Raw genomic sequence first — 56,683 nt, 5'->3', positions numbered from 1 at the left:
GGCCATGGGGCTGCTCACCGAGCAGGCCAACACCGGCGACCAGGAGTTCACCCGCGAGCAGCAGGACGAGTTCGCCGCCCGCAGCCACCAGCTCGCCGCACGGGCGTGGAAGGACGGCCTGTTCGACGACGAGGTCGTCACCGTCTCGATCCCGCAGCGCAAGGGTGACCCGCTGGAGTTCAAGACCGACGAGGGCATCCGCGCCGACACCACGACCGAGACGCTCGGCAAGCTGCGCCCGGCGTTCTCCAAGGACGGCACCATCACCGCCGGCACCGCCAGCCAGATCAGCGACGGCGCCGCAGCCGTCGTGGTGATGAGCAAGGCGAAGGCCGAGGAGCTGGGCCTGTCCTGGGTGGCCGAGATCGGTGCCCACGGCGTCGTCGCCGGCCCCGACTCCACCCTGCAGCAGCAGCCCGCCCGGGCGATCGCCAAGGCGTGCGAGCGCGAGGGCATCACGCCGGCCGACCTCGACCTCGTCGAGATCAACGAGGCGTTCGCCGCCGTCGGCCTGGCCTCCGCCAAGGAGCTCGGCATCGACGTCGACAAGGTCAACGTCAACGGTGGCGCCATCGCCCTGGGCCACCCGATCGGCATGTCCGGCGCCCGCATCGCCCTGCACCTCGCCCTCGAGCTCAAGCGTCGTGGTGGCGGCGTGGGTGCGGCTGCGCTGTGTGGCGGCGGCGGTCAGGGTGACGCCCTGATCGTGCGCGTGCCGCGTACCTCCTCCGACAGCGTCTGATACTTGGCTCCCCGCAGCGTCGACGTCCCTGCCCTGGTCGAGTCGGCCAGGGCAGGGTCGCCTCGTGCCGTCGCACGGCTGATCTCGCTCGTCGAGGACGCCCACCCGGCGCTGCGCGAGGTCATGGCGGCACTGGCCCCGCACACGGGCAAGGCACACATCATCGGCATCACCGGCAGTCCCGGCGTGGGCAAGTCCACGTCGACGAACGCCCTCGTCGCGGCATACCGCGCGCAGGGCAAGCGGATCGGCGTCCTGGCGGTCGACCCGTCATCTCCGTTCTCCGGCGGCGCACTGCTCGGTGACCGGGTGCGGATGCAGGACCACGCGCTCGACCCCGAGGTCTACATCAGGTCGATGGCCAGCCGCGGGCACCTCGGTGGCCTGTCGTGGACGACGCCGCAGGCGCTGCGGGTACTCGATGCCGCCGGGTGCGAGGTGATCCTCGTCGAGACGGTCGGTGTGGGTCAGTCCGAGGTCGAGGTCGCCGGTCTGGCGGACACCACGATCGTGCTGCTCGCGCCCGGGATGGGCGACGGCATTCAGGCCGCCAAGGCGGGCATCCTCGAGATCGGCGACATCTTCGTCGTCAACAAGGCCGACCGCGAGGGTGCTGACGCGACCGTCCGCGACATCCGGCACATGATCAGCCTCGGCGACCGCACCGAGCCCGGCCTGTGGCGCCCCCCGGTCGTGAAGACCGTCGCGCAGCAGAGCCAGGGGATCGACGAGGTCATCGAGTCCATCGAGAAGCACACCTCGTGGATGCGGGAGTCCGGTGCGCTGCGTGACCGTCGCATCCGTCGCGCGGGCGACGAGATCGAGTCGATCGCGTTGCAGGCGCTGCGCGCCAAGATGGGCGACCTGCGGCACGGCAACGGTGTCGACGAGCTCGCCGCCGCCGTGGTCGACGGCACGTCCGACCCGTATGCCGCCGCTGACCAGATCGTGGCCGCTCTCGGCTAGTCCCCATGGCCTTCGGGCGGGGCTGCCACGGGGCAATGAGACGTGGTGTCTCATTGCCCCGTGTGGGTGTCAGGCCCTGTCARGCCTTGGCGTCGGTCASGCCCTCCGGGTCAGGGAGTGGCGGTCCTGCCGGTGGCGTCGTCGAYGTTGCCGGACCAGGTGACGTTGTTGTTGGCGATCAGGGCGTAGCCCCACTGGCCGTAGCCGATCCGGTTGTTGGTGTACTTGACGTTGGTGATCGCGCCACCGTCGAAGCGGCCGTCGGAGTAGACGGTGTAGCCGCCGCCSAGGAGGCGGTTGTTGTCCACGACGATGTTGTTGGCCGGGCCGAAGTAGTTGTCGATCATGACGGCCGCGGTCTGGGTCCAGCCGCGCAGGTCGACGGTGTTGTGGCGCACGGTGATGTTGCTGCGGGCGCCGTCGATCTGGATGCCGTCGATGTGCGGGCGGCCGGCGGCGCCGAGGTCGTGGAYCCAGGAGTCCTGGATGACCGAGCCGGTCTCGGGCTGCAGGCCGTTCTCGACGCCCTGGATGTCGGCGCGCAGGACGGTGGCGGGGCCGTAGATGCCGTTGGAGCCYTCGGCGGCCTTGTTGCCGTTGATCTCGACGTCCTCGATSCGCACGCCGGTGGCGCTGTCGGAGACCTTGATGACGTTGTAGGAGCTGGACGAGATCTTGCTGCGCTTGACCACGACGTTGGAGGCGTTGATGGTCAGGGTGCCGGTGATGTTGTAGCCGTCGATGACCGCTCCGGCGGTGGACACGGTCATGCCACCGGAGGGCTTGAGGGTGACCCCGGCGGGGACGCCGGTGTTGCCAGCGGCCGGGTACGCGGTGGAGCTGGCCGTGGTCGTCGTCGACGACGGCGTGCTGCTCGTGGTCGTCGAGCTGGACGGCGGCCTCGTGGTGCTGGTCGACGTGCTCGACGGCGTGGTCGAGGTGCTCGGCGTGCTGCTGGCGGTCGTCTGCTGGGGCTTGGGGGTCCAGGTGCGCTTCGGGTGGGCGATGCGCGGGTCGCCGATCGCGACCACGGGCTGCACGGACGTGAGGGTCTCCTGGCGGGCGGCCTCGGCTCGCTGGTCACCGATCGTCGCTGCTCCGACACCGACGGCGCCAACGGCCAGGGCCGTCGCGCCAGTGAGCAGGCGGCGGCGGTGGGACGTCGAGGTTCGGACGCGGGGGAGGGGGATCTTGATCTGTCGAGTCATCAGGTGGGGGGCTCTCAGGTTTCGTCGGTTTCTCCACCCCGAGTGCAGGGGTGGAGCCAGTTCCCGGTCGGGGGAAGCTGGCGATCAACACAGGCCCTGCACCTACGTCGCTCGGCGCAGAAACGTATCATGCAATTGACGTAGGTCACCGCACGCAAACGCGGTGGATCAGCCGATCAGACGACTCGATCTGGCGCGTTTGGGCAGGTCAGGCGACCGTTCGGCCCGTACGGTTACCAATCTGAGATCCGGGTCGCAATTCGGGCATTTCGGGCTGCGACAGACGGTGGGCCGTGCCGATCAAGCCGCCAACGAGGAAGATGAGCCCGCCCATCAGGGGGAACGAGAACCCGTCGACGAAGGCCAGGCACACCCCGCCTGCAGCCAGCGAGGCGGCCAGCGACGCGCACGCCGACCGTGCGGCCGGGTCCGTGAAGCGTCGGCGCGCGCCGAAGGCGACCAGGAAGGCGCAGGCGAAGAAGCCCAGCAGGGTGGCCAGTCCGAGGAACCCGCAGTCGATGATGAGCCCGAGGTACTGGTTGTCGAGGATGCGGTAGGACGGCAGGAAGGTCTGGAACCCGCGACCCACCACGGGCGAGCGCTGGATGAACTCCCAGGCGAGCGGGTAGCTGTCGGTGCGGGACAGGGCACTCTCGTCGTGACCGGCCCGGGTGAACAGCTTGCTCAACGTGCCGATCATGCCGGGGATCATGACGCTCAGCGCCGCGGTGGCCACGACGGCGGCGAGGACCATGCGACGACGGGTCACCCGGTCCCACGTGGGCAGGAGGACGATCCCGACCACGGCCACCCCGACGATCGCCGACCTCGAGATCGAGGCGGGGATCGCGAACCCGATGGCCAGCACAGGTAGCCAGCGGCGCAGCCAGTGCAGCTGTCGCTGGTGCATCGCGACGTGCAGGCAGATGGGCAGCAGCATCGCCATGGCCACGCCGAACTCGATGGGGTGGATCGCCGTGCCGGCGGGGCGGGTGTACCCGTCTCGGGCATAGGCGCCGATGAGGCCGTTGTTCAGGCTGAGCCCCGGGATGTGGATCATGTCGACGAGCGGGCGACCGGTGAAGAACTGGGCGATCCCGACGGTGCACATGATGCCGCCGGCGAGGGCCAGCCGTCGCAGCACCGTCTCGAAGCGCTCCATGGTCGGGATGTAGCCGTCGGCGAGGACCACGACGCCCACCCAGCAGACCACCAGCAGCAGCCCGATGTTCGCCGTGCTCATCTCCTCACCGTTGATCGGACGGATGGTGGCGGCGATGTAGCTCACGGCGACCGAGCCGGCGAACAGGAGCGCGGCCCGTCGGGGAGGGTGGGTGACGAAGGGCTTGCGCTCGTCCTCGGCGGCGACCGACCAGACCCACCAGGCGATCCCCAGCCCGGCCGCGATGTTGGCGGGAGTTCCCGCGGCCCCGAGGGGGCGGACGATCAGCCGGGAGGGCAGCAGGACCAGCAGCACGATGTAGACGGACAGCAGCGCGGTGGCGTCAGTGCGCGCAGGACTGTTCAGGAAGGCGAGTCGCGGGTTGGTCAGCCAGCGGCCGAGCAGCAGGGGGGCGTTGCGAGCCACGGGTCGCGGGCCTCAGCGCCGAGCGTCCTCGGGGAGGGCCACGCCGGGGATCCGGGTGGGCTCCCCCTCGGAGGCCGGCGGCGTGCCGTTCGCGGAGGTGCCGTTCGCGGAGCTGCCGTTGCCACTGTTCCCGTTGGGGCGGCGGCGCCTCGGCCTGCGTCCGCGCGGGTTCTCGGCGCGAGGGTCCTGCGCCCCGGGGACCAGCTCGCGGTCCGGCCCTGCCCCGGTGCCCGGCGCTGTGCCGGTGCCCGTCCCAGAGGCTGCTCCTGCTCCAGCGCTCGGCTCACCGAGCGCGCCGAGGACGTGCACGCCCTCGTCGGAGGCGTCGCGAATCGCGGCCTCGCGTGCGGCCGCGTCGGCGTCGGCCCGCTCGGCCCTGCGGCGGCGCCGCGCCATGAGGGCGGCGTCGACGGCGGCGATGAGCAGCACCGTCAGGGCCAGACCGCCCGCCGCCGCGACGCCGGCGGCGCGGTACTGGTCCTTGTGGCTCACCCGGACCTGGTCCATCTTCGTCACGGTCGCCTCGGCGACGAGGGCCTCGGGCTTGACGCCTGCCTCGATCTGGACCCGTCGCAGCTCCTCCTTGAGCTGCGACTGGATGTACGTCATGGCCGCCTCCGTGCTCGCCGCCGACGTGGACTCCACGCTGGTGAGGACGATGGGCGCGGCAGCGGAACGGTCCAGGTCGACGGTGTAGTCGACCACACCGGTGGTGGTCTGCACGTAGCGCCGGGTGTCGTCGTCGCCCACGGCGCGGGACACGACGTCGCCGATCGAGCCGAGCCCGCCGAGGTTGAGGTACGGGTTGTCGCCGACGAGGACGGCGGTCTCGGGTGGCAGCAGGAGGATCTGCGACTCGAGGGTGTACGTGGGAGAGACGTAGCGCAGGGCCATCGACGGCAGCCAGGCCGTGAGAGCCACGCCCAGGAGGACGAGGTACCAGCGACGCAGCAGGGTTCGGTAGACGCTTCCCGGAAACACGTGACTTCTCCCGCCTGCAGCCTCGGCGCGGACGCGCTGCGAGTCCTCGTCTACGAGGGTAAACCGAGGGCTTGCCGCGTCAGGTACCTTTTCGGCAAATCTCCGCCGATCCGAGACCACCCATGACATCCTGACCAAGGAGATCCGAGGAGGCCCTGTGGCCCTGTACACCCTGCTCCGCGTGCTCCGACGCACGTGGCCGATCCTCGTGCTGGGGATGCTCGTGACAGGGTTCGCCGGCTACCAGGTGAGGAGCGCGAGCGGGGTCTACTGGGCCCAGGTCGACGTCGTCTTCCTCCCGCCGCTCAGTGCGCAGCGGCAGAACCCGCTCGGCCAGAGCGCGTCGGGGCTGGTCCGCTTCGCGTCCGTCATCGAACGCGACGTCAACGGCGCCGACCGGCCCCCGCACGTCGTGTCGCCCCGGGTCACGATCGTCGACGAGGGCGTGCGGCGCGGCCACCAGGTGCGGCTGCCGAACGACGGCGGCCAGTGGACCTACAGCTTCACCCGACCCGTCCTCGACGTGCAGGTGGCCGACTCCAGCCCCGAGGCCGTGAGCGCACGGATGGACACCCTGCTCGCCCAGATCCAGCAGGCCATCGACACCCGCCAGAAAGGCGTCCGGGCTGCGCAGCTGGTCACGACGGCCCAGAGCCCGGCGCGGGTCGATGTCCACTACTCCCAGGGCCGCGCGTCGCGCGCCCTGCTCATGACGCTGATCGTGGGGGGACTGCTGACCCTCGGCGCGGTCGACTGGTGGGACCGACGAGGCCCGCACCGTGCCACGGCACGCCACGAGCGCCCCGCCCCTGCAGTGGCGGCCCTGCGGTCCTGGGCGGCGGCGCGGTGACGTCACGCCGCGTGCTGGTCGTGTACGGGACACGGCCGGAGGCCATCAAGATGGCCCCGGTGATCAGGGCACTGCAGGGCAGCCCTCACCTCGAGCCCGTGGTGGCGGTCACCGGACAGCACCGCCTCATGCTCGACCAGGTGAACTCCCTGTTCGGGATCGTCCCCGACGTCGACCTCGACATCATCGGCGAGCGCCAGACCCTCGAGGACATCACCACCCGCGCACTGCTGGGGCTGCGCCCGGTGATCGAGTCCACCGCCCCCGACGCGGTCCTCGTGCAGGGCGACACCACGACCTGCTTCGCGGCAGCTCTCGGGGCCTTCTACCACCAGGTCCCGGTGGTCCACCTCGAGGCCGGCCTGCGCACCGACACCTTCCTCAACCCCTTTCCCGAGGAGGTCAACCGGCGGCTCACGAGCCAGCTCACGTCGCTGCACCTGGCCCCGACCGCGACCTCCCGGGCCAACCTGCTCCACGACGGCATCCGCGACGACGCCGTCGTGACCACCGGCAACACCGTGATCGACGCGCTGCTCGACGTCGTGGCGCGCGCGGCCCCGTTGTCCCGTCCCGAGCTGGACCGCCTCCGCGGACGCCGGCTCGTCCTCGTCACGGCGCACCGCCGTGAGTCGTGGGGCGAGCCGATGCGCCGCAGCGGTCAGGCGATCGCCCGTCTGGCCAAGGACTTCCCCGACGTCGAGTTCCTGCTCCCGGCCCACCTCAACCCCGTGGTGCGCGAGGTGCTGCTGCCGGTCCTGCACGGGCTGCCCAACGTCACGGTCACCGAGCCGCTCGACTACGGCGACTTCGCGACGCTGATGAGCTGGGCCCACGTCGTGCTGACGGACAGCGGGGGCGTCCAGGAGGAGGCCCCCAGCCTGGGCAAGCCCGTCCTCGTGATGCGTGACACCACCGAGCGACCCGAGGCGGTCGACGCGGGGACCGTGCGCCTCGTCGGCACGGACGAGGACACGATCGTCCGTGAGGTGACCCGGCTGCTCGTCGACGACACGGCATACGCGGACATGGCGCACGCCGTGAACCCCTATGGCGACGGGCGCGCGGCCGCGCGCTGCGTCCAGGCCATCGAGCACCACTTCGGGTATGCCGAGCGGCCGGCCGACTTCGCCCCGTCACCTTCGCGGGAGGCCACCGGCGAGGTGCCGGTCGCGGCTCAGCGCCAGATCCCCCGGGTGTCGTAGAGCACCTTCCCGGCCAGCCAGCTCTTGTTCATGGCGCGGAACTGGTCGTGGTCGACGAGCAGGGCCACGATGTCCGAGGCCTCGACGGCCTTCTCGGCCGAGACGAGCCGAAGGTTCGGCAGGGCCGCGAGCCGGGCCGGCAGAGCAGCGCTGTAGGGCTCGGACACGAGGATCTCGACGTCGGGCAGCGACCGGGCGATTTCCTCGACGATGTCGACGGCGGGGCTCTCGCGCATGTCGTCGATGTTGGCCTTGAAGGCCAGGCCGAGGCAGGCGATGGTGGGGTCGCGGAACCGCGAGGCCTTGGCGATGACCTGTTGGGCGACGTGGTGCGGCTTGTGGTCGTTGATCTCGCGGGCCGTGCGGATGAGCTTGGACAGACCTGGGGCGGCGCCCACGATGAACCACGGGTCCACGGCGATGCAGTGTCCCCCCACCCCGGGCCCCGGGTTGAGGATGTTCACCCTGGGGTGGCGGTTGGCCATGGTGATGACCTCCCAGGCGTCGAGGTGGAGCGACTCGCAGATCAGCGACAGCTCGTTGGCGAAGGCGATGTTGACGTCGCGGTAGGCGTTCTCGGTGAGCTTGGCCATCTCGGCGCTCGAGGCGTCCGTGAGCAGGATGTCGCCCTGGCTGAAGACGCGGTAGATCGCGGCGGCCTTCTCGGCGCACTTGCGGGTGATGCCCCCGACCACGCGGTCGTTGGTGATCATCTCGATCATGACCCGGCCGGGCAGCACGCGCTCGGGGCAGTGCGCCACGAAGATGTCGGGGGTGCCCTCCGAGGCGTGGGGCAGGGTCAGGTCGGGTCGGAGCGCCGCGAGCTGGCGGCTGATGCCCAGGGTGGTCCCGGGTGGGGACGTGGACTCGAGGATGACGAGCTCGCCGCCGCGCAGTCGCGGGGCGATCTGCTCGACGGCCCGCTCGATGTAGGACACGTCGGCGGTGTGGTCGTCGTTGAACGGCGTCGGCACGGCGATGATGAAGGCGTCGGCCTCGGGCGTCTCGTCGGTCGCAGTCAGCCGGCCCATGCTCACCGCACCGCTGACCCCGACGGCCAGGTCCGGCTCGACGAAGGGCAGCTCGCCCCGCGACACGGCCTCGACGGTGCGCGGGTTGACGTCGACCCCGATGACCTCGACCCCACGGGTGGCCAGTGCGACGGCCGTGGGCAGGCCGATGTAGCCCAGGCCGACGACCGCGACCCGTCCGGTGAACACGTCGGTCATGACACGCTCCTGAGCTGCTGGGCGGCTGGTGGTTCGGCGACGTAGGCCGGCGTGGGGCGAACCCGCTCGCGCGCGGTCAGCGCGAGGAAGGCCGTGTTGGTGGTCAGGTAGCGCCGGGCCAGCCGACGGGGCTCCTGCTTGAGCCGGTAGGCCCACTCCATGCCCGCCCGCTGCCAGGCGACCGGCGCCCGGTCCGTGACCCCGGCGAGGACGTCGAACGAGCCACCCACGCCGTGGACCACGGGGACTTCGAGGGTGGGGCCGTAGGTGCCCGTGAAGATCTCCTTCTTGGGCGACACCATGCCGAGGAACAACATGTCGGCGCCCGAGGCGCGGACCGACTCCGCGACGTCGGCCGCCTCGTCGTCGGTGAAGTAGCCGTCCCGCGCACCGACGACGTCGGCGTGCGGGTATCGCTCCGCCACGACCTCTGCCACCCGCGCGACGACCTCGGGCCTGGCGCCGAGCAGGTACACCCGGCGGCGGTCGCGGTCGGCGAGCGCGAGCAGCTCCTCGAAGAGGTCGATGCCGGCAACCCGCTCGGGCAGGGGCCGACCGAGGACGCGGCTGGCCCACACCACCGACTGGCCGTCGGCCACGATGACCTCGCACTGCAGCAGCGACGTGCGCAGCAGCGGGTCGGACCGCAGCCTGACCACCTTGGCGGCGTTGAGCACCCCGATCTGCACCGGGCGGCGTTCGCGCACGGCGAGGTCACAGCGGTCCACGACCTCGGACATGGTCATCGCGTTGAGCGGCATCCCGAAGAGGTGCTCGGAGCGCGGTGTCGTCGCCGGGACCAGCCGCAGGGCCCCGCGGTCGTCCGCCGGCACCTCCAGCCGGGCCGTGAGGCGCGGGCTGAGCCACGCGTAGAGCAGCCATCCGAGCTCGTAGGGCCGGCACTCGTGGTCGACGAGGGTGGCCGGCATCGCGCGGTCGACGCCTGGCAGGTGCCAGCCGCGGCGCAGGGACGTCGACACCGCAGCGAGCTTGCGCGCGGCCTTGGCCGGCTCTCGCCGCCCGACCTTGCGCCACACCACGCGGTGGACGGGGTCGACGAGGCCCTCGACCGTCTCGGGGTGGGTGCGCAGCCAGTCCAGGCCGCGCAGGACCGCCTCGGTGTGGTCGTCGCCGCCGCTCTCGGCCAGGTCGAGCAGGGCCATCGGGGCCATGGCGTGCTGGTGCACGCTGTAGACGGGGAAGCGCTCCACGACCGAGCCGTCGCGCGCGTCGTAGTGCCACCACCACTGGCCGGCGCTGCCCTGGACGTCGCAGATGGCTGCAGCGCACCGGTTGGCTGCGGCCATGGCCGTGTGGTCGCCGGTGGCTGCGGCGAGCCGGGCGAGGGCCTGGATCGGATAGACCTGGTCCGCGAAACAGCCCACGTGGGCCCGCCAGCGCCCCAGCGACGCCGCCGGGAGGGCATGCGGGAAGACCCCGGTCGGCCCCTGCGCTTCGAGCAGCCGGTCGCGCCCCATCCGGGCGACGTCGGCGCACTCGCCGAGCCCGCGGGCCGTGACCGCGGCGGTCACCATCCAGGCGACGTCGACCGTCGGCAGGGGGGTTCCGTCACGCAGCCAGCGACGCAACCGGGCGAAGAGGTCCCCGGCCCAGGTGTTGCCGACCTCGGCGGCGGCCCAGGCGGCCAGGGCGACGGCTCCCGGGTCGCGGTCACCGAGGGCCTGCCGGGCGACGTGGGACGCCAGCTCGGCCGCCGAGCCCCCGACGAGGACTCGGGCCTGCTCGGTCTCGGGCAGGAGGTGGAGTCCCAGAGCCGCGATCGCGGCATACCGCAGGTTGCGTCCCTCGAGCTGGACCGTCGGCCCGTCCGCGCTCGCGACCGCGCGCAGTGTCTGGACGAAGGCGTGCTCGTCGGCGACGTACATCTGGGCGAGCCCGTCCGCGCTGATCGCCCGCAGCTCCTCCAGGAGTGCGGTGGGCGCCAGACCCACTCGGGTCCCGGGAGCGGGTCCTCCGGCGACGGGGACCTCACTCCCCGGCAAGTTCTTGCGGACCACTGCCCCTCCACGTCTTCGCACAGGCTCGACCGGTCGCGCGGCCGCGACGAACGTCTCGTCACGAGCGTAGGAACGGGCGAATCGGCAGACAGGCCCCACCTGCATGAGCGCGGACTCATGCAGGTGGATGAGGTGGGGAAGCGGCGTTCCCGTACGGGGCGGGCCGGCTCGGCGCTAGCGTGCCTGCATGGCTGGCCCCGGGCGTCCCGCGCAGTCGTGGCGCGACCTGCCCGCGCGGCTGGACCCGCAGGTCGCGGACTGGCTGGTCGACGCCGTCGCCCCGGGGCGTCGCCCCGGCGCGTGGCTCGACGACGACCCTCCCGACGGGCTGCTCGTCGGTGCCCAGCTGCACGGGGTCGAGGGCTGGGTCCGTCGCCGCGCCGCGCAGGCGGGTGTCGTGGTGCCGGGTCTGGATGCCGCGGTGCACGCGACGCTCGGACGTCACCAACGCGCCGTCGCCGACCTCGCCGCCGCCCACGCGGCGCTGCTCGATGGCGGGGTGCCCCACCTGGTCGTCAAGGGCCCCGCGCTGGCCCGCTGGTATGACGAGCCCAGCCTGCGCTCCTCCGTGGACATCGACGTGGTGGTCGCCCCCGCCCGGCTCGAGGCGGCCCTGGAGTCGCTGGAGCGTGGTGGTTTCGAGCTCCTCGACGCGAACTGGCCGCTGCTCCGGCGGGCTGACGTCCACGAGCTGACCCTGCGCTCCGCGTCCGGTGGCGCCGTCGACCTGCACTGGTCCCTGGGGCCCTCTCCGATGGCCATCGACCACTCGCCACCCGTCGAGGTCCTCGTGTCGCGGGCGGTGCCGCTCGAGGTGGGCCACGTCCGGACCGCGGCGCTCGGCGACCTCGACGCGCTCGTGCACCTCGCGGTCCACGCGGCTGCGTCCGGTGGACACCGGCTCCTCTGGCTCGCCGACCTGCGGGCAGGCATCGCCGCAACCGCGCCCGACCGGACGGCATGGCGCGAGGTGGCGGGCGAGTGGGGTGCGCTGCCGGCCGTCGAGCTGATGGTGGGTCGGGTCGCCCGGGTCCTGGGAGAGCCGGAGGTGGGGGAGGCGCTGGCCGGCTCGTCCGCCGGGACGTGGGCGCGCCTCGACCGACTGGCCACGCGCCTGTCCGCCCCTGAGCGCGTCGGCACCGGCGCCGGGTTGTCGCGACTGGTGGCCCGGTCCAGCCGCAGGACCGCACGCGGCAGTGCCTCGGCCCTGGCCGGGAAGTCCCTGCGACGGTTCACGGTGCGGTCCGGCGACACCTCGCCGGACACGCTGGCCGACCGGACGTCACCGGCCTCCGCGCGTCACCCGGTGGGGGGCGAGCAGGGACGGCGGGACTTCCTCAGCTGGGTGCGGACTGCCCAGCGACCCGGGGTCCGCTGACCCTGAGGGTCCCGGCAGCCAGGAGCGTGTCGGCCACGCGGCTGACCGCCTCGACCACCTCGGCAGGCGGGAGGGGGTACAGCCGGGACAGCTCGAGCCCGAGCTCCGCGATGGAGGTGCTTCCGTCGAGCAGGGACAGGACGTCCGCAGCGGTCCGGTTGAGCGCCAGGGTCTGCCCGGTGGCAGCGTCGTAGACGCTCAGCTCGTCGCCCAGCGGCAGCACGCTCACCGTGGGTGACAGGCAGAGAACCGTCTCGGGCAGAACCATGCAATGAGCGTAGGTGGGCTCTTGTCCGGATGTCCTACACCGGATGACGTAGGCCGTCGTCCTTCATCCGCACCTGCCGTCTGCAGGCCATCGCTTTACTGTTTCCTTAAGGAATGACGCAGGGTGGTCGGGGGCGGCGGCGTCAGCAGGCGACAGCACCACCCTCGCAGGGGAAGGACACCAGGAGATGCAGGGACGTCCAGGGGAGAACAGCCATCTCGTGAGTCGCCGCACGGCACTCAGGGGAGCGGCTGGAGTGGCCGGTGCCGCATGGCTCGTGCCCGTCATCACCGTGGTGTCGATGGACTCGGCCTCGGCCGCATCTGCGGCGCCACCGCGGGGTGGCGGCTCGTCCAACGGCACCCTCGCCTTCACGGGCAGCGACACCGCCCAGGCGACCCTCATCGGGGTCGCCACGCTGGCCACCGGCGCCGCCGCGGTCGTCACCGCGCACCAGCTGCGCAAGACGGGGCCGGACACCGGGCCGGACACCGCGGCGCCTCCGGCGGGACGCCACCGCGCCGACCGCGACAGCCCCTAGCCTGCGGGGCCCGTGCCGACCCGGGGAGGGGGCGGCGCCTGGGCCCCGCGCCACCGTCGGACGCACCGGGGAGGTGTGCCGGGCCGCAGGGTCCCAGCACACCTCCCCGACCTTTTCCCCGCGCGTCGGGGCTGGCCCTGGGGCCGGGGCTGCTCCCCGCGAACGCGGGGGTGCCTCCTGCGCGCCGGGGACTGAGCGGCGGTGCTCCGGCAGGGCTGCTGTCTGCGGTGCCGGTTAGGGTGGGACCCACCCCACCAGCGCACGCTGTGGGGCTGTTGTGCTGTCCGACTCGTGCTGTCCCCGGCGCGTTGCCGCCCGCCCCAGGAGACCCGTGATGACCCTCGCCCCGCTGCTCGACGCGCTGACTGCCGACCCCGGCGTGGCCAGGGCGATCGCCGTGGCCAGGGCCGGGCAGGCCAGCGCCGACATCTCGGTGGCCGCGGGTGCCCGCCCGGCCCTGGTCGCCGCGCTCGCGCGCGAGAGCAACCGCCCGCTGCTGGTGGTGACGGCCACCACCCGTGAGGCCGAGGACCTCGTCGGCGCCCTGCGCTGCTTCCTCGACGGGGACCGCGTGGCCGACTTCCCGGCATGGGAGACCCTGCCCCACGAGCGGCTCAGCCCGCGCAGCGACACCGTGGGCAAGCGCCTGGCGGTCCTGCGGCGGCTCGCGCACCCCGACCCGAGCGACCCGACCTATGGGCCCTTGGACGTCGTGGTCGCACCGGTGCGCTCCGTGCTCCAGCCGGTCGCCCAGGGGCTCGGCGAGCTCAGGCCGGTGGCCCTCAAGGCCGGTGACGAGGCGCCCCTCGAGCAGGTCGTCGAGGACCTCGCGGCGGCGGCATACTCCCGCACGGACCTCGTCGAGCGGCGCGGCGAGTTCGCCGTGCGCGGCGGCATCCTCGACGTCTTCCCGCCCACCGAGGACCACCCGGTGCGCGTCGAGTTCTGGGGCGACACCGTCGAGGAGATCCGCTGGTTCAAGGTCGCCGACCAGCGCAGCCTCGAGGTGGCCGAGCACGGGCTGTGGGCGCCACCGTGCCGTGAGGTCCTGCTCACCGAGCCCGTCCGGCAGCGGGCCGCAGCCATGATGGAGCAGCTGCCGGGCGCGCTCGACCTGCTCGGCAAGCTGGCCGAGGGCATCGCCGTCGAGGGCATGGAGTCCCTCGCGCCGGCGCTGGTCGACGGCATGGAGAGCGTCCTCGACACGCTGCGCGACGGCACCGCGGTCGTGCTGTGCGACCCCGAGCGGGTCCGCACGCGCGCCCACGACCTCGTCGCCACGAGCCAGGAGTTCCTCGACGCAGGGTGGGCCAACGCCGCCGCCGGCAACGCCGTGCCCATCGACCTCCAGGGGGTCCTCGGGACCGCCTCGTTCTGGAGCCTCGCCGACCTGCGGGCCCACGCCCGCGAGGCCGGTATGCCGTGGTGGGACCTCAGCCCGTTCGTCGCCGACGAGGAGCTGGCCGAGGAGCTCGCTGACGACGACGCGGCGGTCGTCAACACCGGCCTCGAGGACGCGCCGCGCTACCGCGGCAGCACCGAGGAGGCCGTGGGCGACCTGCGGGACTGGGTGGCCGGCGGCTGGCAGGTCGTCGTGGTGACCGAGGGCCCCGGTCTGGCCCGGCGCGTGTCCGAGGTGCTCGCGGGCGAGTCCGTCCCGGCACGGCTCGACGCCGACCTGAGCGACCTCTCCGATGGCGTCGTCCACCTCACGACGGGCAGCGTCGGCAACGGGTTCCTCTCTCCTGCAAGCAGGTTCGCGCTCATCACCGAGGGCGACCTCACCGGCATGGTGGGCCAGGGCGGCTCCACCAAGGACATGCGGAGGATGCCGTCGCGGCGGCGCAACCAGGTCGACCCGCTCCAGCTCAAGCCCGGCGACTTCGTCGTCCACGAGCAGCACGGGGTCGGCCGGTTCGTCGAGATGGTCCAGCGCACGGTCGGCGGCGCGACCCGCGAGTACCTCGTCCTCGAGTACGCAGCGTCCAAGCGTGGCCAGCCCGGCGACCGGCTCTACGTCCCCACGGACCAGCTCGACCAGGTCACGCGGTACGTCGGTGGCGAGCAGCCCACCCTCAACCGGATGGGTGGCTCCGACTGGAAGCAGACCAAGTCCAAGGCCCGCAGGTACGTCAAGCAGATCGCGGCAGAGCTGATCCAGCTGTACAGCGCCCGGATGGCCACCAGCGGGCATGCGTTCGCCCCGGACACCCCGTGGCAGCGCGAGCTCGAGGACGCCTTCGCCTACGTCGAGACGCCCGACCAGCTGAGCAGCATCGACGAGGTCAAGGCCGACATGGAGCGCAGCGTGCCGATGGACCGGCTGATCTGTGGCGACGTCGGCTACGGCAAGACCGAGATCGCGGTGCGGGCGGCCTTCAAGGCGATCCAGGACGGCAAGCAGGTCGCCGTCCTGGTGCCGACGACGCTGCTCGTGCAGCAGCACCTGCAGACCTTCACCGAGCGATACCAGCAGTTCCCCGTCACCGTCCGCGCCCTGTCGCGGTTCCAGTCCGACAAGGAGGCCCGCGAGACGATCGCCGGGCTGGGCGACGGCCGCGTCGACCTGGTCATCGGCACGCACCGGCTCCTGTCGAGCGAGATCCGCTACAAGGACCTCGGGCTGGTCGTCATCGACGAGGAGCAGCGGTTCGGCGTCGAGCACAAGGAGCAGCTCAAGACGCTGCGCACCGCGGTCGACGTGCTCGCGATGTCGGCCACCCCCATCCCCCGCACGCTCGAGATGGCCGTGACCGGCATCCGCGAGATGTCCACGCTCGCCACGCCCCCCGAGGAGCGGCACCCGGTCCTCACCTACGTCGGGGCCTACGACGAGAAGCAGATCGTCGCCGCGATCCGGCGCGAGCTGCTGCGCGAGGGACAGGTGTTCCTCGTCCACAACAAGGTGTCCAGCATCGAGCGGGCGGCCAGCCGCATCCGCGAGCTGGTGCCCGAGGCCCGGGTCGCCACGGCCCACGGCCAGATGGGGGAGCACAAGCTCGAGCAGGTCGTCGTCGACTTCTGGGACAAGAAGTTCGACGTGCTCGTGTGCACGACGATCGTCGAGACCGGCCTTGACATCTCCAACGCCAACACCCTCATCGTCGAGCGGTCCGACGTCCTCGGCCTGTCCCAGCTGCACCAGCTCCGGGGTCGGGTCGGCCGCGGCCGCGAGCGGGCCTACTGCTACTTCCTGTACCCGCCCGAGAAGCCGATGACCGAGACCGCGCACGACCGGCTGCAGACGATGGCGAGCCACACCGACCTCGGGGCCGGCATCCAGATCGCCATGAAGGACCTCGAGATCCGTGGGGCGGGCAACCTGCTCGGCGGCGAGCAGTCGGGACACATCGCGGGTGTCGGGTTCGACCTCTACGTGCGGCTCGTCGGTGAGGCCGTCGCCGAGTTCCGCGGCGACGGTGAGACGTCCCCGACCGAGATCAAGATCGAGCTGCCCGTCGACGCCCACCTGCCCCACGGCTATGTGCCGGGCGAGCGGCTGCGGCTCGAGGCCTACAAGAAGCTCGCGAGCGTCGTCGATGAGCCCGCGCTCGCCGAGATCGAGGCCGAGCTGGTCGACCGCTACGGGCCGTTGCCGGTCCCGGTCCGCAACCTCATGGAGGTCGCGCGGCTGCGGACGGTCGCGCGGGCGGCGGGGATCGCGGACATCAGCGTCCAGGGCAACTTCGTGCGTTTCGGGCCGGTCGACCTGCCCGAGTCGGGCACGTTGCGGCTGCAGCGGCTCTACCCGCAGTCGCTGGTCAAGGACGCGGTGCATACCATTCTCGTGCCGAAGCCGATGACGGCTCGGGTGGGTGGCAAACCGCTGCGCGACACGGCAGTCTTGCAGTGGGCCAGCGACCTCATCCGAGCGGTGATGCTGGGCAGCGTCGCCGACGCAGCCCGGGTCGGCACCCGTCAGGGTGCGGGATCGGCCCGTTCGTGAGTGTCGAGAAGGGACTGTCAGTGAAGGCTTCAGGAGCCCTGCGTGGGGCGATCGTGGTGGCCGTGGCCGCAGGGGTGCTCGTCATCTCCGGGTGCGCCACCGCTGACACCGCGGCGGTCGTCGACGGCCACCGGATCACCGAGCAGTCGGCCCAGGAGGCTGCGCTGCAGATCCAGAAGGCCCAGCCGAACGCCGAGCAGCAGCTGACGACCCCCAACGCCGTGGCGAGCCTGGTCATGGCCCGGTTCATCAACGCCGCCGCCGACGCGGCGGGCAAGGGCCTGTCCGACTCTGCCGCCCGCGCCGCGATCCCGGCCATCACCGACCCGGCCCCGGCCACGCTCGAGCTGGTGCGCGCCAGTCTGGCCTGGAACCAGATGACGACCGAGGAGCAGAACTCCGCGGTCGCCGCCGCCTCCAAGGCCGACGTCACGATCAACCCGCGCTACGGCACGTTCGACCCGGCCAAGGTCCGGTTCGACGTCAGCACCCCCAACTGGATCAAGGCCGAGCCGGCCCCTGTTCCGCAGGGCTGACCGGCCGTCGTGCCCGGCCGCCTCACCCTCCTCGTCGGCAGCCCGCGGGTCGCGCCCGGTCTGCTCAGCCGCGACGCATGGCAGGCGCTCGAGGCCGCCGGGTCCGTCCTGGCGCGGGACGAGGACGAGCCACTCGCGCAGGCCGTGGCGCAGTCGGGTATGCCGGTGGGTCACCTCGGTGCCGCGCCGGCACCCTCCCTCGCCCGTGACCTCGTGCACCGAGCCGCCGACGGTGAGGTGGCTTGGCTCGGGTCGGCCGACGGTGACCCCGGCCTGACCGATGCCATCGCGAGCGAGGTGTCCCGCCTGCCGGAGCCGCCCGAGGTCGAGGTGCTGGTCGGGTCGTGGGACGTCCCGGGCGCCCGGCTCCTCGACGTCGTCGCCGTGATGGACCGGCTGCGGTCGCCGGGCGGCTGCCCCTGGGACGCCGAGCAGACCCCCGAGTCCCTGCTGAAGTACCTCCTCGAGGAGGCCCACGAGGCAGCCGAGGCGATCGAGTCCGGTGACCGGGCGCACCTGCGGGAGGAGCTCGGCGACGTGCTGCTGCAGGTCGCGTTCCAGGCGCGCGTCGCCCAGGAGCACCCCAGCGAGCCGTTCGACATCGACGACGTGGCCGGCACTCTGGTCGACAAGCTGGTGCGCCGCCACCCGCACGTGTTCGCCGACGGTGACGCGTCGACCCCGCAGGAGGTCGAGCAGGCCTGGGAGCAGATCAAGGCGCAGGAGCGCGCCGCGAAAGCCGGCCACCCCGGTGGTGAGGCCGGGCACCCCGGGCTGCTGCACGGCATACCGCGGTCGCTGCCCAGCCTGCTGGCCGCCGAGAAGGTCCTGGCGCGCTGGGACCGCACGGGTCGCGGCACGCTGCCTGAGGCGGACGACCTCGGGTCACGCCTGCTGGCCCTGGTGGCGCAGGCCCGCGCCGAGGGGCGCGACGCCGACGCTGAGCTGCGTGAGGCCCTGAGCAGGCTGGACGCAGCTCAGGAGTCGCAGACCGGTGAGAACGGCCGGCCGGGCAGGTAGTTGCGCCACTCCTGCTCGGTGAGCGGGCGCCCCGCGAGCTGACAGGCCCTGGCGAGCCACGACTTCGGGTCGATGGTCCACGTGAGCAAGGAGCCGTCGAACCCGGCGAAGAGGATCTGGGTGTTGTCCTTCGTGAAGGCAGGGTCGCCATCGCCATTGACGGTCACGGAGCCGAGGTAGGCCCCGGTGTGGGCATCCCAGTGGCTCAGCTTGCCCTCGGCCACGCTCGCGACGAGGGCGCCGTCGTCGCTGAAGCGGGTGTTGTAGCCAACCAGATGCGCCTGTGCCGCGTTGGGACGGGAGATCCAGGTCAACGAGGCGGCGTCGAGCAGGCCGACACCGGTGTCGCCCAGGTCCACGAGCAGGCGGGTGCCATCCGGTGACGGGATCGCGAGCTGCACGGTCGCGCCGAGGTCTGGCATGGGGCGGATGGTCCCGGTCAGGTAGTCCACGATGAGGTCGTTGGTGTACAGGCTGCGATGGTCCCCACTGGGCAGGAACCCTGACAGTGCCAGCCCCTCCGGCTGGCCCGGCTTGTTCTCGCGCACCTGGATGGGCTCCCGGACGGGCGCCAGCGTGCGGGCTTCCAGGACGTGCAGCCTCCCGGTGGTGCTGCCGACGAGCAGGTACTTCCCGTCGACGCTGAAGAAGGCGATGGCGGCGCCCTCGTCGGAGTTCGGATCCAGCCGGTGTGCGGCGAGCACCCGGCCGGTGGCTGCCTCGAACGTGCGGACCACCGGGTCACCGGTGGTGATGTTCAGGGTCGTGTTGTCGCGCTTCCAGGCGAGGTCGATGTAGCTCCGCTGGCGCATCTCGGGCCTCATCAGGGGGCCCAGCTTCCCCGTGGCGACGTCGCGGATCCGGAGCGCGGGCCCCCCCTCGACATAGCCGACCTTGTCGGCACCGGGGGAGATCCGGACCAGGGGTTGGCCCATGCCCAGGGACTCCCCGACCTTGGAGGCGAGGAACCGCCGGCCTCCCTCGAGGTCCCACGCCTGCACCAGCCCGGCGAACGTGGCCGTGTAGAGCGTCAGTCCGTCGGGACTGAACCGAGGGTTCCCGACGGGGCCGTCCTGGGAGAGGATCTCGCTGGCCTCGTGCCCGGTGAGCTCCCAGACCGTCAGGCGGTCGCCCGACGCCGCCACGCGGGTGCCATCCGGCGAGAAGGCCATCACGCCCGCCGAGCCCTGCAGCGACAGGTAGGTCTGCGGCCGGAGCGTGGCGGTGTCCACCAGGACGGCCTCGACCCCGGCGCCGACGGCGAGCAGCCGCCCGTCCGGGCTCTGCACGAGAGCTTCGTCGAGGCGGCGCACACCGAGGTCCTTGGCTTCGATCACCCGTCGCGTCCGGCCGTTCGGGAGCTCCGTCACGACCAGCCGTCCGCCGCCCGGGTTGGTCGAGTAGAGCGTGCGCCCGTCCGGGCTGACGTTCGGGGAGAACCCGTCTGCCAGCTGCAGGGTTGCTACGGGCTTGCCGGGTGACTCCACGTCCCAGACAACGGTGACGTCCCCCTTCTCGCCGTGCAGGTGGCTGAAGGAGGCGACGAGCCAGCGGCCGTCCGGGCTGAACCCCAGGTTCTGGAACGCGTGGTACCCGGGCGGGAAGCCGCCGAGCTGGGTCGCGGACCGCGCGCCCGTCTTGTCGAACAGGACGACGGGGGGCTCGCCGCCGCTCTCGACCAGGTCCGTGTACATCGACACGGCGTAGCGGCCGTCGTCCGGGCTGGCGACCACGGCAGCCCCGAGGATCTTCTCCGGGATGGACACGGCGTCCAGTGTCCGGCCGTCGCGCAGCTCGAGCCCCACGCCGTCGGCGGCGACGGTCGCGACCTGACCGGTGGAGTTGTTGACGTCCATGCTGAGCATCCGACCTTTGCTCCGCGCGGTGCCCACCAGTGCAGGCGCGCGGTCGAGGGTCGCCAGGAGGGCGTTGCGTGTGTCCGCCGTGTCGTCCAGCGTGACTGCCGCGGCGGCGAGCAGCAGGGAGCGGTCGAGGTCGTCGGCCCTCAGGGCCTCGGCACCTAGGCGTCTGGCGTCAGCCACCAGTGCCTGCTGGTCGGCCCGGTCCGCGGCGGTCTTGGCCAGCGCCCCGGCCAGGATCGCCACCGCCAGGAGGGCGGCGACAGCAGCCAGCCCTGCCCGGAGCCGCTGGTTGGAACGGCGTTCCCGGCGGACCTGCGCCTCGGTGGCCCGTTGCTCGTCCTCAGCGAGGGCTGCGGACTCGTCGAGGAAGTCCCGCTCCGCCGGTGGCAGCGACGGGCGGACCCGCTCACGCCACTCGGCCGCTCGCGCCTCCCGGACCCCGCGGTAGAGCTCGCTCGGCGGGCGACCCAGGTCGTCCCAGCTCGTCGCGGCGACGCTCAGGTGGCGAAGGATGCGCAGCCCGTCGACGTCGTCGTCCAGCCACGACCGCAGGCGCGGCCAGGCCACCGCCAGCGCCTCGTGGGCGATCTCCACGGTCTCGCCGTCGGTGCTGAGCAACCGGGCGCTCACCAGCCGCTCGATGAGCACGCGGTGGTCCTCGTCGGTGGCGACGGAGCGCCGGGGCACGCGCTGCCGGACCGGGTCGCCGGCGTCGTCCGGTGCCACCAGCCGCACCATGAGGTCGCGCAGGACCGCCTGCTGGTCGGTGGTGAGGTCGCGGAAGACGCCCTCGGCAGACTGGGAGATCGCCTCGCGGACCCCGCCCGTGGCGGCATACCCAGCGACGGTCATCGTCTGGCCCTCCCGGTGCTTCCACGTCTGGCGCAGCACGTGGGACAGCAGCGGGAGGGCCGCCGGCTCCCCCTGGACCTCGCGGACCAGCAGGTCGACCAGGCCAGGTTCGAGCCGCAGTCCGGCCTGGGAGGCCGGGCCCCCGATGGCCAGTCGCAGGTCAGGCTCGGTCATCGCGCCGAGCAGATAGAGCCCGCGCTCGACGAGCCGGGCGAACTCGGGGTGCGCGGACAGCTCGCCCAGCCGGTCGGCCCGCAGCGAGATCACGAGGACGCCGCGCCCACGGCCGGCGAAGGCGACGAGCTGGTCGAAGAAGTCCCTGCGCTCGGCCGCGTCCGGGTCGAGGGCGAGGGCCTCCTCGCACTGGTCGACCACGAGGACGTCCGTGAGTCTGGGGTGCGCGACAGCCAGGGCCTCGGAGGGCTGCGCGCCCGGCGACATCACCGTGACGCGGCGCCCGTCCCGCTCGAGGGCGGCTGCGACGCCGGCCCGGGCCAGCGACGACTTCCCGCACCCCGAGGGGCCGAGGACGGCGACGACGCCGCCCTCGTCCAGCCGGCGCAGGCAGGCCGCGATGTCGGCCTCGCGCCCGAAGAAGGCCGAGGCGTCGGCGACGTCGTAGCCGACCAGACCGGGGTAGGGGCAGTGGGCGCTCGCGGCAGGCAAGACGGTCTGCGCGGCCAGCGAGGGGTCCTGTCGCAGGATCGCCTGCTCGAGCTGGGCGAGCTCCGGCCCGGGGTCGAGTCCCAGCTCGTTGACCAGGGTGGTCTTGGCGCGGTGCAGGGTCTGGAGTGCGTCGCCCTGGCGTCCGGCCTGGTACTGCGCGAGCGCCAGCAGACCCCATCGCCGCTCGCGGGTCGGCTGCTCGGCCACCATCCGCAGGGCGTCGCCCAGGACGTCCTGGTAGCGGCCGGCCCGCAGGGACGCCTCGGCGTGGAGGTCCTCTGCATCGCGCCACAGCTCGATGAGGCGTTCGGACTCCACCCGGCCCGGCGCCCAGTCGGCGAGGTCGACCAGGGGCTCCCCACGCCACAGGGCGCGGGCCTGCCCCGTCACGAACAGGGCTCGCTCGGGTTCGTCGTTCGCGAGGAGCTCGCGCGCCCTCGCCAGCAGGTGCTCGAAGTGCAGGTGGTCCACCTCGTCCTGGTGCATGACCAGGCGGTAGCCGTGCGGGGAGGTCTCGATCGCCTCGGGGCCGAGGGCCTTGCGCAGCCGGACGATGCAGCCCTGCACGACCTTCGCCCAGGTCTCGGGCAGGTCGTCGCCCCAGAGGGTCTCTGCCAGTGTCTCCTGGCTCAGCTCGGCGCCCGGGCGGGACGCGAGCGCCTGCAGGATGACGCGGTCGCGCGGCGCGAGGGTCGTCTGACCGTCGTTGACCTGCAGGGACCCGAGCAGCGCGATGCGCATGTCCTGACAGTGACCCCCCTGCGAGGGGGCGTCAACACCCCTGACACCGAGCTGACACCGGCGCCGCACGAGGCTTGGAACCCACCATCACGACTGAGCGCGATCTGTGTCTTTCGGCGCCCGAAGGAGCAGATCGCGCTCACTCGGCCCGCGTCGATCGAGACGGTTCACGGGAGGGTTGCGAGAGGCCAGCGCTGGCCCGTGCCGCTGTCGATGAGAGCCGCACGGTCCGCGCGGCCCTGGAGCGGCAGCACGTCGAAGGCCCGGACGGCAGCGGTCGGCAGCAGCTCCTGGCTGGTCCCCGTCGTGAGGCTGCAGTGGGGGAGCCACCGGTCGGGGCGGTAGTGCCAGTGCAGGTCCGCGCCCGTCGCGCCCACGGCATCGACCACCGCCCGCTGGCGGGACAACAAGGCCGCGGTGGCGGGCATCAGCAGGGTGCCCCGCCCGCGCGGAAACAGGCCCACCGCATCGAAGTGCAGCTCGAGCGCGGAGCCCGCCGGTAGCCCACCCACCGCAGCAGCCACGGCGTCGACGTCGAAGGTGCGCAACACGGCATACGACAGGTGGGGCACGTGGCGCCGGTGGGTGTGGCTGAGCAACGTCCCGACGCCGGCGGCCTCGAGCGCCGCCCACAGGCGGCGGATCGCCCGGTCGGTGTCCGGGTCGAAGAGCAGGCAGACCGCGAGTGCCACAGGGGCATTCTGCGCGGGGCGCGTTCTCGACGACCAGCGACGACCAGGCGTGTCGGGCGGCCCGACACCCGGCCGACACCGGTCCGGCGCCACCCCGGCACCGGTCCGTGCGACAACGGTCGTGGACATCCCGTCCGGCACCACCCACCAGCTCACGAAGGACAAGGACCATGTCGCACACCACCAGCATTCGCCGGGCAGCCTCCGTCGCCGGAGCCACCGGGCTCGTCGTCCTCTCCCTGGCCGGACCGGCCAGCGCCAAGCCCGACCCCGGAACGGGCACCCTGCCCAAGGCGGACTGCTCGACCTCCTCCTGCTACCAGGGCCAGCCCCGCAGCGGTGACTCGCAGACCGTGACGGTGTTCCGGAACATCGACGACAACGCGGTCGAGGTGCTCCAGCTCGGCGCCGGCATCCTCGCGGGGGTCGCCCTGGCCGGCGCCGGTATGGCGCTCGCCAGCCGTCGCACGCACGCGGCGCACCCTGCGTGAGGGCGGGGGACGGCACGAGGGCCCGGTCCGAGGGGGACCGGGCCCTCTCAGTGATGCGGCTGGGGTCACACCGCCACCCCTTGCTCAGAATGCTAAGGATCCTTTAGATTCCTGAGAATGAGGCTGACCCCACGGGAGCACGAGATCGTCGAGCTGCTGCGCGCCGACCCCCTGCTCGACGCAGCCGGGCTGGCTGACGCGACCGGCGCCACCAAGGCCGCCACGGCGGTGCACCTGTCGAACCTGACCCGCAAGGGCGTCATCCTCGGGCGCGGCTACGTCGTGCGCCCCGATGACCGCGCGGTGGTCGTCGTCGGCGGCGCCAACATGGACATCAAGGCGCACTCGCGCCGGGGCATCGAGCTGCGCACGTCGAACCCGGGCGAGGCCGTGACCACCCCGGGTGGAGTCGGGCGCAACATCGCCGAGAACCTCGCGCGGCTCGGCACGTCGACCCACCTCGTGGCTCCCGTCGGTCGCGACGCCTTCGGCGACCAGCTGGTCGACCACGCACGCTCCATCGGCATCTCGGTCGACCACATGGTGCGGGCCGACGGCGCCACGGGCACCTACCTCGCGGTCCTGGACGCAGACGGCGAGCTGTTCGTCGCCGTCGCGAACATGGCCATCACGGACACCCTGACCGTTCCTCAGCTGGGTGCGGCACGCGACCTGATCCCCCACGCCGACCTGCTGGTCGTCGACGGCAACCTGCCGCCCTCGGCCGTGGCCTGGCTGCTCGACTACGCCGCCGCGGTGTCCGTGGCCGTCGTCGTGGACCCGGTGAGCGTCGCCAAGGCGCGCCACTTCCGCGAGACCCTCGACCCGAGCCGCCCGGTCCTCGCGATGACGCCGAACCTCGACGAGCTCTGCGCCCTCGTCGACCGGGCCGTGCCGAACTCCAAGGCGGCCATCGCCAAGGCCGCCCGCGAGCTGCACGCCCTCGGCATCGAGCACGTGTGGGTCCGTCGCGGCACCCGCGGCAGCCTCCTCAGCAGCGCCGCGAGCGCCAAGCGCCCGGTTGTCGAGGAGATCCCCGCCCCCGCCGTCGACGTCGCCGACGTGACGGGAGCCGGCGACGCCATGACCGCCGGATTCGTCCACGCCCTGCTCCGCGGCGACGAACCGCTCGAAGCGGCACGGTTCGGGCAGATGGCGGCCGCGCTGACCGTGGCCACCACCGACACCGTCCGCGCAGACCTCAGCGCCACCCTGATCGACACCGCACTGCGAACCGAGAGTGAGAGCCAGGCATGACCACCACCCCCCACCCGATGCTCGCCCTGACCGACGAGGTCGCCGACGCGCTGGCGGCCGGGCGTCCCGTCGTCGCCCTCGAGAGCACGATCATCAGCCACGGCATGCCGTACCCCCGCAACGTCGGCATGGCCCTCGAGGTCGAGCAGATCATCCGTGACGGAGGGGCCGTCCCCGCCACCATCGCCGTCCTCGACGGCGTGCCGCGGGTCGGGCTCGACCGCGACGAGCTCGAGACCCTGGCCACGCATCCTGACGTGGCCAAGGTCAGCCTCCGGGACCTGCCCCACGTCATCGCCCACCGCGCCCACGGGGCCACGACCGTGGCGAGCACCATGCGCCTGGCGGCGCTGGCCGGCATCCAGGTCTTCGTGACCGGTGGTCTCGGTGGGGTGCACCGCGGCGCCGCCACCAGCATGGACATCTCCGCCGACCTCACGGAGCTCGGGCAGACGGACGTCGCCGTGGTCAGCGCGGGCGTGAAGTCGATCCTCGACATCGGGCTCACCCTCGAGGTCCTCGAGACGCTCGGGGTGCCCGTCGTCGTCCACGGCAGCGACGAGTTCCCGTCCTTCTACTCCCGGTCCAGCGGCCACGGTGCACCGCAGCGGGCTGACTCGGTGGAGGACCTCGCCGCGATGATGCGGGCCAAGTGGGCGCTCGGACTCGCGGGGGGCATCGCAGTGGCCAACCCGGTGCCGGTCGAGGACGAGATCCCCGCCGACGAGATCGGCAGCCTCATCGACCAGGCCCTGGCCGAGTGCGACGAGCGGGGCATCCACGGCAAGGACATCACGCCGTTCCTCCTCGGCCGCATCGTCGAGCTCTCGGGCGGCGCCAGCCTCGAGACCAACATCGCGCTGGTGCGCAACAACGCGCGCCTCGGCGCCGCGCTCGCGGTGGCGTACCAGCAGCTCGCCTGAGTCGGGTTCGGGCGCACCGCTGCTGCAGTAGCCTGCGCGTGTGAATGCCCTTGCGGGACGGATCGCCGCCGCCTCCGCGGGACGTCACGTCCTCGCCGCCTCGGACGGCAAGGCCGGCCTCACCGGGGTCGAGCTCGCCGAGGCGGCAGCCGACGCCGCACGGCGCGTCGTCGCGGTGTCCCGCCGTGACAGCCCGGTCGTGGCGGTGAGTCTCCCGCTGTCGGTCGACCTCGTCACCCACCTCGTGGCGGCGGTGACCGGCGGCTTCTCCGTGTGTCTGCTCGACCCGTCCGCCTCCGAGGATCACCGTGCCGCGGTGGTCGCCGCGCTGGCCCCGGACATGGTGGTCGACGCCGACGGCGTCAGGGCTTGGACGCCGACGACCGGCGCGGCCTCTCCGGTGCCGGACGACCCCGCGGCCTCTGCGGTGCCGGACGACCCCGCGGCGGCGGGGTACATCGCGATGTCGTCCGGCTCGACCGGTGGCGGCCCGAAGGCCGTGCTCTCGTCGTGGGAGTCCGTGGGGCAGTTCGTCGCGGACGGGGCGCGGGCGCTGGAGCTCGACGCGAGCTCGGTCTGGGCCGAGGCCTCGCACCTGGCCTACGACATGGCCATCACGAACGCGCTCGTGGCACTCGCCTGCGGAGCAACGCTCCAGGTGTCGCCGAGCCTGGGCGACCGGCTGCGGCCGCTGCGGTTCGCGGACCGGGTGGGTGCGACGCACCTGCGGGTCGCGCCCCGGTTCGTCGACCTCGCCGTCGCAGAGCAGCGCCGGGCACCCGAGCGCCTGCAGGTCTGGGCCTGCGGCGGCGACCGCCTGCAGGTCGGACAGGTCGAGGCCCTGCTGGAGCTCGGCGTGCCCGCCGTGGTCAACACGTACGGCACCAGCGAGACCATCGGCTTCGCCAGTGCAGCGCGCTTCACCGGTTCGGCGCCGGTGCCGGGCCACCGGGGTGTCGTCACGATCGGCGCGGGGGCGGTGGGTGGCTGGTCGGTCGAGCTCGCGTCACCCGCGCCCCCGGCGCAGGGCGACGGGCTGGTGCCCGAGGTTCTGGCCATCCGGTCTGCCCACCTACCCGGCGGGCTGCTGTTCGGCTCGTCGGCCGGGGAGTACCCCGCGTGGCGCGACGGCCACGTCCTCACCGGAGACCTCGGGGTGCAGGTCGACGGCAGCTTCTACTGCCTGGGCCGGTCAGGCCGCCGGGTCAAGCGTCACGGGCTCTTCGTCAACCTCGACGACGTGGACGTCCAGGTCCGCGACCACACGGGGGTGTCGAGCTTCACCGTGCTGACGACCGAGGGCCGGCTCGTCACGCTCGTCGAGTCCACGGACGGCGTGGACGCGATCCGCGGGAGCCTGTCGTCGGTGCTCAGCCCCGACCTCCTGCCCGACCTGGTGGTGGCGGTGCGCCAGGTGCCACGGCTGGCCAACGGCAAGGTCGACCTCGCGGCGGCCGCAGCCCTTGCCGAGGCCGGCTGACGCGCAGGAGCGCCGGCCTCACGCCCGGCTGCTGTCGTCCCGCTGCCAGGTGGTGAAGTCCCCCCGCGAGATGGCCCGTCGGGCCAGCAGCCGCGACACCAGGGCCACGGCGACGAACACCACCACGCGTGGGAGCAGGCGCGGCTCCGCGGCAGCCAGGCGCAGGAGCGTGCGTATGCCGGTGTGCGCCTCCGCGCTCCGCAGACCTTGGTCGTCGGCCTGGGCGTTCCCCGTCACGACGCGGATGCGCCGCTTCACCAGGTCGCGGACCGTGCGGCTGGGCCAGATCGTGACGACCGCGTCCCTCACGATGGTCCGTTCCCGAGGCTCGAAGGCCTCCGACGCGACCAGGTCGTCCGACATCACGGGCGGCAGCTCCCGCAGCCGGGTCGCGCCCGCCTCCGACACCACGACGACGCCGCGCCCGAACAGCCCGGAGTCCACCTGGGGGAGCCGCTGCCACACGTCGTAGTACCAGCGGACGGGCCACGAGGCGCCGCGCAGTTCGAGGTAGCGGCGGGGGGCGCTCGCCAGGAACCGGCCGTCGGCCAGGGCACCCCCGAGGGCGAGCAGCGAGGTCCGGGAGATCTGGACGTCGGCGTCAACCACCGCGCGGGGGAACCCGATCGCGACGTCGTGCCCCAGGGTCAGGGCGTGCGCCTTGCCCGCGACCGGTGTCTCGACCACCGTGACCTCGGGACCGAAGCCACGGGCCACCTCGGCGGTGGCGTCGGTGCACCCGTTGCAGACGACGACGACCTCGAGCGCGCCGAGCGCGCCGAGCGCGCCGGTCACGTCAGGGATCACGTCAGTGGTCACGTCAGGGGGCGCGAGCGCCCCGAGCAACCGGCCGATGGTGCGCTCCTCGTCGTGTGCCGGGACGATCACCGACATCACGGTCGGTGTCCCGGCGTCGTCGGAGGCCGCAGGTGGCGGCACGGCTAGGCCCCGGGAGGTCGGTGGCTGTTGACGTAGTCGCGCAGCGTGCCCACGGTCGCGAACACCTCGGGCGTCACGTCCATCGCGTCCACCTCGAATCCGAACCGGTCCTCGATCATCGAGAGCAGCTCGACGAGGGCGAGGGAGTCGAACTCGGGCATCGTCCCCAGCAGCCCGGTGCTCTCGTCGACCGAGTCGGCCCGAGCCTGGATCCCGGCAGCCTCGACCACGGCAGCCTTCACCGCGTCGAGGGTCGTCGTCTCGGTCATGGGCGTTCCCTTTCCTGGGTGCGCGAGGTGTCTGCGTGCACGACGTGTCTGCGCGACGTGTCCGGCGTGCGCCGCGCCGGGCCCCCACTCACCATGGCAGACACGTCAGCTCGCTGTAGAGGTAGCTGACGTCGTCAGCATGGAGGGTCGGGCTGCGGAACATCCGCGGGCGCGGCCGGGCCAGCGGCCGGGACCCACTCGGGGCAGCACCGACGAGCCGCAGCTCGACCAGCGTCGCCAGCGCGCCGTGGTGGACGAGCAGGTGGTGGCCGACGGCGCGGACCGTGCGGTGGAACACCTCGGGGTTGCTCACGTGCAGGAGGCTCGCGAAGACGCGCAGCCCCTTGCGTGTGTCCTTGCGGAAGACGACGTAGCACTCGTCGGACCCGTCCCGGATGAGCAGGTGGTGGGCGGCGTCGGTGGCGCGGTGGTCGAGGTAGAGCCGCAGCTGGTCGCCGCGCAGCGTCGACGCCAGGACCTCCGCGTCCTCGGTCAGGGTGACGCGCCGGGAGCGCAGCGGCCACGGATGGTTCGGCCGTATGGCGGTCGCCGTGTCGAGGTCGGAGAAGCCCAGCTTGTGGTTGAGCGGGATGACGGTCCCACTGGGGCTGAAGTCGGTGAAGTGGTAGCCGCGCTGGGCCAGCATCGTGGTCTTGAGCCTCAGGCCGTGGAAGCGGTAGTCCTCGAGGACGCACCAAGCGCCGAGGTTGCAGAAGGCCTCGAGCTGTCCGTCGACCAGCTGGTTCGAGTAGAACGCAAGGTACGCGCCGACGACCTTGCCCTCGTCGCGGAGGGCGAAGCCGTGGTTCGGTGCCTCGACCTCCCACGGCACCCGCAACGCGTTGGCCCAGGCGTCGGCGGCGACCGCGGCGTTGAGGTGGGTGTGCAGGAAGCGGGCGACGTCGCTGATGTCGTCGCCAGAGATCGGCGCGAGTTCGACGCTCACATCCCCCACCTCCCCGGAGTCCGCCCCTGGCCCAGCCGCGGTCGGCACCTTCGGCCGGCCGGCGATGCATCGCTCCAGATCACGATAGAGCGCCCGATGACCGGCGTCCGGCCGTTTGGCGCGGATCCGCGGTCGCGACGGGCAGGTGTCCGGCCTGCGGGTCGGTCGCCGCCCGGCATGCGCCCACCCGGTAGCCTCGGGGCGTACCCCTTCGGCACCACCTTGGAGAGCTCTGTGGCCAGCATTGAGGCAGTCGGCGCCCGCGAGATCCTCGACTCGCGCGGCAACCCCACGGTCGAGGTCGAGGTCGCCCTCGACGACGGCACCATCGCCCGCGCGGCCGTGCCGTCGGGGGCGTCGACCGGTGCCTTCGAGGCGGCAGAGCGTCGTGACGGCGACAAGAACCGCTACCTCGGCAAGGGTGTCGAGCAGGCTGTCGACGCCGTGCTCGACGAGATCGGCCCCGAGCTGGTGGGTTACGACGCCAGCGAGCAGCGCATCATCGACGCCGTCATGATCGGCCTCGACGGCACCGCCACCAAGTCCAAGCTCGGCGCCAACGCGATCCTCGGCGTCTCGCTGGCCGTGGCCAAGGCCGCTGCCGAGTCGGCCGGCCTGCCGCTGTTCCGCTACGTCGGCGGCCCGAACGCCCACATCCTGCCGGTCCCGATGATGAACATCCTCAACGGCGGCAGCCACGCGGACTCCAACGTCGACATCCAGGAGTTCATGATCGCCCCGATCGGCGCCCCCTCGTTCCGCGAGGCGCTGCGCTGGGGCACCGAGGTCTACCACTCGCTGAAGGCGGTCCTCAAGGACAAGGGCCTCGCGACCGGTCTGGGCGACGAGGGTGGCTTCGCGCCCAACCTCGAGTCCAACCGCGCGGCCCTCGACCTCATCCTCGAGGCGATCGACAAGGCCGGCTACAAGGCGGGCACCGACATCGCCCTTGCCCTCGATGTCGCGGCCAGCGAGTTCCACAACGAGGACGGCACCTACCAGTTCGAGGGCGCCGCGAAGTCGTCCGCCGAGATGGTCGACTACTACGCCGACCTCGTCGACTCCTACCCGCTGGTCTCGATCGAGGACCCGCTCGATGAGGAGGACTGGGACGGCTGGAAGGCCATGACCGACCGCCTCGGCACGCAGGTCCAGCTGGTGGGCGACGACCTGTTCGTCACCAACCCCGAGCGGCTGGCCCGCGGCATCGAGTCCGGCACGGCCAACAGCCTGCTCGTCAAGGTCAACCAGATCGGCTCGCTCACCGAGACCCTCGATGCCGTCGACCTGGCCCAGCGCAACGGCTACCGCTGCATGATGAGCCACCGCTCCGGCGAGACCGAGGACGTCACGATCGCCGACCTCGCCGTGGCGACCAACTGCGGCCAGATCAAGACCGGCGCGCCGGCCCGCTCCGAGCGCGTCGCCAAGTACAACCAGCTCCTGCGCATCGAGGAGGAGCTCGACGACGCCGCCGTCTACGCCGGCGCCGGCGCCTTCCCGCGGTTCGCCGGCAAGGCCTGAAACGGCATACGGCAGGGGCGAGGGACCAGTGGCAGCAACGGGATCCGGCAAGGGCGGGCGCACCCCCGGCCGCCGTCCGGCGACCCCGCGCGCAGGCACCGGACGGGGCACGTCGGCACGTCCCGGGGCCGGCCCCGGCCGGTCCCGCGCCACGGCCTCCGGGGCGCTGCGCAAGGCCGCGGCAGCTCGCGTCACGACGGAGCGCCGGGCCTCTCGGGCGGTCCTGCGGCTCGTGGTCCTCGCGTCGATCGCCGTGCTGCTGGCCGTGACGCTCGTCCCGACGCTGCGCTCCTACCTGCGTCAGCAGGGAGAGATCGACTCGCTGCGCCGGGACGTGACGGCCCAGCGAGCCGACGTCGCCGCCCTGCAGAAGGAACAGGCGCGGTGGAACGACGACGCCTACGTCATGCAGCAGGCCCGGGAGCGGCTGAAGTTCGTCAAGGTCGGCGAGAAGTCCTACACCGTCATCGACGGCAAACCTGCCGCCAAGACCGTTCCCGGGGTCGCCTCCGCGCCGGCCGCGAGCAGCGACCACCCCTGGTACGGCCAGCTGTGGGAGTCGGTGCAGGTCGCCGACGCGGGACCCGCACCGGCAGCGAAGTGAGCAGCGCACCCGACGTACCGACCCCGCCCACCCCGGCGGACCTCGACGCCGTCCACGCCCAGCTCGGCCGTGTCCCGCGGGGGGTCGTCGAGGTGGCGCACCGGTGTGCGTGCGGACACCCGGACGTGCTCACCACCGAGCCCCGGCTGCCCGACGGCACACCGTTCCCGACGACCTTCTACGCCACCTGCCCCAAGCTCACCGGCGCGATCTCGACGCTGGAGTCGCTCGGGGTCATGAAGGAGATGACCGAGCGGCTGGCGGTCGACCCCGACCTCGCGGCACGCTACGCCGCCGCCCACGACGACTACCTCGCCCGCCGGGCGCGGCTGGGTCACGTCGACGAGATCGACGGAATCTCGGCCGGGGGCATGCCCACCCGGGTCAAGTGCCTGCACGTCCTGGTCGGCCACACCCTGGCAGCCGGCCCGGGCGTCAACCCGCTGGGTGACGAGGCGCTGGCCATGCTCGACGACTGGTGGGCCGGTGGGTCGTGCGTGCCCGAGGGCCCTGGCGTCGGCACCGAGGAGCGCGAGTGACCCGGGTCGGCGCCATCGACTGCGGCACCAACTCGATCCGCCTGCTCGTGGCCGACCTCGACCCCGGGTCGGGCGCGCTCACCGACGTCCTGCGACGGGTCGAGGTCGTGCGCCTCGGCTACGGCGTGGACCGCACCGGTCGGATTGCCCCCGAAGCCATGGAGCGGACCCTGGCGATGGCGCGCGAGTATGCCGGGCAGTGCCGCGAGCTCGGCGCCGAAGGAGTGCGCTTCGTCGCCACGTCGGCGTCACGCGATGCTTCGAATGCTGCGGATTTCGTTGCGGGAGTGGCCGAGGCCTTCAACCACTACGGAATCGCACCCGAGGTGGTCTCTGGCGACGAAGAGGCATCCCTGTCCTTCCGCGGCGCGACCGGCGATCTGCGCGAGGCGGGCATTGCGGGGCCGTACCTCGTCGTGGACCTGGGAGGTGGGTCCACGGAGTTCGTCCGCGGCGAGGCCGCCATCGAGTCCGCTCTGTCGGTCGACATCGGCTGCGTCCGGATGACCGAGCGACACCTGCGGTCCGACCCGCCGGACCACGCCGAGATCAGGGACGCCGTGCGCGACATCAACGCCGCGATCGACGAGGCCGCCGAGTCGGTCGACTTCGAGGGGATCGGCACCCTCGTGGGAGTGGCCGGCACGGTCACGACGATCACGGCCCACGCGCTGGGGCTCCCCGACTACGACCCGGCACGCATCCACCTCTCCCGGCTGGAGCCGGTCGAGGTGCAGCGCGCTGCCTCGTCGCTGCTCCACATGAGCCACGCCGAGCGGGCGGCGCTCGGCTTCATGCACCCCGGCCGGGTCGACGTCATCGGCGCCGGCGCGCTCGTGTGGCACGAGGTGGTCCGCCGCCTCGCCGGTCACGGCGTGCAGCAGGTCGTCACCTCCGAGCACGACATCCTCGACGGCATCGCACTGTCGGTGGCCGACCACCCCTGACCGCCCCTGACCGCCCCCGGCCACCTCGGCCTGGCCGGTTTCGCCAACCTCTGCTAGCAGGGATTGGCCAAATCCGGACAGGGTGCAACCTGTCCGGATTCACGTAACCCTTGCTAGCAGGGGTTACGTGAATCCGGGTCAGTGGGCTCGCGGCAGCAGCCGGTCGAGGCCCTTCCACACGGTCGAGACCACGAGCTCGGTCGCGTCCTCGGTGGTGACCTCCGGGTTCCGCGTCCGCCACACGGCCACGCGCTCGCACGCGCCGACGATCACCTCGGCATACCCGTCGAAGAGGGCGTCGGGCACGGCACCGAGGCCGGGCGCGCGACGCAGGGTCCGGGCGGTCGCCCTGGACTGCTGCTCGCGGATGCTCTCGATGAGCGTGCCCGCCTGGTGGGCCATCGCGCCCTCCTGCTGGATGAGCGTGAACGCGTTGGCGTGCTCGTCGATGAACTCGAAGAAGGCATGCACCCCGGCCCGGAAGACCTCGACGAGGGGGGCATCCTGACCTACGGACTCCCACGCCCGCTCCGTCGCCTCGCGCAGCTGGCCTCGCGCGTGGGTGATGCAGGCCGCGAGCAGTCCCTCCTTCGAGCCGAAGTAGCCGTAGATGAGTGGCTTGGTCACGCCCACCCGCTCGGCGACGTCCTCCATCGTCGTGGCCTGGTAGCCGCGCTCGGCGAAGACCTCCTCGGCCACCCGCAGGATCTGGGCCTCGCGCTGGGCTCGTGGCATCCGCGTCCGGGTCGGTCGGTCGGTCGCGTGGCTGCTCACCGCACGATCCTAGGCGCCGCCACGACCGTGGAGCGTCGGCGTCACGCGACGGGGCAGTAGGTCGAGGTGACCGGTGGGCCGTTGCGCGGGTCGGGTGTCACGACCCGGGTCGTCGGGCTGGCGCAGGGGCGCGCCGTGGGCGTGCGGGCGGGGGGCCGCTCGCGGGGCTTCGGGTATGCCGGGGTGACGGGGTCGAGCGGCGTGAGTGTCGGGGTCGGGGTCGAGGGTGTCGTCGGCGTCGAGGAGGGTGCGGCAGGTGGCGACTGGCCCGGCAGGGTGGGGGTGGTCGTCCCCGCCGTCCCGGTCGGTTCGGTCGTCCCGGTGGCGCTCGGGGTGACGAGCCACGGGAGATCGGGTAGTGCGTCGAGGGTGCGCAGCGACCACCTCGTCCAGCGGGAGTCGGGCGTGCGCACGAGCAGCCCGGCGTTGGAGGCTGCCACGGCGACGAGCGGACCGCTGGTGGTGTCGAGGACCGCCACTCCGTCCGCACGCAAGCCGGTGCGCTCGCCACAGTGCTCTTCTCCCTCCTCCTCCAGGACCTTCGTGACCTCGTCCTCGCCCAGGGCGTACTCACGCTGCCAGGTGAGCCCTGCGTCGGTGCTGGCCTCCACGACCGCGTCACCCGTGCCCCCGCGCCAGCACCGCGACGGGACGGTGGGCGAGCACGCAGACCTGGAGAAGGTCCAGGTGCCTCGGCCGCCCAACCGGGTGGAGTCGTCCGGGCGGAGGTCCGCGACCGAGCCGTCCCGCTCGACCAGGACGTGGTGGGACCCGTTGTAGTGGGCCACGAGATGGCGCTCCGTCGTCGACTCGACGAACCGTCCCTCGTAGACGTCGACCATCCGCACTCCGTCGGGCTGTCCACACGAGGTTGCAGCAGTCGCGACCACGGCGAACGGCAGGACGACTGCCCCGGCCGCCACCATCGCCCGGCGTCGGTGCGGCAGGTGGTTGCGGCGAGCCCAGCGGTACGACCCCCAGGCCACGGCCAGGGCCGGGAGGGCGAGCAGGTCGGTGGGGTCGCGCAGGACGACCGACGGGGTGACGAGCGACCAGGCGGCCGAGGCGAGCTGCGCCCCTGACTCCGTGGCCTTGGCGGCGACGAACCCGATGCCGGTGGCGGCCAGGGCCCATTCGGCCGGGTGGCGCAGCCGGCACACCGACAGGGCCAGCCCCAGCAGGGCAGGCGCGAGGACGAGGCCGGCGACGTCGCTCAGCTTGCCGGTGACCGGGGCCGGCCACTGCTGCTTCCACACCCGGTCGTTGAGCAGCAGCAGGACGACTGCCACGACCGTCGGCGGTGCCCCGAGCCAGCGCACCGCGGTCGAGATGGCCCCCTCGCGTCGTGCCCCCATGCCCAGACAGTGTGGGTTCGAGCTGGGGGACGCGGGTCCGCTTTCCCGAGAACCCGTGGTCACGATCCCGACACGCTGCCGAGGAGGCCGGCACTCACTGCCCCAGCGTCGTCACCCCGGTGAGCAGCAGGATGCACGCCCCGGCGGCGAGCACGAAGAGGATGGCCACGCCGGCCATCATCCCCAGCACGACGAACCGCGTGCGCTCCTTGACCAGCCCGAGGATGAACAGGGCGAGGAGGGCGAGGTTCAGCACGAGGCTGGACACGGCGGCCAGCTCGGGCGGGAGCGACAAGGCCCCTTGGACCATCTGCGGGACCGCCTGGACCACCCCGGCCAGGACCAGCGCCGGCAGCGACAGCAGGACACCGATCCCGAACCGCGCGCCGTTGGACATGCCCTTCCGCGGTGGCCGCGGAGGAGGGCCCTGTGGTGGTGCGGGCGGTCCGCCGCGTGGTGGGCCGGGCGGTCCTCCGGGCTGCTGCCCCGGGGGCAACCCATACGGGTTCGGCGGAGGCGACCCATACGGGTTCGGCGGAGGCGACCCCTGGGGGTTCGGGCCGGGCTGCGACCCGTACGGGTTCTGCGGAGGCGACCCCTGGGGGTTCAGGTCGGGCTGCGACCCGTACGGGTTCGGGGGAGGCGGGTGCGACATGACTGGTCCCCTCAGACGATCCAGAAGTAGATGCCGGCGACGGCCGCCAGGGCGAGCGCTACCAGGTAGGCGAGGACGAGTCGGGTGTCCCCGAGCTTGCAGCGGGAGCGCAGCAGCCCGGCCCGTCGCGCCTTGGTGTAGCCGACGATGGCCAGCACCGCGAACCCGAAGAGCGCCACAGGACCCAGCACCCAGCCCAGCAGTGCCACGGTGGCGAACACGCACAGCCGCAGCGGGTCGTAGGGCGGGTCCGCCACGGGCGGGTCGGTGTGCGGTGGCGCGACCTGGCGCGGGTCGGGCCCGGTCACGACGCACCCCGGCCCGCGGCGAGGGGCAGGCCCACGGCGGTCGAGATCCGTTGCTGCGCAAGAGGTGCCCACGCCTGAACGGCGCAGAACGGCGCGCACTGGTGGGCTCCCTCGTCTCCCACCGTCGCGACGTGGACGCAGCACTGCGTCAGGCGCTCCTCGATCATCGTGTTCATGTCCATGAACGGCTTGACCGTGATGCGCAGGACCCGCTCACCGAGCAGGGCGCGGAGCTTGTCGCGCTGCCCGGGCAGCCGGCTGGCGGCGAGCGTGGCCAGTGTGCCGATGCCGAGGTCGCAGCCGCTGCACACGTCGCGCCAGATGCCGGCCATCGAGGGGTGGGACAGCGACGACTGCTCGGATAGCAGGTCCAGCAGGGACTGCTTCACGGCGGAACGCAGCGAGGCGGGCAGGGCGTCGTCGGCGATCCGGTTGGCGAGCACGTCCGGCTCGAGGTCGAGCCACTGCTTGAGCCGCTCGTGGCCGACGAGCGAGACCAGCGAGCGCCAAGTGCCTGCGTCGTCGCGCAGGAGGTAGCCCACCGAGCAGCAGTGCGGGTGCGAGCAGGGCAGGGCGGTGAGGTCCCGCCAGGTGACCTGACCGGCGGTCTGCCCCTCGAGGCGGGCGAGCACGCCCGTGTGGGTGAGCCGGTCGTGGGGGTCGATCCCCGTGCTGCGGCCGGAACCGAACACAGGCTGGATGGTCACGCCCCCGATGTAGGGCGTGTCCAGCGCGCGCTTGACGACATAGCCGATCTCGTCGTCGTTGACACCGAGCGCCGCAGTCATGGTGAGGGTCGTGAAGACCCCGGCACCCGACAGGCGGTCGATGGCCTGCTCCTTGAAGCGCCGGATGTCCGCGCCGCGGTGGTGCGTGGAGGCCTGGGCCGACTCGCCGTCGTACTGCAGGTAGACCTCGACGCGCTCGCGGTGCCGTCGGAGCAGGTCGAGCATCGCGTCGTCCTTGGCGATGGTGAGGCCGTTGGTGTTGACCAGCACCCGCACGATCGGGCGGGTGGCCACGGCGTCGAGCAGCTCGGCGAGCCACGGATAGAGGGTGGGCTCGCCGCCGCTGAGCATGAGGACGTCGATGCGGCCGTTCTCCCGGGACAGCCGAGCGTCGATCGAGGCCAGCACCTGCTCGAGCGGGACCACCGACGCGAGGGCCGGCGCCGAGGCGGCGAAGCAGGTGGGGCACTTGAGGTTGCAGTGGTCGAGCAGGTCCTCGAGCAGGATGCAGGTGTGCTGGGTCTGCATCTCCGGCAGGCCCTGGGCGTACGCGGCGGGCACCGGGGCGAAGTTGCCGACGACGTCGGGCGTGTGCACCTTCGTCGGCGCCGTCCACTGCTCGAGGTAGCTGAGGATCTCGGGCGACTCGTCGTAGAGGGTGCGCACCAGCCCGTGCAAGGCGCAGCCGCGCTCCAGCCAGATCCGGCCGCCCCGCTCCACGAGCCAGCCGGACAGCCGCACCACCTCGGCCAGGGGGCGGTCGGGCCGCTCCTCGTGGCACAACGGGCAGAAGGCGTTGACGTATCGGTGGATGCGGTCGCCGCGCAACGGCATGCCGGGACCGGTGCGGGTGCTCACGCGACCACTGTCTCGTGTCGCAGCCCCACGTACGCGCCACGACGCGCCTGCAGCGCGATCCGCAGCAGGATGAGCGGCACGGTCACGGCGAGGAAGAGCTGGGGACGGGTGAGCCCGAGCCACGCGACCTCGTTCCCTCGCACGTACTCGAGCAGGAAGCGGGCCACGCCGTACGCGCCGAGGTACCAGACGAGGAGCTCACCACTGGGCACCGGTCGGTGCCGCAGCCACCACCAGATGGCGGCGAAGGCCGCGGCGTGGAAGGCGATCTCGTAGAGGAAGGACGGGTGCAGGGGTATGCCGGCCGGTCCGGCCGTGCGGGCCGCGGCGGCGTCGTCGAGGGTGATCCCCCACGACGTGCCCGTCGCGCGCCCCGGCAGCTCGGTGAGCAGGCAGCCGACCCGGCCCACCGCCATACCGAGGGCCACGGCGGGGGCGAACAGGTCGCCCGTGCGAGGGCGGTAGCCGGTCAGCCGCTTGGCGACGTGCACGCCTGCCCAGGCGCCGACGAGGCCGCCGAGGATGCTGCGGTTGCCATAGGCCCACTGCTCCGCGAGGGAGGCGTTCTGGCGCAGGTCGAGGTGCTGGAGCCAGGTGCCGAGCCGCATGAAGACCGCACCCCCGACGAGGCCGCCGGTGACGACCGCGAAGAGCCGGTCGTCGGTATCGCCGCGACGTCGGGCCTCCACGACGAAGACCACGACCGCTGTGAGGACGCCCAGCCCGACGAAGGTCGCGTGCGTGTCGACGGCGAGGTCGACGCCCAGCAGGTCGCCCAACGTGGGAAACACCCCGCACCCCCCTTCCGGTCGGGGACCAGCGTGGCACGAATGGGAATGCCACGCGGCATACTTGGCGCGCCCCCGTGGCCCAACTGGCAGAGGCAGGCGACTTAAAATCGCCACAGGTGCGGGTTCGACCCCCGTCGGGGGCACGACTGTCCTCCCGGGCGCGCGCCAGGCCCACGGTCCGACGCCACCAACCCGTCAGCCCAGACGTCCCGTCAGCCCAGACGCTCCGTCAGCCCAAGGTGCAGGGGATCTTCGCCGCCTTGGCGGCGGCCTTCTCGTAGGCCCGCAGCTGCTTCTCCCCGATCTTCCAGTTCTTCTGCCAGGCCGCGGTCGCCTGGGCCGGCGTGATGTGGCCCATCCGCAGCATCTCCATGTCGTGGACGTGGTGCTCCCAGGTCCCGACGGCGGTGCGGGCACGAGCCAGCGCCGCATTTCGTGCGGCGATCGCACTGACGCAGCTCTTCAGCGTGACCACCTGCCCGTAGGGGGCTGCGTTCGCGAGTTCGGGGTCGGGTTCTGGACAGGTCGCGTCACTGGCCCGCAGCTCCTTGTCCGCCCGGCGGAAGGCCGCGGCGTTCTCGGCGGCCTTGACCCGGGTCTCATCCCAGAAGGTCGTCGCGACCGAGAGCGAGATCTTGCCGGCGACGAGCAGGTTCATCGCGTCGATGTGCTTGTCGAACTGGGCGAGGGACACCTCCGCTGCGCTCAGCGGTGCCTGGTGACGCAGGTTGGCCAGTCGGCACGACTCGGCGTCGCCGGCCAGCGCCCTGTCCGACAGCTCCGTACCGCCGAAGGTCACCGTCGGACTGGCCTTGGCGGCGGGGGTGCGGGCCGCCGTCGGCACGCCGCCGGTGGTGTGCGCAGTGGTCGCCGAGGCAGTCGAGGCCGCCAGCCGCTTCTGCTCGTCGGAGGTGCCGGAGAGCTGGCGGGTCAGCAGGAGGGCCGACACCACGAGCGCGCCGACGCACACCAGCACCAGCAGGAGGGTTCGGCCGAAGTCGAAGGAGGTCTGGTCGTCAGGGAGGGTCACGGCTCTCACCCGCTCTCGAAAGGGGATATTTCCGAGTATTGGCACGCCGGGCGCCCGACGACGTCCCGCAGAGGGACCAGCCAGGGCTCGTGCAGATGGTGGAGGGCAGCCTGCGTGGGTGGCACGGGAACTTTCGGTCGGCTCCCACACGTAGTCTGGGGTGAGCGGCCGACCGCAGGGCCGCCCTACGCCTCCAAGGAGACACGCATGGCCAGCAACCCGGTGTTCGACCGGATCGAGAAGGACTCCCGCCAGGGTTACGCCGGGTTCGGCCGCGGTGGGGCGCCGGCCCAGCCCCCGACGGCCGGCATGGCGGCCACCGACGCAATGAGCAGCCGGCAGCTGCAGGACCTCTACAACCAGCCGTCCGCCGGCCCCGTCCAGACCAAGCGCCTCACCATCGACGACGTCGTCATGAAGACGGCCGGCCTCTTCGCGATCGTGCTCGTGTTCGCCGCCGTCGGGTGGCAGCTGTCGCCGACGTCGTTCGGCGGCCTGGTCGTCCTCGGCGGCATCGCCGTGACGCTGGTGCTCGGGCTGGTGATCGCCTTCAAGAAGACGATCTCGGTGCCGCTCATCCTCGTCTACGCCGTGGCAGAGGGACTGTTCGTCGGTGCGATCAGCGAGTCCTACAGCACGTACTTCGACAAGGACCCCAACATCCCGGCCTTCCAGGGCATCGTCGGCCAGGCCGTCATCGCGACCCTGTGCGTGTTCGGCGGTATGCTGCTGGCCTACAAGACCGGGCTCATCAAGGTCACCGCCAAGTTCCGGCGCATCGTCACCATGGCCGTCATCGGCTACGCGCTCTTCGCGCTGGTCAACCTCGGCTACGCACTGTTCACCGGTGAGAGTTTCGGAATCGGCGGCAGCGGGCCGCTCGGCATCGGCATCTCGATCTTCGCGATCGGCCTCGCGTCGTTCATGCTCGCGCTCGACTTCGACTCGATCGACCGGGCCATCGCCACCGGGGCGCCCGAGAAGTACTCGTGGCTGCTGGCCCATGGCCTGATCGTGACGCTGGTCTGGCTGTACCTCGAGATCCTGCGCCTGCTCGGTCGCCTGCGCAGCAACTAGCGTGACCCCGAGATCGCCTGTGCCGCAGGAGGTTTCGGCCGAGCTGCAACGCGTGGTCCGGCGGTGGCAACAGCTGCCGCTGGACCGCGCGTTGTCCTGGGTGCCGCAGGTGCGGTTGCTGCTCGACGACCTCGTGGCGACCACGAGCCCGGCCCCGGGGTTCGGCCCTGTGCCCGACCTCGGTCCGGCCGTCGTCATGGACCAGCTGACGGTCCTCGTCTACGACGCGTGCGCCGCGGGTGAGGACGCCGACCACCTCACCGCGCGCCTGGCGGACCTGCGCCGCGCCCTGACCTGAAGGCAGACAACCGAGAGGGTGCCGAACCGCCCCCCACCAGCTGGGTGGGGGCGGTTCGGCACCCTCTCGGCGTGCGGAGTGAGCCTCAGCTGAGGCGCTCGTAGATGATGGCCATGCCCTGGCCGCCACCGACGCACATCGTCTCGAGGCCGAACTGCCCGTCGCGCGCCGCCAGCCCGTTGAGCAGCGTCGTGGTGATGCGGGCACCCGTGGAGCCGAACGGGTGGCCGAGGGCGATCGCCCCGCCGTGCACGTTGAGCTTGTCGAAGTCCATGCCGAGGTCGTCGGCGCTCGGCAGCACTTGCGCGGCGAAGGCCTCGTTGATCTCGTAGAGGTCCAGGTCACCGATGGTCATGCCGGCACGGTCCAGCGCCTGGCGCGATGCCTCGACCGGTCCGAGGCCCATGATCTCGGGGGACAGGCCGGAGACGCCGGTGGAGACGACGCGGGCCAGCGGCGTGAGGCCCAGCTCCTTGGCCTTGGTGTCGCTCATGACCACGACCGCCGCGGCACCGTCGTTGAGCGGGCAGCAGTTGCCTGCGGTGATGGTGCCCTGCTCGCGGAACACGGGGTTGAGGGCCTGGACCGCCTCGAGGGTGACCCCGGCGCGGGGGCCGTCGTCCTTGGAGACCACGGTGCCGTCGGCGAGCGTCACGGGCGCGATCTCGCGCTCGAAGAACCCGTCCGCGATGGCCTTCTCGGCGCGGTTCTGCGACGAGACGCCCCACTCGTCCTGGCGCTCTCGGGTGATACCGCGCAGGGTCGCGACGTTCTCGGCGGTCTGCCCCATCGACAGGTAGACGTCCGGGACCAGGCCCTGCTCGCGCGGGTCGGACCAGGTCGCGTTGGTGGTCGCCGTCTCCTTGCTGCGCGCCTGGGCGTCGGCGAAGGCCGGGTTCTGGTTGTCGCCGGACGAGCCGCCCGCGCCAGCCCAGTCGGTGTACTGCGACACGCACTCGACGCCACCGCTGATGAAGATGTCGCCCTCGCCGGCCTTGATCGCGTGGTAGGCCATGCGGGTGGTCTGCACGGACGAGGCGCAGAACCGGTTGATCGTCGAGCCCGGGAGCCCGTCGTAGCCGGCGAGCACGGCGATGACGCGGGCCATGTTGGAACCGTGCTTGCCGGAGGGCTCCGCGCAGCCCCAGTAGAGGTCCTCGACGAGGGCGGGGTCCAGCGCGGGGATCTTGGCCAGCGCGGCCCGGATCACCTGCACGGACAGGTCGTCGGGCCGCATCTCCTTGAGCGAGCCCTTGAACGCGCGCCCGATGGGCGTGCGGGCGGTGGAGACGATGACGGCTTCGGTCACGGGGGTTCCTCCTCGTCGAGGGGCCGCCCGGTGAGCGGCCGCTTAGTCAGCCTCGATGGTATGCCGTGTGGCTGGGTCCGCGGGTGTGGCCTTGCTCTCGCTCGCCACACCGGCGGGAGAGTCGCCGACCGGGGCAACGGGTGCCTGCTCGTCGGTCGGCGGACCGGGCTCGAGCGAGTCGCTGCCGCTCTCGGGGGACTCGTCGCTGCGGGGCGGCAACGGGTTGCGCGGACGACGCAGCAGCATGGCCCAGCGGCCTCGCGGACCACGGCTCTGCCCGGCGATCTCGGTGGCGCTGACCTCGGTGCCCGGGTCGCTCACCGCATACTTCGCGGCGACCGCGACGGGACCGACACCCTCACCGAGCCGCGTGTCGGGGACGCGCTCCTCACGGGCCTGGCCCTGCCACACCCCGAGCGCGGCATAGACACTCGGCAGGAGGGCGGCCGCGGCCCGCGCATAGCCCGCGGGGGAGGGGTGGAACCGGTCGGCACTGAACATCTCGTGGGGGCGCTCGGCGAACTCGGGCCCGAGCAGGTCGCCCAGCGACACCGTGCGGCCGCCGGCCTCGACCACGGCCACGGTCTGGGCGGCCGCCATGTCGCGGGACCACCGGCGCCCGATGAGTCGCAGCGGCTGGGGGATCGGCTGGATGGTGCCCAGGTCGGGGCACGTGCCGACGACGACCTCGGTGCCCAGCGCCTGCAGGCGGCGGACGGTGTCGCCGAGGTGGCGCACGGCGACCGACTTGTCGATGCGGTGGGTGACGTCGTTGGCGCCGATCATGATGATCGCGACGTGCGGGCGGCTGACCTGGTCGAGGGCGTTCGCGAGCTGGAGCTCGAGCCCGGACGACTCGGCCCCGATGACCGCGGTGTTGACGAGGTGCACGGGTCGGCCGGTGAGCGCGGAGACCCCGTTGGCGACGATCGCGCCGACGGTCTGGTAGCGGTTGTCGGCCCCCATGCCGGCGGCCGACGAGTCGCCGAGGACCACGAGCTCGACCGGGTCACCCGCCCCGAAGCCGTACGTGCCGTTGTCGTCGGGCGCACCCTCGAACGGCTGCCCTACGATCCGCCTCGCCATCTGGGCCTCGACCTTGAGCAGGCCGTAGCCCAGGGCGCCGACCGCCCCGATGCCAGCGGCGAGACCGCCCCCGCCGTATGCGGCGGTGGCGGCGATCTTGCGTGCGCGTCGAGCGCGACCCATTCCGAACCCCTCGCTGTCGCCTGTCTCCCTGACCGTAACGACTGACCCTGTCATGGCGTTTCCTCCCCCTCCCTGATGGTGCGCCGCCACCGCTCACCCGCGGCTCCACCATGTGGCGGAGGGCTGTCCAGCATCTGAGAGGATGGCCGCGTGAAGTACGCCGACCACATCGCCGACCTCGTCGGGAACACGCCCCTCGTCAAGCTCAACTCGGTCACCGAGGGGATCGCCGCGACGGTCCTCGCCAAGATCGAGTACCTCAACCCGGGCGGGTCCGTGAAGGACCGTATCGCGCTCAAGATGATCGAGGCCGCCGAGGAGTCGGGCGAGCTCAAGCCCGGCGGCACCATCGTCGAGCCGACGTCCGGCAACACCGGCGTGGGCCTGGCCCTGGTGGCGCAGCGCAAGGGCTACAAGTGCGTGTTCGTGTGCCCCGACAAGGTGAGCCAGGACAAGCGTGACGTGCTGAAGGCCTACGGCGCCGAGGTCGTGGTGTGCCCGACCGCCGTCGCCCCCGACCACCCCGACTCCTACTACGAGACGTCCGACCGCCTCGTCCGCGAGATCGACGGCGCGTGGAAGCCCAACCAGTACGCCAACCCGATGGGACCGGCCTCGCACTACGAGTCGACCGGGCCGGAGGTCTGGGACGACACCGACGGCAAGGTCACGCACTTCGTCGCCGGTGTGGGCACCGGTGGCACCATCACCGGCACCGGCCGCTACCTGCGTGAGGTCTCCGCCGACCGCGAGGGTGGCCGGGTGCAGGTCATCGGCGCCGACCCCGAGGGCTCGGTCTACTCCGGTGGCACCGGCCGTCCGTACCTCGTCGAGGGGGTCGGCGAGGACTTCTGGCCGACCGCCTACGACCCCGCGATGGTCGACGAGGTGATCGCCGTCAGCGACGCCGACTCGTTCGAGATGACCCGCCGCCTCGCCAAGGAGGAGGGCCTGCTCGTGGGTGGCTCCTGCGGCATGGCGGTCGTCGCCGCGCTGCGCGCCGCCAAGGACCTGCCGGCCGAGGCGGTCGTCGTCGTGCTGCTGCCCGACAGTGGCCGCGGCTACATGTCCAAGATCTTCAACGACGACTGGATGAACTCCTACGGCTTCATGCACACCCACACCGAGACGACGGTTGGCGAGGTGCTCCACAAGAAGGCCGGCGACCTCCCGGCGCTGGTGCACACCCACCCGACCGAGACGGTCCGCGACGCCATCGAGATCCTCCACGAGTACTCCGTCTCGCAGATGCCGGTCGTCAAGGCCGAGCCGCCCGTCATGGCCGGTGAGGTCGCGGGCTCGGTCAGCGAGCGCGCCCTGCTCGAGGCGCTGTTCAACGGCAGCGCGCACCTCACCGACTCCGTCGGCAAGCACATGGAGCCGTCGCTCCCCCTGGTCGGCGCCGGTGAGCCGGTCACCGCGGCTCGCCACGAGCTGGAGAAGCACGACGCGATCATGGTCGTCGAGGACGGCAAGCCGGTCGGGGTGCTCACCCGCGCCGACCTGCTCATCGCCCTGGTCGACTAGGGGCAGGTCGACTCGTCGACGAGAGATCAGCCGCTACCGCAGCCGTCGCGCCATGTCCGGGCGCGGCGGCTGCGTCGCGTCCGGGTGCAGGATCGCCGCGAGTGCCTCGACGCCGTCGACCAGGCGCGGCCCCGGGCGGGCGAAGCTCGCGTTCGCGTCGACCGCCCAGACCGGTATGCCGGGCGGCAGCTCGCCGTCGTCGATCGCCTTGTGTGCCAACGCCGTCGATCCCTCGAGGTCGTAGCCGCAGGGGGCGCAGACGACGACCTCGGGGGCGCTCGCGCGCACCGCGTCCCAAGTGACTCGCACCGACTTCTCGCGCGCCGAGCCGAGCACGTTGGTGCCTCCGGCCGCCACCACCATCTCGGGCACCCAGTGGCCCGGGGCGAACGGTGGGTCGGTCCACTCGAGCACCAGCGTCCGCGGGCGGTGCGCGTCGCGCACGGCCTGCTCCACGGCATACAGGCGGGCGCGGAGCCCGGCCACGAGCTCAGTGGCGCGGTCGTCGGTGCCGCTCGCGGCGCCCAGTGTGGTGATCGAGCCGAGCACCTCGTCGAGGCTGTGCGGGTCGATGGTCAGCACCTGCGCCCGGCAGCCGAGGTAGTCGAGGGCGTCGTCGACCTTCGACACGTCGACGGCGCAGACCGCACAGAGGTCCTGGGTGACCACGAGGTCGGCGTCGAGGGTCGCGAGGGCGCCGGCGTCGAGGTGGTAGAGGTCCTCGCCCGCAGCCATGGCGGCCGTCACGTACGCATCGATGTCGCGCGACGACAGGCCCTCGGGGATCGCCGTCGTCGACACGATCGTCCGCTCCCGGGCCTCGACCGGGGTGTCGCACTCGAAGGTGACCCCGACGACCCGGTCGCCGGCGCCGAGGGCGAACAGGATCTCGGTCGTCGAGGGCAACAGGGACACGATCCGCATGGCCCCGACCCTACGCAGGCGAGCCGGAGGCGGCCTCGCGCGGGGTGTTCGTGCAGGTCAGAACGGTTTCGACGAGCATTTCGGGCAAACCCGGCGTAGGTTCCCCGGTTGGCGGGTTGTGGAGTGCAACCACCAGCCAGGACAGATCGAGGAGTGGTCGATGACGACAGCAGCAGCACCCAACGACACCGGGGCGGTCCGCAGCCTGATCCCCTTCCGGATGGACCGGCTGCCGTGGGCACGGTTCCACTGGCTCGTCGTCGTGGGCCTGGGCGTCTCGTGGATCCTCGACGGGCTCGAGATCCAGCTGGTCTCGACCGCGGGCTTCCAGAAGAGCCTGGGGATGTCGTCGGCGGAGGTCGGCTTCGCCGGGACCGTCTACCTCATCGGGCAGGTCGTCGGGGCGCTGACGTTCGGGCGGCTCACCGACAAGTGGGGCCGCAAGAAGCTGTTCATCATCACCCTGGCCATCTACCTCATCGGCAGCGGCATCGCCGGGCTCGCGTGGACGCCGTGGTTCCTCTATCTGTGGCGCTTCGTGGCCGGCCTCGGCATCGGGGGTGAGTACACCGCCATCAACAGCGCCATCGACGAGCTCATCCCGGCGAAGTACCGCGGCCGGGTCGACATCGCCGTCAACGGCACCTACTGGGCCGGTGCGCTGCTCGGCGCGCTCGCGAGCTTCTGGCTGCTCGACACCGACCGGGTGCCGGAGAACGTCGGCTGGCGCATCGCGTTCTTCATCGGCCCGGTCATGGGGCTCATCATCATCTGGCTGCGGCGCCACATCCCCGAGAGCCCGCGCTGGATGGTCACGCACGGCCAGGGCGAGGAGGCCGAGCGGATCGTCGACGACATCGAGGCGTCGGTCGAGAAGCAGGGCGTCACGCTGAAGCCGGTCGACGAGAGCAAGGCGATGCTCGTCAAGGCCAAGGACGCGGTGCCGTTCCGGGTGCTGCTCGACGTGTTCTTCAAGCGCTACCCCAGCAGGACGGCCCTCGGCCTGACGATGATGGTCACCCAGAGCTTCCTCTACAACGCGATCTTCTTCACCTATGCGTTGGTGCTGCAGAACTTCTACCACCTCGACAAGTCCGCGGCCGCGATCTACTTCGTGCCGTTCGCGATCGGCAACCTGGCGGGGCCGCTGCTGCTCGGGCACCTGTTCGACACCATCGGGCGCCGCAAGATGATCTTCTCCACCTACCTCGTCGCCGGGCTCGTGCTGCTCGTGTCCGCCTTCCTCTTCAAGGCGGGTTCGCTCAACGCCACGACCCACACGATCTTCTGGTGCGTGTCGTTCTTCTTCGCCTCTGCGGGCGCGTCGTCGGCCTACTTGACGGTGAGCGAGATCTTCCCGCTCGAGGTGCGGGGCCAGGCGATCTCGTACTTCTTCGCGGTCGCCCAGGTCGTGGGGGCGCTCGGCCCGGTGCTGTTCGGCGCTCTGGTCGGTGAGGGCAAGGAGCGCGACCCGCTCTTCTGGGGTTATGTCCTTGCCTCGTCCATCATGATGGTCGGCGGAGTCGTGGCGATCCTCATCGGCGTCGATGCCGAGGGCAAGGGGCTCGAGGACATCGCCGACCCGCTCAGCAAGGTCGACGAGGACCCGCAGCTCGACGCGGCCAGGGCCTGAGGAGCGTGACGATGAGCGACCAGAGCCGTCCCTACACGATCGTCGTCGGCGTGAGCGCCACGTCCAAGTCGCCCACCGCCCTGCACTGGGCGGCTGAGCTGGCGGCCATGCGCGGAGGACGCGTGGTGGCCGTGCGGGCGTGGCGTCCGACCGCCCCGCAGACCGCCTCCCGGGTCACCCCGGCTCCCGTGGCCGAGGACTCCGGTGCCTCCGAGGCGACAGCCCTGGAGGCCCTCGAGCAGGACGTCACCGAGGTGCTCGGCCCCGAGCACGGGGTCGAGGTGCGGTTGTTGGTGGGCGGCAAGCGCAAGGCCCTGCTCCAGGCCGCGAAGGACGCCGACCTGCTCGTCGTGGACGCCCCGAGACGGCTCGACCTCACCGCCCTGCCGGGCTTCGCCGGGCGCCTGGTGTATGCCGCGGCGTGCCCGGTCGTGGTCATGCCGCCCAGCGTCTCGGGCGCGCCGCCGCCGCCGCTCCAGCGGGTCGCCGGTGCGCTGGGGCGGGGGGTCACCGAGGCCGCCGGGAGGTCGGGACGTCCCGGTCTCAGCCATCCGCAGCCGGGGGCCTGACCGGCGCCACCACGTCCTCGGACCCAGGCCTGCTGCCGGGTTAGGGTCGAGGCGTGGAACGGTGGGAGTCCCCGGTGGAGAAGGCGATCCGGGAGGCGCAGGAGCGCGGGGAGTTCGACAACCTGCCCGGCGCGGGCAAGCCGCTGGCCAACCTGGGCCCACCCGAGTACGACGACCCCGACTGGTGGGTCAAGGGCTTCGTCGAACGTGAGGGGCTCGACCTGGCCGGTGCCCTGTCGCCGGCGATGGCGCTGCGCAAGGAGGCAGCGGGCTTCCCCGAGTCCCTGCTCGACCTGCACACCGAGGACGGGGTGCGCCTGGTGCTCGAGGACTACAACCGGCGGGTGAAGCTCGACCGGCTCCGCCCCGGCACCGGCCCCAGGCCACCGGTGTGGGCCCGGCTGGTCGACGTCGATGAGCTGGTGGGCCAGTGGCGCCAGCTGCGCGCCGCGGCCGCCGCGGCCGCTGAATCCCCCGCGGCCGCCGCCTCCCCAGCGGAGGTGGCCCCGACGACACCCGGGCCCGCCGGGCCGGCACGCCGGGGCCGGCCACGCGGCATACGCGCCTTGGCGGGGTGGTGGCGTCGCGCTCCGGCGCCCTGACGCACGTGGATTCGTGGCGCTTTCGCCACTGTTGTGCGCCGATCGGGCTGGACCACGTGCGTTCGTGACACTTTCGCCACCGATCAGCGGCCGGGCGGCTCAGAGCTCGAGGAGCATCACGTGCAGCCCGACGCGGCCGTGGGTCCGAGACTCGAACGCTGCCGGCACCGTCGCGAGCACCTCGAAGCCCAGGTCCTGCCACAGCCTGACCGCCGCCGTGTTGGTCTCGACGACGGCGTTGAACTGGATGGACGCGAAGCCCTCGCGGCGGTGCCACTCGACCATGTCCTCGGCAAGCGCCCTGCCGACGCCCTTCCCGCGGGCGGCCGGTCCGACCATGAAGCTCGCGGTGCCCACGTGCGACCCGCGACCCGGACGGTTCGGGCCCATCTTCGCGCTGCCCAGCAGCGTTCCGTCGTCGTCCACCGCCACGACCGTGCGCCCCGGTGGGCTCTCGAACCACAGCGACCGGATCTGGGCGTCGCTGAGGTCCTCGGGGTACGCGTAGGTCTCACCGTCCGCGACGATCCCGCGGAAGATGGGCACGAAGGCGTCGAGGTCGGCGTCGGTGATGTCCCTGATCTGCACGCCACGACCGTATGGCGCGTGGGCCGGGTGAGCCACCGAGTTCTCCAGGTCGTCCGTTCGGACCGACCTCGGGGCAACAGCGAGCGTCGCCGCGTACCGCGTGAGTCGCTGAGCCGCCGGGCTCAGCTGCCGGAGTCGTTGACGCGCAGCACGCTCTCCTGCGAGGGGAGCTGGTCCTGCTTGACGATCCCGACAGGGCAGGTCATGCCGTTCGGGCCGTGGTTGCAGTAGCCGCCGGGGTTCTTGTAGAGGTACTGCTGGTGGTAGTCCTCGGCGTAGAAGAACCGCCCCGCGTCCTGTGCCGACCGGAGCTCGGTCGTGATGGTGCCGAACCCGTTGTCGGTCAGCACCTTCTGGAACGCGTCGCGGGTGGCGCGGGCTGCGCGCTCCTGGTCGGCGGTGGTCCAGTAGATCGCCGACCGGTATGCCGTGCCGATGTCGTTGCCCTGGCGGTTGCCCTGGGTCGGGTCGTGGTTCTCCCAGAACTCCTTGAGCAGCAGCTCGGGGGTCGTCTGCTCGGGGTCGTAGGCCACGAGCACGGCCTCCGCGTGCCCGGTCAGCCCGGTGCAGGTCTCCTCGTAGGTCGGGTTCGGCGTCAGGCCGCCCATGTAGCCGGCGGCGGTCGTCACCACGCCCGGCAGTCGCCAGAAGATGCGCTCGGCACCCCAGAAGCAGCCCATCGCGATGTAGAGGACCTCGGTGCCGTCCGGCCACGGCCCCTCGAGGGGCGTGTGCAGCACGACGTGGTCGCGGGCGATCTGGAACGGTCGCTCGTCGCGCCCGCGCAGGGCGGTGTCGCTGGTCGGAAGGGTGGTCTTGGCGCGCGATCCGAATATCACGTCACGTCCAACGCCCGCCCGGCGACGGCTGTTCCACGCAGGCCCGACGGCAGGACCGGGCAGCTCGTGGCGAGTGACAGGAGGGGTGCGCGTGATGGGCGACCGGGGTGCTCGAGGGGTCCTGAGCGGGGGCTAGCCTTGCCGCCATGAGCGAGCAGAGCAGCAGCGACCACGGCTTCTCGACGCGTGCGATCCACGCGGGGCAGGAGCCGGACGCGGGCACCGGTGCGGTGATCACGCCGATCTTCCAGGTGTCGACCTACAAGCAGGACGGCATCGGCGGCTTCCGCGGTGGCTACGAGTACAGCCGCTCGGCCAACCCGACCCGCACCGCGCTCGAGGAGTGCTTCGCCGCCCTCGAGGGAGGCGTGCGCGGCTTCGCCTTCTCGTCGGGGCTCGCCGGTCAGGACACCGTGCTGCGTGCGCTGCTGGCACCGGGGGACCACGTGGTCGTCCCCAACGACGCGTACGGCGGCACGTACCGGCTGTTCAACAAGGTCCTCACGACGTGGGGCGTCGAGCACACGATCGCGCCGACGGGCGACCTCGACGCGGTGCGAGCTGCAGTCCGTCCCGGCAGCACCAAGATCCTGTGGGTCGAGACGCCCACCAACCCGCTGCTCGGCATCGCCGACATCGCGGCGCTGGCCGACATCGCCCACGAGGCAGGCGCGCTGCTCGTCGTCGACAACACCTTCGCCAGCCCGTATCTCCAGCAGCCGCTGGCCCTCGGGGCCGACATCGTCACCCACTCGACCACCAAGTACTGCGGCGGCCACTCCGACGTCGTGGGTGGTGCCGTCGTCGTCGGGCACGACATCACGGTCCCCGGCTTCGAGGACGCGGCGGACCGTGTCGCCTTCCACCAGAACTCGATGGGCGCCGTCGCGGGGCCGATGGACGCGTGGCTGGTGCTGCGTGGCCTCAAGACCCTCGCCCTGCGCATGGAGAAGCACAGCGACAACGCCGAGCGGGTCGTGGAGTTCCTCGCCGCCCACCCGGCCGTGAGCGCCGTGCACTACCCGGGACTCGAGGGCCACCCCGGCCACGAGGTGGCCGCGCGGCAGATGAAACGCTTCGGCGGCATGATCTCGTTCCAGGTCAAGGCCGGTGAGGACGTCGCGGTCAAGGTGTGCGGCGAGACCCAGCTGTGGACGCTCGGCGAGTCCCTCGGCGGGGTGGAGTCGCTCATCGAGCACCCGGCCCGCATGACGCACGCCTCCGTCGCCGGCACCGAGCTCGAGGTCCCGGCCGACCTCATCCGGCTGTCGGTCGGCATCGAGGACGTCGACGACCTCATCGCCGACCTTGGGCAGGCGCTCGACCGGCTCGGCTGAGCCCGGTCCGACCGAGCCACCCGCCTGCGCCATGCCCCTGGTCCTCGCCGTCGACTTCGGCTCGACGTTCACCAAGGCCGCCCTCGTCGACACGACGGACGGCTCGCTCGTGGCGTCCGTGTCCACCCGGACGACTGTCGAGACAGACGTCCTCGACGGCTATCGGGCGCTGCGCCGCGAGCTCGCGCCGCACGGCGAGGTGGGCGAGGTGTTCGCCTGCTCCAGCGCCGGGGGCGGCCTGCGCCTCGCCGTGGTCGGCTACGAGCGCGAGGTGACCGCACAGGCCGGCCACCGCGTCGGGCTGAGCGCCGGCGCCCGGGTGGTCCACGTGGCCTCGGGGTCCATGACCGGCGCGGACGTCGCCGAGCTGCGGAGCAATCGCCCCGACCTCGTCCTCCTGGTCGGCGGCACCGATGGTGGCAATGCAGAAGTGTTGCTGCACAACGCCACCCGGCTCGCGAAGGCGCGGCTCGCCGCCCCGGTCGTGGTGGCCGGCAACGCCGAGGCGCGCGACCGCGTGGCCGAGGTCCTCACGTCCACGGGTCGCCGGTTCACACTCGCCGACAACGTGCTCCCGGCGATCGGGGTCATCGCACCCGAGTCGGCTCGCGCGGCCATCCGCACGGCGTTCCTCGACCACGTCATCGGCGGCAAGGGCCTGTCCCGGGGCCCGGAGTTCGCCGCGATGGTCCAAGCCCCGACGCCCGACGCCGTGCTCGACGGCGTCCAGGTCCTCGCTGAGCACCTCGACGGCGACGTGCTCGTCGTCGACATCGGGGGCGCCACCACCGACGTGTACTCCGCGCTGCGACCGCAGGGCGAGGACGCGGGCCTGGCCAAGGACGTGGTGGCCCCGCTGTGGCAGTCGCGGACCGTCGAGGCCGACCTGGGCATGCGCTGGAACGCCGTGGGCATCACGGAGGCTGCGGGGCGCGAGCACCTCCCCGTCCCCGACGGCCTGGGGGCGTATGCCGAGTCGGTCGTCCGCGACCCCGGTCACCTCCCAGCCGACTCCCGCGAGGTCGCCTTCGACCTGGAGCTCGCGCGGGCCGCGGCGGTCGTCGCAGTCCGGCGGCACGCCCGCCCCGGCGGCCCGGGGGAGAGCCCGCGGCCCCTCGCCGAGGTGTCGCTCGTCGTGGGCTCCGGAGGGGTGCTGCGGCACGCGACGGCGAAGGGCCGGGCTGCAGTGCTCGGGGAGGTGGCGCAGGACCATGCAGGTGGCTGGAAGGTGCCGCGGGACGCGGCGGTCGTGACGGACACGGCATACCTGCTCTTCGCCGTGGGACTGCTCCGCAGGGCCCACCCCGCGGCGGCAGCGGCGCTGGCGCGAGCCGTTGTCGGTGGTCGGTCGTAGCGTCGGGGGATGAGTGACACACCACGCAAGCCCACGCTCGACCTGGTCGTCCTCGACTGCCCCGATGCGCTCAAGCTGGCCCGCTTCTACGCCGAGGTCCTCGGCTGGGAGCTCGAGGACGACTCCGACGCCGGCTGGGCGACCCTCGTGCCTCCGGGCGGTGGTCTCACACCGGACAACCCCGACGGCCGGACCAGCCTGGCGTTCCAGCAGATCCCCGACTTCGTGAGGCCGACCTGGCCGGGGGGTTCGCACCCGCAGCAGTTCCACCTCGACCTCTGGGCGGGTGACATCGATGCCGCGGAGCCGGCGGTCCTGTCCGCGGGAGCCATCGTGCACGAGCACCAGCCGTCCGAGAACGGCGGCTTCCGCGTCTACCTCGACCCCGCGGGCCACCCGTTCTGCCTGATCGGCCGGACCTGAGCACGAGTCAGGGGCCGTGTCTTGCGCTCACGGGCAAACGCGATATAACGTGTCTGCGACAACGCGATATAGCGTCAGTTGAGGAGCCGATAATGACTCGCCGTCCCATCCGGTGCCGACCTAGGCTCGATGCATGAGCACCCCCGCGATCGAGGCCGAGCACCTCGTCAAGAAGTTCGGCGACACCGTCGCCGTCAACGACGTCAGCTTCACGGTGCCGCAGGGGACCGTCCTGGGCCTGCTCGGCCCCAACGGCGCCGGCAAGACCACGACCGTGCGCATGATGACGACGCTCGCGCGGCCCACCAGCGGGACGGCCCGGGTTGCGGGCCACGACGTGCTGACCGACCCCGACGGGGTGCGACGGTCGATGGGGCTGACGGGGCAGGCCGCCACCGTCGACGAGCTGTTGACCGGTCGCGAGAACCTCCGGCTCATCGGATCGCTCTACGGGCTGTCCAGCTCCTACGTCCGTCAGGCCAGTGACGACCTGCTGGAGCGCTTCTCGCTGACCGACGCCGGCAGCCGGGTCGTCAAGACCTACTCGGGGGGCATGCGGCGCCGGCTCGACCTCGCGGTCAGCCTCATCGCCACCCCGCCCGTCCTGTTCCTCGACGAGCCGACGACCGGGCTCGACCCGCGCAGTCGCGTCGAGCTCTGGGAGGTCCTGCGGGGTCTGGTCAGCGACGGCACGACGCTGCTGCTGACCACCCAGTACCTCGAGGAGGCCGACCAGCTCGCCGACCGGATCGTGGTGATCGACAAGGGCGCCGTGATCGCCGAGGGCACGGCGCTCGAGCTCAAGGACCGCAGTGGCAAGGCCGCCATCGTCCTCACGGTGTCCAAGGCCGAGGACCTCGCGGCGGCCGAGGGGCTGCTGCGCACCCACGTGAGCGAGGTGCACGTCGACGCGGGCGCCCGTCAGCTGACTGCCCCGGCCGACGGCCTGCGCGACATGACCCGCATCGCTGCCGTCTTCGAGGGCAGCCAGATCGAGCTCGACGACCTCGGCCTCAAGCGGCCGAGCCTCGACGACGTCTTCCTCAACCTCACGGGCCACCGCGCCGAGGAGACCGAGGACCCCGAGCTCCAGGAGAAGGCCTCATGACCACCGGCACGACCGTCCACACCACGTCCAGCGGCCTGGCCCGCCCCGAGATCCAGCCGACCGGGCTGCTGCGCCAGTCGCTCGCGATCACCCGGCGCAACCTCATCCACATCAAGCGGATGCCCGAGATGCTCATGGACGTCACCATCCAGCCGGTGATGTTCGTGCTGCTGTTCGCCTACGTCTTCGGCGGCTCGATCGCGGTCGACGGGTCGCCCGCGGGCTACCGCGAGTGGCTGATGGCCGGGATCATGGGGCAGACCATCGCGTTCGCGTCGTTCATCGTGGCCGTCGGCCTGACCGCCGACATCGACAAGGGCATCGTCGACCGGATGCGCTCGCTGCCGATCAACCCGGCCGCCGTGCTGGTCGGCCGGAGCATCTCCAGCCTCATGCACTCCAGCATCGGCATCCTCGTCATGTCCGTCACCGGCTTGTTCGTCGGCTGGCGGATCCGCGACGGGCTGCCCAACGCGGTGCTCGCCTACCTCCTGCTGCTCATGTGGGGCTTCGCCATGATCTGGGTCGGCATCCTGGTCGGGTCGGCGATGCGCTCGGTCGAGTCGGTCAACGGCCTGATGTTCACGACGATGTTCCCGATCACGTTCCTGGCCAACACGTTCGCCCCGACCAGCAACATGCCGCACTGGCTGCGGGTCATCGCGGAGTGGAACCCGATCTCCTCACTGGTCCAGGCCGTCCGTCAGCTGTGGGGCAACGACCTGCCGGTGCCGGCTGACGCCCAGCTGCCGATGCACCACCCGATCCTGACGACGTTGATCTGGACGATCGGGCTGACCGTGGTCATCGCACCGCTGGCGATCCGCGCCTTCCAGCGGCGGGTGCAGCAGTAGCCGTCGAGGTGCCATGGGCGAGGGACTAGCCTGCGCCCATGGCATCACCGACGCTGTCCGTCTCCCTCGACGACGTCCGCGCTGCGCAGGACCTGCTCAGCGGGATCGTCCGCCCGACGCCCCTCGAGTACAGCCGCGCGCTCTCGGACCGCGTCGGCTCCGAGGTCTTCCTCAAGTGCGAGAACCTCCAACGCGCAGGGTCGTTCAAGATCCGCGGGGCGTACACCCGGATGTCGCGGCTCTCGGACGACGAGAAGGCCCGCGGCGTCGTCGCCGCGAGTGCGGGCAACCACGCTCAGGGAGTCGCGCTCGCAGGGCAGCTGCTGGGCATCGACGTCAAGGTCTACATGCCGCACGGGGCGCCGATGCCCAAGCTCACCGCGACCCGTGCCTACGGCGCCACCATCGAGCAGGTCGGCACGACCATCGACGAGTGCCTGGTCAAGGCCCGCGCGTGGGAGGCCGAGACCGGGGCGGTGCTGATCCACCCCTTCGACCACCGCGACATCGTGGCCGGTCAGGGCACCGCTGGCCTCGAGATCCTCGACCAGTGCCCCGACGTCCGGACGATCGTCGTGAGCGCGGGAGGTGGCGGCCTGCTCGCCGGGATCTCCGTGGCGGTCAAGGCCCTGCGCCCCGACGTGCGCATCATCGGCGTCCAGGCCGAGCAGGCCGCGGCCTACCCGCTCTCGCTCGCCGCCGGGAAGCCCGTCGCCTACGAGAACATGCAGACCATGGCCGACGGCATCGCCGTGGGCATCCCCGGTGAGGTGCCCTTCGCGTTGGTCCGCGACCTCTGCGACGGAATGGAGACGGTGAGCGAGGAGGAGCTGTCGCGCGCGCTGCTGTTCGTGCTCGAGCGCGCCAAGCTCGTCGTCGAACCGGCGGGGGCGGCCGCTGTGGCCCACCTGCTCGACCGAGCGGGTCAGCACGTCGACGGCCCGGTGGTCGCGGTCCTGTCCGGCGGCAACATCGACCCGCTCCTGCTGCTGCGGATCATCCGCCACGGCATGGCCTCGGCCGGTCGCTACCTGCAGTTCCGGGTTCGGGTGTCCGACCGCCCCGGTCACCTGGCCCGGCTGCTCGCGGACTGCGCGGCCGTCGACGCCAACGTCCTCGAGGTCGAGCACATCCGCACCGGCACGACCATCACCGTCGACGAGGTCGAGATCGGCCTGCAGCTCGAGACCCGCGGGCAGTCGCACTGCGAGGAGGTCCTGCGGACCCTGCGGTCCAAGGGCTACGCACTCAAGTTCGGCTGACGGCGCGCGCTGCCGCACGGCATACCGGCACGACGCCCGAGGGGCCGCCCACCAGTGGTGGGC

52 protein-coding genes and 1 tRNA gene (1 of these 53 cut by a window edge) are annotated in these 56,683 nt (G+C 72.0%); 30 read left to right on the top strand and 23 right to left on the bottom strand.

Going from position 1 to position 56,683, the window contains the following annotated elements; translation table 11 throughout:
* A protein-coding gene (locus AC1DV7_RS06090; RefSeq protein WP_477595602.1) for an acetyl-CoA C-acetyltransferase crosses the window boundary here: on the top strand, positions 1-742 show its 3' portion. The gene continues 473 nt to the left of window position 1, outside the view; the window shows 742 of its 1,215 coding nt (coding positions 474-1,215); its start codon lies beyond the left edge, outside the window; its stop codon occupies positions 740-742.
* 3 nt (positions 743-745) lie between these two features.
* The gene (gene meaB, locus AC1DV7_RS06085; RefSeq protein WP_477595600.1) at positions 746-1,708 is read left to right on the top strand and encodes a methylmalonyl Co-A mutase-associated GTPase MeaB; all 963 of its coding nucleotides are present in this window, start codon (positions 746-748) and stop codon (positions 1,706-1,708) included.
* A 110-nt stretch (positions 1,709-1,818) separates the two neighbouring features.
* Here the strand turns inward: meaB and AC1DV7_RS06080 are convergent, their stop codons facing one another.
* The 3 genes from AC1DV7_RS06080 to AC1DV7_RS06070 form a co-directional block, all read right to left on the bottom strand.
* Complete coding sequence (locus tag AC1DV7_RS06080) at positions 1,819-2,916, bottom strand: right-handed parallel beta-helix repeat-containing protein (protein ID WP_477595598.1); 1,098 nt, start codon at positions 2,914-2,916, stop codon at positions 1,819-1,821.
* Positions 2,917-3,124: 208 nt separating this feature from the next.
* On the bottom strand, positions 3,125-4,504 hold the full coding sequence (locus tag AC1DV7_RS06075) for an O-antigen ligase family protein (RefSeq protein ID WP_477595596.1): 1,380 nt from the start codon (positions 4,502-4,504) through the stop codon (positions 3,125-3,127).
* Between the two features lie 12 nt (positions 4,505-4,516).
* Positions 4,517-5,485 carry a hypothetical protein gene (locus AC1DV7_RS06070; protein WP_477595594.1) on the bottom strand — a complete coding sequence of 323 codons (969 nt, stop codon included), beginning with the start codon at positions 5,483-5,485 and terminating at the stop codon, positions 4,517-4,519.
* Positions 5,486-5,642: 157 nt separating this feature from the next.
* On the opposite strand from AC1DV7_RS06070, the gene AC1DV7_RS06065 reads away from it, so the two are divergent.
* Together AC1DV7_RS06065 and wecB are read left to right on the top strand one after the other, a co-directional pair.
* Entirely contained in the window at positions 5,643-6,335 is a 693-nt protein-coding gene (locus AC1DV7_RS06065; protein ID WP_477595593.1) for a hypothetical protein, read from the top strand.
* Positions 6,332-7,540: a non-hydrolyzing UDP-N-acetylglucosamine 2-epimerase gene (wecB, locus tag AC1DV7_RS06060; RefSeq protein WP_477595591.1), complete on the top strand. Its 1,209-nt coding sequence runs from the start codon at positions 6,332-6,334 to the stop codon at positions 7,538-7,540. The genes AC1DV7_RS06065 and wecB overlap by 4 nt, the downstream gene beginning before the upstream one ends.
* Here wecB and wecC read toward each other — a convergent pair.
* Positions 7,513-8,769, bottom strand: coding sequence for a UDP-N-acetyl-D-mannosamine dehydrogenase (gene wecC / locus AC1DV7_RS06055; RefSeq protein WP_477595589.1), 1,257 nt, complete (start codon positions 8,767-8,769; stop codon positions 7,513-7,515). The two genes, wecB and wecC, sit on opposite strands and share 28 nt — an antisense overlap.
* Positions 8,766-10,787 carry a WecB/TagA/CpsF family glycosyltransferase gene (locus AC1DV7_RS06050; protein WP_477595587.1) on the bottom strand — a complete coding sequence of 674 codons (2,022 nt, stop codon included), beginning with the start codon at positions 10,785-10,787 and terminating at the stop codon, positions 8,766-8,768. Before AC1DV7_RS06050 ends, wecC begins: the two co-directional genes overlap by 4 nt.
* A gap of 187 nt (positions 10,788-10,974) precedes the next feature.
* On the opposite strand from AC1DV7_RS06050, the gene AC1DV7_RS06045 reads away from it, so the two are divergent.
* The gene (locus AC1DV7_RS06045) at positions 10,975-12,165 is read left to right on the top strand and encodes a nucleotidyltransferase family protein (RefSeq protein ID WP_477595586.1); all 1,191 of its coding nucleotides are present in this window, start codon (positions 10,975-10,977) and stop codon (positions 12,163-12,165) included.
* On the opposite strand, the gene AC1DV7_RS06040 is transcribed toward AC1DV7_RS06045, so the two are convergent.
* The gene (locus AC1DV7_RS06040) at positions 12,125-12,433 is read right to left on the bottom strand and encodes a PqqD family protein (RefSeq protein WP_477595584.1); all 309 of its coding nucleotides are present in this window, start codon (positions 12,431-12,433) and stop codon (positions 12,125-12,127) included. The two genes, AC1DV7_RS06045 and AC1DV7_RS06040, sit on opposite strands and share 41 nt — an antisense overlap.
* Positions 12,434-12,620: 187 nt before the next feature.
* Here AC1DV7_RS06040 and AC1DV7_RS06035 point away from each other — a divergent pair, with 187 nt between their 5' ends.
* The 4 genes from AC1DV7_RS06035 to AC1DV7_RS06020 all read left to right on the top strand — a co-directional run bounded on the left by AC1DV7_RS06035 (position 12,621) and on the right by AC1DV7_RS06020 (position 18,476).
* Positions 12,621-12,974 carry a hypothetical protein gene (locus tag AC1DV7_RS06035; RefSeq protein WP_477595582.1) on the top strand — a complete coding sequence of 118 codons (354 nt, stop codon included), beginning with the start codon at positions 12,621-12,623 and terminating at the stop codon, positions 12,972-12,974.
* 334 nt (positions 12,975-13,308) lie between these two features.
* Positions 13,309-16,920 (top strand): transcription-repair coupling factor, encoded by a 3,612-nt coding sequence (gene mfd, locus AC1DV7_RS06030; protein WP_477595580.1) that lies wholly within the window; start codon positions 13,309-13,311, stop codon positions 16,918-16,920.
* A gap of 20 nt (positions 16,921-16,940) precedes the next feature.
* On the top strand, positions 16,941-17,456 hold the full coding sequence (locus tag AC1DV7_RS06025) for a hypothetical protein (protein WP_477595578.1): 516 nt from the start codon (positions 16,941-16,943) through the stop codon (positions 17,454-17,456).
* A gap of 9 nt (positions 17,457-17,465) precedes the next feature.
* Positions 17,466-18,476, top strand: a complete 1,011-nt coding sequence (locus tag AC1DV7_RS06020; RefSeq protein WP_477595576.1) for a nucleoside triphosphate pyrophosphohydrolase — start codon at positions 17,466-17,468, stop codon at positions 18,474-18,476.
* On the opposite strand, the gene AC1DV7_RS06015 is transcribed toward AC1DV7_RS06020, so the two are convergent.
* Positions 18,434-22,597, bottom strand: a complete 4,164-nt coding sequence (locus tag AC1DV7_RS06015; protein WP_477595574.1) for an nSTAND1 domain-containing NTPase — start codon at positions 22,595-22,597, stop codon at positions 18,434-18,436. The two genes, AC1DV7_RS06020 and AC1DV7_RS06015, sit on opposite strands and share 43 nt — an antisense overlap.
* A 167-nt stretch (positions 22,598-22,764) precedes the next feature.
* Positions 22,765-23,289, bottom strand: coding sequence for a 2'-5' RNA ligase family protein (locus tag AC1DV7_RS06010; RefSeq protein WP_477595572.1), 525 nt, complete (start codon positions 23,287-23,289; stop codon positions 22,765-22,767).
* Positions 23,290-23,459: 170 nt separating this feature from the next.
* Between AC1DV7_RS06010 and AC1DV7_RS06005 the strand changes: the two genes are divergently transcribed.
* From AC1DV7_RS06005 to AC1DV7_RS05990, 4 genes are all read left to right on the top strand, one after another.
* Positions 23,460-23,780, top strand: coding sequence for a hypothetical protein (locus AC1DV7_RS06005; RefSeq protein WP_477595570.1), 321 nt, complete (start codon positions 23,460-23,462; stop codon positions 23,778-23,780).
* 117 nt (positions 23,781-23,897) lie between these two features.
* Entirely contained in the window at positions 23,898-25,037 is a 1,140-nt protein-coding gene (locus tag AC1DV7_RS06000) for a carbohydrate kinase family protein (protein WP_477595568.1), read from the top strand.
* Positions 25,034-25,960 (top strand): pseudouridine-5'-phosphate glycosidase, encoded by a 927-nt coding sequence (locus AC1DV7_RS05995; RefSeq protein WP_477595567.1) that lies wholly within the window; start codon positions 25,034-25,036, stop codon positions 25,958-25,960. The genes AC1DV7_RS06000 and AC1DV7_RS05995 overlap by 4 nt, the downstream gene beginning before the upstream one ends.
* A 40-nt stretch (positions 25,961-26,000) precedes the next feature.
* Entirely contained in the window at positions 26,001-27,440 is a 1,440-nt protein-coding gene (locus tag AC1DV7_RS05990) for an AMP-binding protein (RefSeq protein WP_477595565.1), read from the top strand.
* Positions 27,441-27,458: 18 nt separating this feature from the next.
* Here the strand turns inward: AC1DV7_RS05990 and AC1DV7_RS05985 are convergent, their stop codons facing one another.
* From AC1DV7_RS05985 to AC1DV7_RS05975, 3 genes are all read right to left on the bottom strand, one after another.
* Entirely contained in the window at positions 27,459-28,379 is a 921-nt protein-coding gene (locus AC1DV7_RS05985) for a glycosyltransferase (RefSeq protein WP_477595564.1), read from the bottom strand.
* 2 nt (positions 28,380-28,381) lie between these two features.
* Positions 28,382-28,648, bottom strand: a complete 267-nt coding sequence (locus tag AC1DV7_RS05980; RefSeq protein ID WP_477595562.1) for an acyl carrier protein — start codon at positions 28,646-28,648, stop codon at positions 28,382-28,384.
* Between the two features lie 88 nt (positions 28,649-28,736).
* Positions 28,737-29,594, bottom strand: coding sequence for a hypothetical protein (locus AC1DV7_RS05975; protein WP_477595560.1), 858 nt, complete (start codon positions 29,592-29,594; stop codon positions 28,737-28,739).
* Positions 29,595-29,828: 234 nt separating this feature from the next.
* Between AC1DV7_RS05975 and eno the strand changes: the two genes are divergently transcribed.
* Genes eno through AC1DV7_RS05955 form a run of 4 tightly spaced genes read left to right on the top strand, consistent with a single transcriptional unit; the run spans position 29,829 to position 33,208 of the window.
* The gene (gene eno, locus AC1DV7_RS05970; protein ID WP_477595558.1) at positions 29,829-31,118 is read left to right on the top strand and encodes a phosphopyruvate hydratase; all 1,290 of its coding nucleotides are present in this window, start codon (positions 29,829-29,831) and stop codon (positions 31,116-31,118) included.
* Between the two features lie 28 nt (positions 31,119-31,146).
* Positions 31,147-31,722, top strand: coding sequence for an FtsB family cell division protein (locus AC1DV7_RS05965; RefSeq protein WP_477595556.1), 576 nt, complete (start codon positions 31,147-31,149; stop codon positions 31,720-31,722).
* Complete coding sequence (locus AC1DV7_RS05960) at positions 31,719-32,261, top strand: DUF501 domain-containing protein (RefSeq protein WP_477595554.1); 543 nt, start codon at positions 31,719-31,721, stop codon at positions 32,259-32,261. The genes AC1DV7_RS05965 and AC1DV7_RS05960 overlap by 4 nt, the downstream gene beginning before the upstream one ends.
* Positions 32,258-33,208 carry a Ppx/GppA phosphatase family protein gene (locus tag AC1DV7_RS05955; RefSeq protein ID WP_477595552.1) on the top strand — a complete coding sequence of 317 codons (951 nt, stop codon included), beginning with the start codon at positions 32,258-32,260 and terminating at the stop codon, positions 33,206-33,208. Before AC1DV7_RS05960 ends, AC1DV7_RS05955 begins: the two co-directional genes overlap by 4 nt.
* A gap of 138 nt (positions 33,209-33,346) precedes the next feature.
* Here the strand turns inward: AC1DV7_RS05955 and AC1DV7_RS05950 are convergent, their stop codons facing one another.
* The 6 genes from AC1DV7_RS05950 to AC1DV7_RS05925 form a co-directional block, all read right to left on the bottom strand.
* Entirely contained in the window at positions 33,347-33,982 is a 636-nt protein-coding gene (locus AC1DV7_RS05950; RefSeq protein WP_477595550.1) for a TetR/AcrR family transcriptional regulator, read from the bottom strand.
* A gap of 41 nt (positions 33,983-34,023) precedes the next feature.
* Positions 34,024-35,337: a hypothetical protein gene (locus AC1DV7_RS05945; protein WP_477595548.1), complete on the bottom strand. Its 1,314-nt coding sequence runs from the start codon at positions 35,335-35,337 to the stop codon at positions 34,024-34,026.
* 94 nt (positions 35,338-35,431) lie between these two features.
* Positions 35,432-35,734 (bottom strand): hypothetical protein, encoded by a 303-nt coding sequence (locus AC1DV7_RS05940; protein WP_477595546.1) that lies wholly within the window; start codon positions 35,732-35,734, stop codon positions 35,432-35,434.
* 269 nt (positions 35,735-36,003) lie between these two features.
* On the bottom strand, positions 36,004-36,300 hold the full coding sequence (locus tag AC1DV7_RS05935; protein ID WP_477595544.1) for a hypothetical protein: 297 nt from the start codon (positions 36,298-36,300) through the stop codon (positions 36,004-36,006).
* Positions 36,297-37,886: a radical SAM protein gene (locus AC1DV7_RS05930; protein WP_477595543.1), complete on the bottom strand. Its 1,590-nt coding sequence runs from the start codon at positions 37,884-37,886 to the stop codon at positions 36,297-36,299. Before AC1DV7_RS05930 ends, AC1DV7_RS05935 begins: the two co-directional genes overlap by 4 nt.
* The gene (locus tag AC1DV7_RS05925; RefSeq protein ID WP_477595541.1) at positions 37,883-38,677 is read right to left on the bottom strand and encodes a prolipoprotein diacylglyceryl transferase; all 795 of its coding nucleotides are present in this window, start codon (positions 38,675-38,677) and stop codon (positions 37,883-37,885) included. Before AC1DV7_RS05925 ends, AC1DV7_RS05930 begins: the two co-directional genes overlap by 4 nt.
* Before the next feature lie 68 nt (positions 38,678-38,745).
* Between AC1DV7_RS05925 and AC1DV7_RS05920 the strand changes: the two genes are divergently transcribed.
* Positions 38,746-38,820, top strand: a tRNA-Leu gene (locus tag AC1DV7_RS05920).
* Positions 38,821-38,906: 86 nt separating this feature from the next.
* On the opposite strand, the gene AC1DV7_RS05915 is transcribed toward AC1DV7_RS05920, so the two are convergent.
* Positions 38,907-39,707, bottom strand: coding sequence for a hypothetical protein (locus tag AC1DV7_RS05915; protein WP_477595539.1), 801 nt, complete (start codon positions 39,705-39,707; stop codon positions 38,907-38,909).
* 207 nt (positions 39,708-39,914) lie between these two features.
* Here AC1DV7_RS05915 and AC1DV7_RS05910 point away from each other — a divergent pair, with 207 nt between their 5' ends.
* Positions 39,915-40,784, top strand: a complete 870-nt coding sequence (locus AC1DV7_RS05910; protein ID WP_477595537.1) for a Bax inhibitor-1/YccA family protein — start codon at positions 39,915-39,917, stop codon at positions 40,782-40,784.
* 1 nt (position 40,785) lies between these two features.
* Positions 40,786-41,082 carry a hypothetical protein gene (locus tag AC1DV7_RS05905; protein ID WP_477595535.1) on the top strand — a complete coding sequence of 99 codons (297 nt, stop codon included), beginning with the start codon at positions 40,786-40,788 and terminating at the stop codon, positions 41,080-41,082.
* 85 nt (positions 41,083-41,167) lie between these two features.
* Here the strand turns inward: AC1DV7_RS05905 and AC1DV7_RS05900 are convergent, their stop codons facing one another.
* Together AC1DV7_RS05900 and AC1DV7_RS05895 are read right to left on the bottom strand one after the other, a co-directional pair.
* Positions 41,168-42,391, bottom strand: coding sequence for an acetyl-CoA C-acetyltransferase (locus AC1DV7_RS05900; protein WP_477595533.1), 1,224 nt, complete (start codon positions 42,389-42,391; stop codon positions 41,168-41,170).
* A gap of 42 nt (positions 42,392-42,433) precedes the next feature.
* Positions 42,434-43,600, bottom strand: a complete 1,167-nt coding sequence (locus AC1DV7_RS05895; protein ID WP_477595531.1) for an SGNH/GDSL hydrolase family protein — start codon at positions 43,598-43,600, stop codon at positions 42,434-42,436.
* 150 nt (positions 43,601-43,750) lie between these two features.
* Between AC1DV7_RS05895 and AC1DV7_RS05890 the strand changes: the two genes are divergently transcribed.
* Positions 43,751-45,127: a cystathionine beta-synthase gene (locus tag AC1DV7_RS05890; RefSeq protein ID WP_477595529.1), complete on the top strand. Its 1,377-nt coding sequence runs from the start codon at positions 43,751-43,753 to the stop codon at positions 45,125-45,127.
* 33 nt (positions 45,128-45,160) lie between these two features.
* Here AC1DV7_RS05890 and AC1DV7_RS05885 read toward each other — a convergent pair whose 3' ends face one another.
* Positions 45,161-46,051, bottom strand: a complete 891-nt coding sequence (locus AC1DV7_RS05885; RefSeq protein ID WP_477595527.1) for a cobalamin-binding protein — start codon at positions 46,049-46,051, stop codon at positions 45,161-45,163.
* Between the two features lie 160 nt (positions 46,052-46,211).
* On the opposite strand from AC1DV7_RS05885, the gene AC1DV7_RS05880 reads away from it, so the two are divergent.
* From AC1DV7_RS05880 to AC1DV7_RS05870, 3 genes are read left to right on the top strand one after another with little or no spacing between them, the layout of a single operon-like run.
* Positions 46,212-47,684, top strand: coding sequence for an MFS transporter (locus AC1DV7_RS05880; RefSeq protein WP_477595525.1), 1,473 nt, complete (start codon positions 46,212-46,214; stop codon positions 47,682-47,684).
* Between the two features lie 11 nt (positions 47,685-47,695).
* Positions 47,696-48,253 carry a universal stress protein gene (locus AC1DV7_RS05875; protein ID WP_477595523.1) on the top strand — a complete coding sequence of 186 codons (558 nt, stop codon included), beginning with the start codon at positions 47,696-47,698 and terminating at the stop codon, positions 48,251-48,253.
* A gap of 53 nt (positions 48,254-48,306) precedes the next feature.
* Positions 48,307-48,855, top strand: coding sequence for a DnaJ family domain-containing protein (locus AC1DV7_RS05870; RefSeq protein ID WP_477595521.1), 549 nt, complete (start codon positions 48,307-48,309; stop codon positions 48,853-48,855).
* A gap of 99 nt (positions 48,856-48,954) precedes the next feature.
* Here AC1DV7_RS05870 and AC1DV7_RS05865 read toward each other — a convergent pair whose 3' ends face one another.
* Together AC1DV7_RS05865 and msrA are read right to left on the bottom strand one after the other, a co-directional pair.
* Complete coding sequence (locus tag AC1DV7_RS05865) at positions 48,955-49,443, bottom strand: N-acetyltransferase family protein (protein WP_477595519.1); 489 nt, start codon at positions 49,441-49,443, stop codon at positions 48,955-48,957.
* Positions 49,444-49,565: 122 nt separating this feature from the next.
* Positions 49,566-50,279 (bottom strand): peptide-methionine (S)-S-oxide reductase MsrA, encoded by a 714-nt coding sequence (msrA, locus tag AC1DV7_RS05860; RefSeq protein ID WP_477595750.1) that lies wholly within the window; start codon positions 50,277-50,279, stop codon positions 49,566-49,568.
* A gap of 149 nt (positions 50,280-50,428) precedes the next feature.
* Between msrA and AC1DV7_RS05855 the strand changes: the two genes are divergently transcribed.
* The 6 genes from AC1DV7_RS05855 (at position 50,429) to ilvA (ending at position 56,620) form a co-directional block, all read left to right on the top strand.
* The gene (locus AC1DV7_RS05855; RefSeq protein ID WP_477595517.1) at positions 50,429-51,619 is read left to right on the top strand and encodes a cystathionine gamma-synthase; all 1,191 of its coding nucleotides are present in this window, start codon (positions 50,429-50,431) and stop codon (positions 51,617-51,619) included.
* A gap of 31 nt (positions 51,620-51,650) precedes the next feature.
* On the top strand, positions 51,651-52,973 hold the full coding sequence (locus AC1DV7_RS05850) for a glutamate mutase L (RefSeq protein ID WP_477595515.1): 1,323 nt from the start codon (positions 51,651-51,653) through the stop codon (positions 52,971-52,973).
* 9 nt (positions 52,974-52,982) lie between these two features.
* Positions 52,983-53,396, top strand: coding sequence for a VOC family protein (locus tag AC1DV7_RS05845; RefSeq protein WP_477595513.1), 414 nt, complete (start codon positions 52,983-52,985; stop codon positions 53,394-53,396).
* A gap of 133 nt (positions 53,397-53,529) precedes the next feature.
* Positions 53,530-54,504 (top strand): ATP-binding cassette domain-containing protein, encoded by a 975-nt coding sequence (locus AC1DV7_RS05840; RefSeq protein ID WP_477595511.1) that lies wholly within the window; start codon positions 53,530-53,532, stop codon positions 54,502-54,504.
* Positions 54,501-55,358, top strand: a complete 858-nt coding sequence (locus tag AC1DV7_RS05835; protein ID WP_477595509.1) for an ABC transporter permease — start codon at positions 54,501-54,503, stop codon at positions 55,356-55,358. The genes AC1DV7_RS05840 and AC1DV7_RS05835 overlap by 4 nt, the downstream gene beginning before the upstream one ends.
* A 38-nt stretch (positions 55,359-55,396) precedes the next feature.
* Positions 55,397-56,620: a threonine ammonia-lyase gene (gene ilvA / locus AC1DV7_RS05830; RefSeq protein WP_477595507.1), complete on the top strand. Its 1,224-nt coding sequence runs from the start codon at positions 55,397-55,399 to the stop codon at positions 56,618-56,620.
* Positions 56,621-56,683 lie beyond the last annotated feature (63 nt).

It is taken from the genome of Pedococcus sp. P2_E4, from assembly GCF_056403935.1.
The sequence above is the reverse complement of the archived record's forward strand: the minus strand, read 5'-3'. Positions and strand labels throughout refer to the sequence as shown.

What these genes read in the sequence shown, in the direction of transcription:
- AC1DV7_RS06000 (WP_477595568.1), top strand. Translation starts at nt 23,898, where the DNA reads ATGAGGCTGACCCCACGGGAGCACGAGATCGTCGAGCTGCTGCGCGCC.
- AC1DV7_RS05910 (WP_477595537.1), top strand. Translation starts at nt 39,915, where the DNA reads ATGGCCAGCAACCCGGTGTTCGACCGGATCGAGAAGGACTCCCGCCAG.
- AC1DV7_RS05850 (WP_477595515.1), top strand. Translation starts at nt 51,651, where the DNA reads ATGCCCCTGGTCCTCGCCGTCGACTTCGGCTCGACGTTCACCAAGGCC.
- AC1DV7_RS06040 (WP_477595584.1), bottom strand. Translation starts at nt 12,433, where the DNA reads ATGGTTCTGCCCGAGACGGTTCTCTGCCTGTCACCCACGGTGAGCGTG.
- AC1DV7_RS05840 (WP_477595511.1), top strand. Translation starts at nt 53,530, where the DNA reads ATGAGCACCCCCGCGATCGAGGCCGAGCACCTCGTCAAGAAGTTCGGC.
- AC1DV7_RS05885 (WP_477595527.1), bottom strand. Translation starts at nt 46,051, where the DNA reads ATGCGGATCGTGTCCCTGTTGCCCTCGACGACCGAGATCCTGTTCGCC.
- AC1DV7_RS05875 (WP_477595523.1), top strand. Translation starts at nt 47,696, where the DNA reads ATGAGCGACCAGAGCCGTCCCTACACGATCGTCGTCGGCGTGAGCGCC.
- AC1DV7_RS05940 (WP_477595546.1), bottom strand. Translation starts at nt 35,734, where the DNA reads ATGTCCAACGGCGCGCGGTTCGGGATCGGTGTCCTGCTGTCGCTGCCG.
- AC1DV7_RS05845 (WP_477595513.1), top strand. Translation starts at nt 52,983, where the DNA reads ATGAGTGACACACCACGCAAGCCCACGCTCGACCTGGTCGTCCTCGAC.
- AC1DV7_RS06015 (WP_477595574.1), bottom strand. Translation starts at nt 22,597, where the DNA reads ATGCGCATCGCGCTGCTCGGGTCCCTGCAGGTCAACGACGGTCAGACG.
- AC1DV7_RS06035 (WP_477595582.1), top strand. Translation starts at nt 12,621, where the DNA reads ATGCAGGGACGTCCAGGGGAGAACAGCCATCTCGTGAGTCGCCGCACG.
- mfd (WP_477595580.1), top strand. Translation starts at nt 13,309, where the DNA reads ATGACCCTCGCCCCGCTGCTCGACGCGCTGACTGCCGACCCCGGCGTG.
- AC1DV7_RS05880 (WP_477595525.1), top strand. Translation starts at nt 46,212, where the DNA reads ATGACGACAGCAGCAGCACCCAACGACACCGGGGCGGTCCGCAGCCTG.
- wecC (WP_477595589.1), bottom strand. Translation starts at nt 8,769, where the DNA reads ATGACCGACGTGTTCACCGGACGGGTCGCGGTCGTCGGCCTGGGCTAC.
- AC1DV7_RS06005 (WP_477595570.1), top strand. Translation starts at nt 23,460, where the DNA reads ATGTCGCACACCACCAGCATTCGCCGGGCAGCCTCCGTCGCCGGAGCC.
- ilvA (WP_477595507.1), top strand. Translation starts at nt 55,397, where the DNA reads ATGGCATCACCGACGCTGTCCGTCTCCCTCGACGACGTCCGCGCTGCG.
- AC1DV7_RS05980 (WP_477595562.1), bottom strand. Translation starts at nt 28,648, where the DNA reads ATGACCGAGACGACGACCCTCGACGCGGTGAAGGCTGCCGTGGTCGAG.
- AC1DV7_RS05835 (WP_477595509.1), top strand. Translation starts at nt 54,501, where the DNA reads ATGACCACCGGCACGACCGTCCACACCACGTCCAGCGGCCTGGCCCGC.
- AC1DV7_RS05995 (WP_477595567.1), top strand. Translation starts at nt 25,034, where the DNA reads ATGACCACCACCCCCCACCCGATGCTCGCCCTGACCGACGAGGTCGCC.
- AC1DV7_RS05945 (WP_477595548.1), bottom strand. Translation starts at nt 35,337, where the DNA reads ATGGGGGCACGACGCGAGGGGGCCATCTCGACCGCGGTGCGCTGGCTC.
- AC1DV7_RS05895 (WP_477595531.1), bottom strand. Translation starts at nt 43,600, where the DNA reads ATGGGTCGCGCTCGACGCGCACGCAAGATCGCCGCCACCGCCGCATAC.
- AC1DV7_RS05855 (WP_477595517.1), top strand. Translation starts at nt 50,429, where the DNA reads ATGAGCGAGCAGAGCAGCAGCGACCACGGCTTCTCGACGCGTGCGATC.
- AC1DV7_RS06045 (WP_477595586.1), top strand. Translation starts at nt 10,975, where the DNA reads ATGGCTGGCCCCGGGCGTCCCGCGCAGTCGTGGCGCGACCTGCCCGCG.